Annotated in this window: 59 protein-coding genes and 2 tRNA genes (1 of these 61 running past the window's edge); 23 read left to right on the top strand and 38 right to left on the bottom strand. The window is 53.8% G+C overall.

The features are described 5' to 3' along the window. The 5 genes in view from arnT to fetB are tightly spaced (at most 58 nt apart) and all read left to right on the top strand, a layout consistent with a single transcriptional unit that may run on beyond the window. Window positions 1–1,220, top strand: partial view of a lipid IV(A) 4-amino-4-deoxy-L-arabinosyltransferase gene (gene arnT / locus OMR58_RS20300; protein ID WP_264546778.1) — the 3' portion only. Its footprint begins 442 nt before the window's first position; the window shows 1,220 of its 1,662 coding nt (coding positions 443–1,662); its start codon lies beyond the left edge, outside the window; the stop codon is at window positions 1,218–1,220. After that, on the top strand, window positions 1,217–1,552 hold the full coding sequence (arnE, locus tag OMR58_RS20295; protein WP_200559862.1) for a 4-amino-4-deoxy-L-arabinose-phosphoundecaprenol flippase subunit ArnE: 336 nt from the start codon (window positions 1,217–1,219) through the stop codon (window positions 1,550–1,552). The genes arnT and arnE overlap by 4 nt, the downstream gene beginning before the upstream one ends. Beyond that, entirely contained in the window at window positions 1,552–1,935 is a 384-nt protein-coding gene (arnF, locus tag OMR58_RS20290; protein ID WP_200559861.1) for a 4-amino-4-deoxy-L-arabinose-phosphoundecaprenol flippase subunit ArnF, read from the top strand. The genes arnE and arnF overlap by 1 nt, the downstream gene beginning before the upstream one ends. 58 nt (window positions 1,936–1,993) lie before the next feature. Further along, on the top strand, window positions 1,994–2,659 hold the full coding sequence (gene fetA, locus OMR58_RS20285) for an iron efflux ABC transporter ATP-binding subunit FetA (protein ID WP_264546777.1): 666 nt from the start codon (window positions 1,994–1,996) through the stop codon (window positions 2,657–2,659). Further along, window positions 2,646–3,407: an iron efflux ABC transporter permease subunit FetB gene (fetB, locus tag OMR58_RS20280; RefSeq protein ID WP_105591003.1), complete on the top strand. Its 762-nt coding sequence runs from the start codon at window positions 2,646–2,648 to the stop codon at window positions 3,405–3,407. The genes fetA and fetB overlap by 14 nt, the downstream gene beginning before the upstream one ends. Before the next feature lie 187 nt (window positions 3,408–3,594). Here fetB and OMR58_RS20275 read toward each other — a convergent pair whose 3' ends face one another. Further along, the gene (locus tag OMR58_RS20275) at window positions 3,595–4,908 is read right to left on the bottom strand and encodes a carbohydrate porin (protein WP_444861330.1); all 1,314 of its coding nucleotides are present in this window, start codon (window positions 4,906–4,908) and stop codon (window positions 3,595–3,597) included. A gap of 329 nt (window positions 4,909–5,237) precedes the next feature. Next, entirely contained in the window at window positions 5,238–5,624 is a 387-nt protein-coding gene (locus OMR58_RS20270; RefSeq protein ID WP_264546776.1) for a carbohydrate porin, read from the bottom strand. A 229-nt stretch (window positions 5,625–5,853) separates the two neighbouring features. On the opposite strand from OMR58_RS20270, the gene OMR58_RS20265 reads away from it, so the two are divergent. Next, window positions 5,854–6,111: a hypothetical protein gene (locus OMR58_RS20265; RefSeq protein WP_105591005.1), complete on the top strand. Its 258-nt coding sequence runs from the start codon at window positions 5,854–5,856 to the stop codon at window positions 6,109–6,111. A gap of 60 nt (window positions 6,112–6,171) precedes the next feature. On the opposite strand, the gene OMR58_RS20260 is transcribed toward OMR58_RS20265, so the two are convergent. The 3 genes from OMR58_RS20260 to OMR58_RS20250 all read right to left on the bottom strand — a co-directional run bounded on the left by OMR58_RS20260 (window position 6,172) and on the right by OMR58_RS20250 (window position 9,014). Then, a complete protein-coding gene (locus OMR58_RS20260; protein ID WP_105591006.1) occupies window positions 6,172–6,426 on the bottom strand; it encodes a CsbD family protein in 255 nt (84 codons plus the stop codon). Window positions 6,427–6,580: 154 nt separating this feature from the next. Continuing rightward, window positions 6,581–7,588: a cytochrome d ubiquinol oxidase subunit II gene (gene cydB / locus OMR58_RS20255; protein ID WP_105591007.1), complete on the bottom strand. Its 1,008-nt coding sequence runs from the start codon at window positions 7,586–7,588 to the stop codon at window positions 6,581–6,583. A gap of 1 nt (window position 7,589) precedes the next feature. Continuing rightward, the gene (locus tag OMR58_RS20250; RefSeq protein WP_105591008.1) at window positions 7,590–9,014 is read right to left on the bottom strand and encodes a cytochrome ubiquinol oxidase subunit I; all 1,425 of its coding nucleotides are present in this window, start codon (window positions 9,012–9,014) and stop codon (window positions 7,590–7,592) included. A 758-nt stretch (window positions 9,015–9,772) separates the two neighbouring features. Here OMR58_RS20250 and OMR58_RS20245 point away from each other — a divergent pair. Next, on the top strand, window positions 9,773–10,399 hold the full coding sequence (locus tag OMR58_RS20245) for a LysE family translocator (protein WP_264546775.1): 627 nt from the start codon (window positions 9,773–9,775) through the stop codon (window positions 10,397–10,399). 45 nt (window positions 10,400–10,444) lie between these two features. On the opposite strand, the gene OMR58_RS20240 is transcribed toward OMR58_RS20245, so the two are convergent. The 3 genes from OMR58_RS20240 to ygbI all read right to left on the bottom strand — a co-directional run bounded on the left by OMR58_RS20240 (window position 10,445) and on the right by ygbI (window position 13,150). Beyond that, complete coding sequence (locus OMR58_RS20240) at window positions 10,445–11,515, bottom strand: malate/lactate/ureidoglycolate dehydrogenase (protein ID WP_200559857.1); 1,071 nt, start codon at window positions 11,513–11,515, stop codon at window positions 10,445–10,447. Window positions 11,516–11,848: 333 nt separating this feature from the next. Then, on the bottom strand, window positions 11,849–12,094 hold the full coding sequence (locus OMR58_RS20235) for a hypothetical protein (protein ID WP_200547343.1): 246 nt from the start codon (window positions 12,092–12,094) through the stop codon (window positions 11,849–11,851). A 294-nt stretch (window positions 12,095–12,388) separates the two neighbouring features. Beyond that, window positions 12,389–13,150 carry a DNA-binding transcriptional repressor YgbI gene (gene ygbI, locus OMR58_RS20230; RefSeq protein ID WP_200559856.1) on the bottom strand — a complete coding sequence of 254 codons (762 nt, stop codon included), beginning with the start codon at window positions 13,148–13,150 and terminating at the stop codon, window positions 12,389–12,391. Window positions 13,151–13,469: 319 nt separating this feature from the next. On the opposite strand from ygbI, the gene ltnD reads away from it, so the two are divergent. The 9 genes from ltnD to OMR58_RS20190 all read left to right on the top strand — a co-directional run bounded on the left by ltnD (window position 13,470) and on the right by OMR58_RS20190 (window position 22,310). Beyond that, entirely contained in the window at window positions 13,470–14,384 is a 915-nt protein-coding gene (ltnD, locus tag OMR58_RS20225; protein ID WP_200559855.1) for an L-threonate dehydrogenase, read from the top strand. Further along, complete coding sequence (otnK, locus tag OMR58_RS20220) at window positions 14,384–15,646, top strand: 3-oxo-tetronate kinase (protein WP_279355981.1); 1,263 nt, start codon at window positions 14,384–14,386, stop codon at window positions 15,644–15,646. The genes ltnD and otnK overlap by 1 nt, the downstream gene beginning before the upstream one ends. After that, window positions 15,643–16,266 (top strand): 3-oxo-tetronate 4-phosphate decarboxylase, encoded by a 624-nt coding sequence (otnC, locus tag OMR58_RS20215; RefSeq protein ID WP_200547346.1) that lies wholly within the window; start codon window positions 15,643–15,645, stop codon window positions 16,264–16,266. Before otnK ends, otnC begins: the two co-directional genes overlap by 4 nt. A gap of 4 nt (window positions 16,267–16,270) precedes the next feature. Then, window positions 16,271–17,047: an HPr family phosphocarrier protein gene (locus OMR58_RS20210; protein ID WP_264546774.1), complete on the top strand. Its 777-nt coding sequence runs from the start codon at window positions 16,271–16,273 to the stop codon at window positions 17,045–17,047. Between the two features lie 142 nt (window positions 17,048–17,189). Next, a complete protein-coding gene (locus tag OMR58_RS20205; protein WP_200559853.1) occupies window positions 17,190–18,545 on the top strand; it encodes a GntP family transporter in 1,356 nt (451 codons plus the stop codon). A 95-nt stretch (window positions 18,546–18,640) separates the two neighbouring features. Beyond that, on the top strand, window positions 18,641–18,724 hold the full coding sequence (locus tag OMR58_RS26065; RefSeq protein WP_085982349.1) for a hypothetical protein: 84 nt from the start codon (window positions 18,641–18,643) through the stop codon (window positions 18,722–18,724). Window positions 18,725–18,974: 250 nt separating this feature from the next. Next, the gene (locus tag OMR58_RS20200) at window positions 18,975–20,357 is read left to right on the top strand and encodes an aspartate aminotransferase family protein (RefSeq protein WP_264546773.1); all 1,383 of its coding nucleotides are present in this window, start codon (window positions 18,975–18,977) and stop codon (window positions 20,355–20,357) included. Beyond that, window positions 20,347–21,438 carry a GNAT family N-acetyltransferase gene (locus OMR58_RS20195; protein ID WP_264546772.1) on the top strand — a complete coding sequence of 364 codons (1,092 nt, stop codon included), beginning with the start codon at window positions 20,347–20,349 and terminating at the stop codon, window positions 21,436–21,438. Before OMR58_RS20200 ends, OMR58_RS20195 begins: the two co-directional genes overlap by 11 nt. Beyond that, window positions 21,414–22,310, top strand: a complete 897-nt coding sequence (locus OMR58_RS20190; RefSeq protein ID WP_264546771.1) for an arginase family protein — start codon at window positions 21,414–21,416, stop codon at window positions 22,308–22,310. The genes OMR58_RS20195 and OMR58_RS20190 overlap by 25 nt, the downstream gene beginning before the upstream one ends. Here OMR58_RS20190 and OMR58_RS20185 read toward each other — a convergent pair. From OMR58_RS20185 to OMR58_RS20160, 6 genes are all read right to left on the bottom strand, one after another. Then, window positions 22,307–23,530, bottom strand: a complete 1,224-nt coding sequence (locus OMR58_RS20185) for a DegT/DnrJ/EryC1/StrS family aminotransferase (protein ID WP_264546770.1) — start codon at window positions 23,528–23,530, stop codon at window positions 22,307–22,309. The genes OMR58_RS20190 and OMR58_RS20185 overlap by 4 nt on opposite strands. Next, window positions 23,527–23,928, bottom strand: a complete 402-nt coding sequence (locus OMR58_RS20180; protein WP_105591020.1) for a DMT family transporter — start codon at window positions 23,926–23,928, stop codon at window positions 23,527–23,529. The genes OMR58_RS20185 and OMR58_RS20180 overlap by 4 nt, the downstream gene beginning before the upstream one ends. Then, the gene (locus OMR58_RS20175) at window positions 23,928–24,284 is read right to left on the bottom strand and encodes an EamA family transporter (RefSeq protein ID WP_105591021.1); all 357 of its coding nucleotides are present in this window, start codon (window positions 24,282–24,284) and stop codon (window positions 23,928–23,930) included. The genes OMR58_RS20180 and OMR58_RS20175 overlap by 1 nt, the downstream gene beginning before the upstream one ends. Next, complete coding sequence (locus OMR58_RS20170) at window positions 24,281–25,126, bottom strand: alpha/beta hydrolase (protein WP_264546769.1); 846 nt, start codon at window positions 25,124–25,126, stop codon at window positions 24,281–24,283. The genes OMR58_RS20175 and OMR58_RS20170 overlap by 4 nt, the downstream gene beginning before the upstream one ends. Then, window positions 25,123–25,842, bottom strand: coding sequence for an MtnX-like HAD-IB family phosphatase (locus OMR58_RS20165; protein ID WP_105591023.1), 720 nt, complete (start codon window positions 25,840–25,842; stop codon window positions 25,123–25,125). Before OMR58_RS20165 ends, OMR58_RS20170 begins: the two co-directional genes overlap by 4 nt. A gap of 303 nt (window positions 25,843–26,145) precedes the next feature. Continuing rightward, window positions 26,146–26,358 carry a hypothetical protein gene (locus tag OMR58_RS20160; protein ID WP_264546768.1) on the bottom strand — a complete coding sequence of 71 codons (213 nt, stop codon included), beginning with the start codon at window positions 26,356–26,358 and terminating at the stop codon, window positions 26,146–26,148. A 532-nt stretch (window positions 26,359–26,890) separates the two neighbouring features. On the opposite strand from OMR58_RS20160, the gene pagP reads away from it, so the two are divergent. The 5 genes from pagP (at window position 26,891) to tatE (ending at window position 29,839) form a co-directional block, all read left to right on the top strand. Next, window positions 26,891–27,460 carry a lipid IV(A) palmitoyltransferase PagP gene (pagP, locus tag OMR58_RS20155; protein WP_105591172.1) on the top strand — a complete coding sequence of 190 codons (570 nt, stop codon included), beginning with the start codon at window positions 26,891–26,893 and terminating at the stop codon, window positions 27,458–27,460. Between the two features lie 150 nt (window positions 27,461–27,610). After that, window positions 27,611–27,820 carry a transcription antiterminator/RNA stability regulator CspE gene (gene cspE, locus OMR58_RS20150; RefSeq protein WP_004156612.1) on the top strand — a complete coding sequence of 70 codons (210 nt, stop codon included), beginning with the start codon at window positions 27,611–27,613 and terminating at the stop codon, window positions 27,818–27,820. Between the two features lie 479 nt (window positions 27,821–28,299). Beyond that, window positions 28,300–28,725 carry a GNAT family N-acetyltransferase gene (locus OMR58_RS20145; protein ID WP_200559846.1) on the top strand — a complete coding sequence of 142 codons (426 nt, stop codon included), beginning with the start codon at window positions 28,300–28,302 and terminating at the stop codon, window positions 28,723–28,725. A 3-nt stretch (window positions 28,726–28,728) separates the two neighbouring features. After that, complete coding sequence (locus tag OMR58_RS20140; RefSeq protein WP_200559845.1) at window positions 28,729–29,529, top strand: deaminated glutathione amidase; 801 nt, start codon at window positions 28,729–28,731, stop codon at window positions 29,527–29,529. A 106-nt stretch (window positions 29,530–29,635) separates the two neighbouring features. Continuing rightward, window positions 29,636–29,839: a twin-arginine translocase subunit TatE gene (gene tatE / locus OMR58_RS20135; RefSeq protein ID WP_264546767.1), complete on the top strand. Its 204-nt coding sequence runs from the start codon at window positions 29,636–29,638 to the stop codon at window positions 29,837–29,839. Window positions 29,840–29,904: 65 nt separating this feature from the next. On the opposite strand, the gene lipA is transcribed toward tatE, so the two are convergent. The 13 genes from lipA to leuS all read right to left on the bottom strand — a co-directional run bounded on the left by lipA (window position 29,905) and on the right by leuS (window position 43,518). Continuing rightward, the gene (lipA, locus tag OMR58_RS20130) at window positions 29,905–30,870 is read right to left on the bottom strand and encodes a lipoyl synthase (RefSeq protein ID WP_264546766.1); all 966 of its coding nucleotides are present in this window, start codon (window positions 30,868–30,870) and stop codon (window positions 29,905–29,907) included. Window positions 30,871–31,094: 224 nt separating this feature from the next. Further along, entirely contained in the window at window positions 31,095–31,763 is a 669-nt protein-coding gene (lipB, locus tag OMR58_RS20125; protein ID WP_264546765.1) for a lipoyl(octanoyl) transferase LipB, read from the bottom strand. A gap of 84 nt (window positions 31,764–31,847) precedes the next feature. After that, window positions 31,848–32,111: a DUF493 family protein YbeD gene (ybeD, locus tag OMR58_RS20120; protein WP_105591029.1), complete on the bottom strand. Its 264-nt coding sequence runs from the start codon at window positions 32,109–32,111 to the stop codon at window positions 31,848–31,850. A gap of 157 nt (window positions 32,112–32,268) precedes the next feature. After that, window positions 32,269–33,480 carry a D-alanyl-D-alanine carboxypeptidase DacA gene (gene dacA, locus OMR58_RS20115; protein ID WP_105591030.1) on the bottom strand — a complete coding sequence of 404 codons (1,212 nt, stop codon included), beginning with the start codon at window positions 33,478–33,480 and terminating at the stop codon, window positions 32,269–32,271. Between the two features lie 98 nt (window positions 33,481–33,578). Next, on the bottom strand, window positions 33,579–34,715 hold the full coding sequence (rlpA, locus tag OMR58_RS20110; protein WP_200559843.1) for an endolytic peptidoglycan transglycosylase RlpA: 1,137 nt from the start codon (window positions 34,713–34,715) through the stop codon (window positions 33,579–33,581). Window positions 34,716–34,726: 11 nt separating this feature from the next. Beyond that, window positions 34,727–35,839, bottom strand: coding sequence for a peptidoglycan glycosyltransferase MrdB (mrdB, locus tag OMR58_RS20105; protein WP_105591032.1), 1,113 nt, complete (start codon window positions 35,837–35,839; stop codon window positions 34,727–34,729). A gap of 5 nt (window positions 35,840–35,844) precedes the next feature. After that, window positions 35,845–37,749, bottom strand: coding sequence for a peptidoglycan DD-transpeptidase MrdA (gene mrdA / locus OMR58_RS20100; RefSeq protein WP_105591033.1), 1,905 nt, complete (start codon window positions 37,747–37,749; stop codon window positions 35,845–35,847). 33 nt (window positions 37,750–37,782) lie between these two features. Then, a complete protein-coding gene (gene rlmH, locus OMR58_RS20095) occupies window positions 37,783–38,253 on the bottom strand; it encodes a 23S rRNA (pseudouridine(1915)-N(3))-methyltransferase RlmH (RefSeq protein ID WP_105591034.1) in 471 nt (156 codons plus the stop codon). Between the two features lie 3 nt (window positions 38,254–38,256). Next, on the bottom strand, window positions 38,257–38,574 hold the full coding sequence (gene rsfS / locus OMR58_RS20090) for a ribosome silencing factor (protein ID WP_105591035.1): 318 nt from the start codon (window positions 38,572–38,574) through the stop codon (window positions 38,257–38,259). A 49-nt stretch (window positions 38,575–38,623) separates the two neighbouring features. Next, window positions 38,624–39,304 carry a nicotinate-nucleotide adenylyltransferase gene (nadD, locus tag OMR58_RS20085; protein ID WP_264546764.1) on the bottom strand — a complete coding sequence of 227 codons (681 nt, stop codon included), beginning with the start codon at window positions 39,302–39,304 and terminating at the stop codon, window positions 38,624–38,626. Continuing rightward, window positions 39,297–40,328, bottom strand: a complete 1,032-nt coding sequence (holA, locus tag OMR58_RS20080; RefSeq protein ID WP_200547367.1) for a DNA polymerase III subunit delta — start codon at window positions 40,326–40,328, stop codon at window positions 39,297–39,299. The genes nadD and holA overlap by 8 nt, the downstream gene beginning before the upstream one ends. Continuing rightward, window positions 40,325–40,921: an LPS assembly lipoprotein LptE gene (lptE, locus tag OMR58_RS20075; RefSeq protein ID WP_105591038.1), complete on the bottom strand. Its 597-nt coding sequence runs from the start codon at window positions 40,919–40,921 to the stop codon at window positions 40,325–40,327. The genes holA and lptE overlap by 4 nt, the downstream gene beginning before the upstream one ends. Before the next feature lie 14 nt (window positions 40,922–40,935). After that, a complete protein-coding gene (leuS, locus tag OMR58_RS20070) occupies window positions 40,936–43,518 on the bottom strand; it encodes a leucine--tRNA ligase (RefSeq protein WP_200559841.1) in 2,583 nt (860 codons plus the stop codon). 228 nt (window positions 43,519–43,746) lie between these two features. On the opposite strand from leuS, the gene OMR58_RS20065 reads away from it, so the two are divergent. Then, on the top strand, window positions 43,747–44,229 hold the full coding sequence (locus tag OMR58_RS20065; protein ID WP_264546763.1) for a zinc ribbon-containing protein: 483 nt from the start codon (window positions 43,747–43,749) through the stop codon (window positions 44,227–44,229). 90 nt (window positions 44,230–44,319) lie between these two features. On the opposite strand, the gene OMR58_RS20060 is transcribed toward OMR58_RS20065, so the two are convergent. The 9 genes from OMR58_RS20060 to miaB form a co-directional block, all read right to left on the bottom strand. Next, window positions 44,320–45,045 carry an amino acid ABC transporter ATP-binding protein gene (locus OMR58_RS20060; protein ID WP_105591041.1) on the bottom strand — a complete coding sequence of 242 codons (726 nt, stop codon included), beginning with the start codon at window positions 45,043–45,045 and terminating at the stop codon, window positions 44,320–44,322. After that, window positions 45,046–45,723, bottom strand: coding sequence for a glutamate/aspartate ABC transporter permease GltK (gltK, locus tag OMR58_RS20055; RefSeq protein ID WP_200559839.1), 678 nt, complete (start codon window positions 45,721–45,723; stop codon window positions 45,046–45,048). Further along, window positions 45,723–46,463: an amino acid ABC transporter permease gene (locus OMR58_RS20050; protein WP_105591043.1), complete on the bottom strand. Its 741-nt coding sequence runs from the start codon at window positions 46,461–46,463 to the stop codon at window positions 45,723–45,725. Before OMR58_RS20050 ends, gltK begins: the two co-directional genes overlap by 1 nt. 193 nt (window positions 46,464–46,656) lie before the next feature. Beyond that, window positions 46,657–47,577 (bottom strand): amino acid ABC transporter substrate-binding protein, encoded by a 921-nt coding sequence (locus OMR58_RS20045; protein ID WP_105591044.1) that lies wholly within the window; start codon window positions 47,575–47,577, stop codon window positions 46,657–46,659. Between the two features lie 593 nt (window positions 47,578–48,170). Next, the gene (gene lnt / locus OMR58_RS20040; RefSeq protein ID WP_264546762.1) at window positions 48,171–49,712 is read right to left on the bottom strand and encodes an apolipoprotein N-acyltransferase; all 1,542 of its coding nucleotides are present in this window, start codon (window positions 49,710–49,712) and stop codon (window positions 48,171–48,173) included. Between the two features lie 7 nt (window positions 49,713–49,719). Beyond that, window positions 49,720–50,598 carry a CNNM family magnesium/cobalt transport protein CorC gene (gene corC / locus OMR58_RS20035; RefSeq protein WP_105591046.1) on the bottom strand — a complete coding sequence of 293 codons (879 nt, stop codon included), beginning with the start codon at window positions 50,596–50,598 and terminating at the stop codon, window positions 49,720–49,722. An 83-nt stretch (window positions 50,599–50,681) separates the two neighbouring features. Further along, complete coding sequence (ybeY, locus tag OMR58_RS20030; RefSeq protein WP_200547372.1) at window positions 50,682–51,149, bottom strand: rRNA maturation RNase YbeY; 468 nt, start codon at window positions 51,147–51,149, stop codon at window positions 50,682–50,684. Then, a complete protein-coding gene (locus tag OMR58_RS20025; RefSeq protein WP_105591048.1) occupies window positions 51,146–52,210 on the bottom strand; it encodes a PhoH family protein in 1,065 nt (354 codons plus the stop codon). Before OMR58_RS20025 ends, ybeY begins: the two co-directional genes overlap by 4 nt. A 204-nt stretch (window positions 52,211–52,414) precedes the next feature. After that, a complete protein-coding gene (miaB, locus tag OMR58_RS20020) occupies window positions 52,415–53,839 on the bottom strand; it encodes a tRNA (N6-isopentenyl adenosine(37)-C2)-methylthiotransferase MiaB (protein WP_264546761.1) in 1,425 nt (474 codons plus the stop codon). A gap of 179 nt (window positions 53,840–54,018) precedes the next feature. Between miaB and ubiF the strand changes: the two genes are divergently transcribed. Beyond that, window positions 54,019–55,197 (top strand): 3-demethoxyubiquinol 3-hydroxylase, encoded by a 1,179-nt coding sequence (ubiF, locus tag OMR58_RS20015; protein WP_264546760.1) that lies wholly within the window; start codon window positions 54,019–54,021, stop codon window positions 55,195–55,197. A 131-nt stretch (window positions 55,198–55,328) separates the two neighbouring features. On the opposite strand, the gene OMR58_RS20010 is transcribed toward ubiF, so the two are convergent. After that, window positions 55,329–55,403, bottom strand: a tRNA-Gln gene (locus OMR58_RS20010). 68 nt (window positions 55,404–55,471) lie between these two features. Then, window positions 55,472–55,546: transfer RNA gene (locus OMR58_RS20005), tRNA-Gln, on the bottom strand.

Here is a 55,546-nt window from a genome sequence, read left to right as displayed (position 1 = left end):
GTTACTGGCTGGTGGTACAGGCGGAGACTCAGCGGCAGAGGGTGCTGGCGTGGCTGCTGCTGGGGCTGGCCTGCGGCATGGGGTTTATGACGAAAGGCTTTCTGGCACTGGCGGTGCCGGTGGTGGCGATTGTCCCGTGGGCTATCTGGCAGCGTCGCTTCCGTGAAGTCCTTATCTTCGGGCCGCTGGCCGTGATTGCCGCCGTTGCCATCTCCCTTCCCTGGGGAATTGCTATTGCCCGGCAGCAGCCTGATTTCTGGTCTTACTTCTTTTGGGTTGAGCATATTCAGCGCTTTGCCGAGAAAGATGCGCAGCACAGTGCGCCGTTCTGGTACTACCTGCCCGTTTTGATTGCCGGTTCTCTGCCCTGGCTGGGGCTGCTGCCGGGGGCATTACTGCGCGCGGGCCGGGAACGGAACGCCAGTAGCGGTGGCCTCTATCTGCTGAGCTGGGTGGTGATGCCGCTGCTGTTTTTCAGCATTGCCAAAGGTAAGCTGCCAACCTATATCCTGCCGTGCTTTGCACCGCTGGCAATTTTGCTGGCTGACTATGCCGTGCAGTCGGCAAAAACCGGCGGCCGGGCGTTACGTGCCAATGCGCTGATAAACCTGGCGTTCGGCGCACTGGCCGCGCTGACGGTGTGGCTGGTGCTTTCGCCGTGGGGCCTTTCTCACCGTCCGGTGTTCCAGCCGTCCGAGGGCTTTAAGGTGGCGCTGGGCGGTATGGCGTTTTTATTCTGGGCGCTAATGGGGGCCGTCACCTTCATCGGACGCGGCAGAAACTGGCCGCTCGCCGCGCTGTGCCCGCTCGGTATTGCGCTGGCGGTGGCCTTGGTTATCCCGGATAAAGTGGTCAGCTCCAAACAGCCGCAGGAATTTATTCAGGCAACGCAAAAGCAGCTGGAGGACAGTCGTTTTATTTTGTCTAACAACAGCGGAATGGCCTCGGCGGTCGCGTGGCAGCTGAAGCGCAGCGACGTGGACATGTACGAACAGTCCGGTGAGCTGACCTGGGGATTAAGCTATCCCGACAGCCGCGATCGGCTGGTGGCGAGCGATCGGTTTGCCGACTGGCTGGCCGCTCACCGCCGGCTCGGCAATGTGTCGCTGGTGCTGAAACTGACCGACAGCGCTCGCGATGTTGACCCCGGACTGCCCGCACCGGATGAGGTGTATCGTCAGCAGCGGATGGTCCTTTACTACTATCACCAGCAACCATGAATATTCTGCTGATCGTGCTGGTCAGTCTGCTGAGCTGTGCCGGGCAGCTGTGCCAGAAGCAGGCAACGGCAGTTGACGGGAATCCCCGGCCACGGCGGCATCTGCTGCGCTGGCTTGGCCTGAGCGTACTGCTGCTGGGGCTGGCGATGCTGGTCTGGCTACGGGTTTTACAGGAGGTTCAGGTAGGGGTGGCCTATCCGATGCTCAGCCTGAATTTTGTCCTGGTCGCGCTGGCTGCCCGCTGGCTGTGGCATGAGCACCTCTCGCTGCGCCACTGCTGCGGCATTCTGCTGATCGTGGGCGGCGTGGCGGTGATGGGCGGGTATACCTGATGGGCTGGCTATGTGCTCTGGGCAGCGTGCTGCTGGTCAGCGCGGCGCAGCTGTTGATGAAATGGGCGATGATCCAACTGCCGGCTATTGCCCGGCCGCTGGACTTCGCTGCTGCTATTCTCGGTTTTTCACCGCCCGCGCTGGCGCTACTGGCCGGTTTATTCGCCTACGCGTTTTCCATGCTGTGCTGGCTGCTGGCGCTGAAGCGTCTGCCGCTCAGCCGCGCTTATCCGCTGCTCAGCCTCAGCTATCTGCTGGTCTGGGGGGGCGCGCTGCTTATCCCTTCGCTCAATGAATGGTTTCTCTGGGGCAAGCTGGCGGGGGGGATGCTGATCCTCGCGGGCCTGCTGCTGATATTCTGGCCGGACAAAAAAGACCGTTAACCGGCTAAAGGCGTTATGATTGCCGGGTTTTGGGATTCTTAATTAGCAGGTCATTTAAATGATGGATAAAAATCGCCTTCTGGAGGTTCGGGAGGTCAGCTTTGCGCTGCAGGATAAGCTCCTGCTGGCACCGCTGTCCTTTTCGCTGGGCAAAGGGGAGTTTCTCTGGCTGACCGGTCCTTCCGGGGCAGGGAAGAGCACGTTACTGAAAATTATTGCTTCGCTGCTGGATCCGACATCGGGTGAGGTGATCTTCAACGGCCAGCCGCTGGCGACGTTAAAACCGGAGCACTATCGGCAGCAGGTCTCCTACGTTTTCCAGACCCCGGTGCTGTTTGGCAGTACGGTGTATGACAATCTGGCGCTGCCGTATCAGATCCGCCAGCGCCCGCCGCAGCGGCAGGCGATGATCGACGGCCTGCAGCGGCTGAATCTGCCGGCTGCCGCGCTGGACCGCACCATCGACCAGCTTTCCGGGGGGGAAAAACAGCGCGTGGCCCTTCTGCGCAATCTACAGTTTCCGCCTGATATTCTGCTGCTGGATGAGGTAACCAGCGCGCTGGATGAGGAAAACAAGCAGGCGGTACATCAACTCATTGATGAACAGGTCGGGCAGGGCACCGCCGCGATCTGGATCAGCCACGATCGTCATGAAACCGATAACGCGCAGCGCATTCTGACGCTGTCGGCACCGCAAAACCGGGGGCAGCATGAACCAGCATAATATCACCAATGAGTCGCTGGGCCTGGCGCTGGTACTGGTGCTAATTGCTCTGCTGGTCAGCAGTAAAGAGAAACTGGGTCTGGAAAAAGACATCGTCTGGAGCGTGGCGCGGGCGATTGTGCAGCTGGTGATCGTCGGCTATGTGCTGAAGTACATTTTCGAACTGGATAACGGCTGGCTGACGGTCCTGATGGTGTTGTTTATCTGCGTGAATGCCGCGCTGAATGCCAAAAAGCGCAGCCGGGCGATCGATAACGGTTTTCTGATTTCGTTTGTGGCGATAACGCTGGGCACCACGCTGACCTTAACTATTCTGGTGCTGAGTCGGGCGATTGAGTTTATGCCCATGCAGGTCATTCCGATCTCCGGCATGATCGCGGGTAATGCGATGGTGGCGGTGGGGCTGTGCTTCAGCAATCTTAATCAGCGCTTTGCCGATAACCGGCAAAAGGTGGAGGAGATGCTGAGCCTGGGGGCCAGTGCGCGGATGGCATCTGGCAGCATTGTGCGCGACAGCATTCGCGCGGCGATGATCCCCACCGTGGACGCGGCTAAAACCGTTGGGCTGGTCAGCCTGCCGGGAATGATGTCCGGGCTTATTTTCGCCGGTATCGATCCGGTGAAGGCGATTAAGTATCAGATTATGGTGACGTTTATGCTGCTGGGGACGGCCAGTCTGTCGACTATCGTGGCCGGTTACCTCGCCTGCCGGCGCTTTTACACCGCGCGGGTGCAGTTGAAGCCGTGAAGTCATCTCGTGGTGCGGTAGCGTATTTGGAACGTTTCAGGCAGCCGTGTTGCCCGTCAGTCATTGGTCAGGCTGGCAGCTAACGGGCCGCTCTGCTTTTATCTGAAATGACGCGGTGTAGATGCCAATGCTCAGGCCCCAAAGGGGCCTGAGAACACCGCTCTCGCACAGTTTTAATACACGAACGTTAGAAATTAACGTTAGCGCTAAGACCGCCGATAAAGGCGTTTTTCACTTCGCTGACAGCGCCCGGAGAGGCGACGTACTGCAGGTTTGGCCGCAGGCTGAACCAGTTAGTCAGGCGCGCGTTATAGTAGATCTCGTAGTTATATTCCGAACCGTGCTGGATGGGCAGATAGGTCGGGCTGTGATAATTACTCTCCCCGTTTTCTTCATTAATACGATGCTGCATGCGCCCGTAGTTGCTGTTGACGTGAATGCGTGCCGCACCCATGCCAATTTCATCCTGTGAGCGTGCGGCGAACGGTCCTTTCCAGACAAAGGTCATCGCCTGATAGTTATCGGTTTTCGAGGTGCGTCGATCGTTCATCACGCCCTGTACCGTCATACTCAGCCCACGCTGATTATCACCGTCCATAGCCGTCAGCTGCTGTTGCAGCAGCAGATAGCCGCCGTAGGCGTGGGCATCGTCGTTATAGCTGCCGTTGCGATAGCTGGAGTACTTATCGCCGTTGACCGATGAGTAATACACGCCCATACGATAGTTGCCCGGCAGTTTTTCAGGCCCGAACACCGGCTTCCAGCCCAGTTCTACCGGGACCAAATTGCCGAGCGTCGGGCTGGTATCCAGGCGGAAGCCGTTCCCGGTATCGTAGTTGCTGGCGGTCTGATTGTAGAAGCCGACCTGCAGGAAAACTTCCGGCGTAAAGTTAAGCTTCACGCGGCCGCCCCACTGGGAAACCGGCCAGTTAAACCAGCGGTCGCCGCGCCAGTTTCCCGGCTGCCCGCTGCCGAACGCCAGGTTTTCAAAATTGCTCTGGAAGGAATCAAAATCTTCGCCGACGGTAACACGACCGGCTTTCACTTCGATAAGACGATCGAAGAAGCCTTTATTCATCCAGAACTGAGTCAGGCGCCAGGTCTGACCGCGACCATAAACTTCTTCTACCGATGACAGGCCGCCGGTGCGGGGATCGTTAATATGTTCGGTGAGGTCGTGGCCGTTACGGCTGGTGACGGTGAACTGGAACTGGGTATCGTCCCAGTTGAGCAGTTTCTCTAAATCGAGAGTCGTACCAAACGCCCACTGATCGGTATAGCGGGCGGTGGTTGATGTTTTATAGCCGCCGGCCAGATTGCTGGCGGATTCCATGGTGTAGTTCACCTGGAAATCCACGCCGTCGTCTTTTAACTGCGAACGCAGGCCACCCCAGTCACCGAACATATAGGATGAATCAACGCTCAACGGTGCCATGTCGGCCCGGGAAACCGTAGAAAACATCACCAAGGCACCGCTGCACACTAGCGCGAGTGTTTTCATTCTCCGACCTGTATCTGCTTTTCTTTGCATAATAATGACCTTTTTTATTATCACCCGACGGTCTTGCTTCACCGAATTCCATTAACGGTTAACCGCCGGGCGCGTAGAGATAAAATGCTGTTGTCATGCCTGCCGTAGTCAATGTTTTACGACTGCCGTATGACAGCATGTAAACAAGTGGCAGGGATTATATTTTTGTGCGGAGAATGCTTAGCGAAGTGAATTTATTGTATGGAAATAATTATCATAGTTACTATTTATTTCTGTGACAGATAATATATAGCGTGAGTCCCGCCAGTTTAGCAGTGTAATAAACCGGCGGGTAAAACTTAAAACTTAATTTCAGCGCCCAGACCGCCAACGAACAGCCGTGAGTTGTCTTCTACAGCTCCGGGTTTGGTTGTTTGTTGCAAGTTAGGATGAAGAATAACGTGGGGCGTTAAATGATAGTTATAATAAAGATCGTAGTTAAACCCTTCGCCGTGCATTAGTGGCTCCGGCCTGTGATCCTGATAATCCGGCATGGGGGATAAGCTGTTGGCGAGAGGTTTAGCAGTATTAGTATTTGGATAAACAGATGATGTCTGCTGTTCGGGTATATTATTCAGCGTTACCGGTTTTGCGCAAAGCGTGCTGCTGAAAAAAAGCAGAGCCAGTGCGGCAGTGCTGGAAAACATGGCATAGTGCCAACTTTTTGAGGATGATAGCCTTTCCATATGTGACCCCTTTTATCGATACCATCAGTGGTGAAATCCTTTTTGTTCTCGTTGTCATTCCACCATGCCCCTCGGTGACGGTTTCTCTCAAAAATGCGTTTTAAGGACATTTTTATGATATTGAGGGCAGACAGCATCAACTGATTTTCACCTGGTAGAGGGTTAAGGTAAGATGTCCTCAATGCAACTGAAGGGAGTTTTTGATAAGTATTGATCAGGGAGGGAGTCTATGAGAAGACTACTGTTTGCTATATGGTGTGTGTTTTCTTTTGTCTTATCTTATTTGATATTCTTTTTATTGATTACATTTATTCAAATCAATATTATCCCGCGTGAAATGCTGGAAAATTTTCTCGAACTTTTATCAATGACCGGTGATGTAGCCTTTACCCGCTGGCTCTATTTCTCAGGAAGTGGGTTATCGTTACTTTTAGCTATTATGACCTGTCATGAAGTGTGGGCGATGCAGCATCACGCTGAAGCCTGAAAATAAACGCCCGTTCGCGGGCGTTTTTTCGTTAATAGTTTCGCGATTTTAACGGGTTAACTATCTGCGGCCGAAAATTTTAGCCGCAAGGAAACCGACCCCGGCTGCAATCGCCAGTGAAACCAGCGGAGAGTCTTTGGTCTTGGTTTTCACACAGTCCAGCGCATCATCTATGGCGTAGGATGCCTTTGCCGCCTGCTGGCGGACTTTCCCCTTAAATTCATGCTCAGGAGAGTCGACGGCTTTGCCAAATTCTTCCTGGCCTTTGCCGAGAGCTTCTTCCGCTTTATCGTTCGCTTTATCAAACAGACTCATACTGCCTCCTTTGATGGCATGATTTCCTCATGTGGGATAATAAGCGTAGCCCACTGAGGGCAGATGACTGTCGGAATTTGTATGAAAATATGAATTTACGTTTAACCGGATGTAAAAAAGGGTGGATCGCTTGATCCACCCTGAATGTTAAATATCAGTGATAACCTTCGTCCGGCTTAATTTTCCCGCGGAAGACGTAGTAGCTCCAGAAGGTGTAAACCAGAATCACCGGAATAATCAGCAGACCGCCAACCAGCATAAAGCCCTGGCTCTGCGGTGGCGAAGCCGCATCCCAAATGGTAATCGACGGTGGGATGATGTTTGGCCAGATGCTGATGCCGAGGCCGGTAAAGCCAAGGAACACCAGTGCGAGTGTCAGCAGGAACGGCGTGTAGTGCGCATGGCGCTTCAGTGCGCTGAGCAGGCCCCACGCAGCGGCCAGCACCAGCACAGGAACCGGCAGGAACCAGAACAGGTTAGGCAGGCTGAACCAGCGGTGCATAATGTTCTCGTGCAGCAGCGGTGTCCAGACGCTGACGATGGCAATCACCACCAGCAGCGCCAGCAGCAGCGGCTTGGTCAGCGCGGTCATTTTGCGATGCAGTTCATTTTCGGTTTTCATGATCAGCCAGGTGCTGCCCAGCAGCGCATAGGCCAGAACCAGACCTACCCCGCAAAACAGGCTAAACGGCGTCAGCCATGCCAGCGCCGGGCCGCTGTAGGTACGGTTGGTGACTTCGAAACCGTTGATCACCGCGCCCAGCACGACGCCCTGGCTGAAGGTGGCAACAAACGAGCCGCCGATAAAGGCTTTGTCCCAGAACGGACGGTGCTCTTCCGTTGCCTTAAAGCGGAACTCAAAAGCTACGCCGCGGAAAATCAGGCCGATCAGCATAATCGTTAACGGTGCGGCAAGCGCAGTGGTGATCACCGCGTAGGCCAACGGGAAAGCACCAAACAGCGCGGCGCCGCCGAGGATAAGCCAGGTTTCGTTGCCGTCCCACACCGGGGCGACGGTATTCACCATCATGTCGCGCTCAACCGGGTCCTTATTGAACGGGAACAGGATGCCGATACCGAGATCGAAGCCATCCATAATGATGTACATCAGGGTGGCGAAGACAATGATGGTAAACCAGATAATGGAGAGATCGATTCCCATCTTATTTTCCCTCTTCCGATGAATTTAATTTTTCCTGCACCGCCGACAGTGGGCGAGAAGGCGTGTGCGAAGTCCCCGGCCCACCTTCTGGCGTATGGTCACCTTCACCTGCCTGTGGACCTTTTTTGATCAGGTTAGCCAGGTAGGTGTAGCCGATGCCGAACACGGAGATATAAACCAGGATAAAAGCGATCAGCGAGATCGCCATCTGCAGCGTACTGTGCAGCGAAACGGCATCGCGGGTGCGCAGCAGGCCATAAATGACCCACGGCTGGCGCCCCATTTCCGTGGTGATCCAGCCTGCGACCAGCGCAATCAGCCCGGATGGCCCCATCAGCAGCACAAACCACAGGAACGGACGTGAGGTGTAAAGACGCTGTCCGCGGCGCATCCACAGGCTGACAACCCCCATCAGAATCATCAGCATGCCCAGGCCAACCATGACGCGGAATGACCAGAATACCACCAGCGAGTTAGGGCGATCTTCTTTCGGGAAACTCTTCAGTGCCGGAACCTGTTTATCGAGGCTGTGAGTCAGAATCAGGCTGCCGAGGTAGGGAATTTCGAGCGCATAGCGCGTTCTTTCTTCTTTCATGTCCGGGATGCCGAACAGGATCAGCGGTGTGGCTTCACCCGGCGGGTTTTCCCAGTGTCCTTCAATCGCGGCAATCTTGGCTGGCTGATGCTCCAGCGTATTCAGGCCGTGTGCATCACCGATCATCGCCTGAATCGGCGACACGATCAGCGCCATCCACAGCGCCATTGACAGCATTTTGCGAATGGCGGGCGTATCGTTTTTACGCAACAGGTGCCAGGCTGCCGAAGCGCCGACGAAGAACGCGGTCACCAGGAAAGCCGCCACGGACATATGCAGCAGTCGATAAGGGAATGACGGGTTGAAGATGATCGCCATCCAGTCGGCAGGGACCACGATACCGTTTTCCACCGCGTAGCCCTGTGGCGTTTGCATCCAGCTATTTGAGGCGAGTATCCAGAAGGTGGAAATAATCGTTCCCAGCGCCACCATGCAGGTTGCAAAGAAGTGCAGGCCACGGCTGACGCGGTTCCAGCCAAACAGCATGACGCCGAGGAAGCCGGCCTCAAGGAAGAATGCGGTCAGGACTTCATAGGTCAGCAGCGGGCCGGTGATACTGCCGGCAAACTGCGAGAATCCAGCCCAGTTGGTACCGAACTGATAGGCCATCACCAGGCCAGATACCACGCCCATTCCGAAGTTGACGGCAAAAATTTTTGACCAGAAATGATAGAGGTCGCGATAAACCTCGTTTTTGCTTTTCAGCCACAGACCTTCCAGTACCGCAAGGAAACTGGCCAGCCCGATGGTGATAGCGGGGAAAAGGATGTGAAAGGCTACGGTAAAGCCAAACTGTATCCTTGCCAGGTGATACGCATCTAATCCGAACATTGCTTACCTCGATCTAACATAATACTGCCTTTTATTTTTTTACCCACAATTAACAAATAGACTACATTACGGAAAAGTGAAGGTGGATAATTGTGGGATTCTCATCGACTACGGTTTGATCCTAAGACCAAATCAGGTGAAGGAGTAGTAACAGTAATATTGATCGCGGCTATAACAGCAATCATTATTACGTGGAAGTGTTTCGTGGAGAGGTTAAATCGCTGGCGGAAAATGTTAACTCAGGCTGGTTAAATGATGATTAGATGTGAATGAAATGTATAATTATGATGAGTAAGGATTTTTTATCTCTGTCGGTCCGGGGTAAATACGAAGGAAATTTCTCCTTGAGAAGAAATGTCGACGTTCATTTTATCGTTTTTTTATAGCTGCGAGGGATATAAATATAATTTTGTGGAACAGTATGGATATAATAACCACAGAAAATATAAAGGTTTAGTGAAATATGTAAACTGTGTGTTATTTTTTTAGAGTGTAATTGAAATTGTTAATTTATCTGCATTTTTAGAACCTTATCTCATTCTGCTATTTTCAACACCTCCCCGGAAAATGTTAATAATGTAATACATAAAAACACGCATATTGAAATGTTTGGTTACATTTTTATGCGGTTTATCTGTTCGATGATTGTCGAAAATCAAGATTTCACCGTGCGGAATATGCGCATTAGCCGCAGTGCAGACCGGCGTGCTATAACAGCGATACAGGGCCACCGTTGGCCATTTTACAGGGGAGGGAAGATGGATATTCTGCTGGCGCTGTTGCCGGTTTATGCGGCCTACTTACTGGGAACGGCCAGCCCGGGCCCCAGCAATATGGCCATTATGGGGGTGGCGATGAGCCAGGGGCGACTCCATGCTCTGATGCTGGCTGCCGGTGTGATCAGTGGTTCGCTGTGCTGGGCGCTGCTGGTCGCAACCGGTCTGTCGACGCTGCTGCTGGCGTGGGCGCAGGCGGTGACGGTGATTAAGATCGTCGGCGGCATCTACCTGCTTTGGCTGGCATTTAAGGCGGCCCGCAGCGCAGCGCAAAGCAAGCCATACCAGCCGAACGCAGCCGTAACGATGCCAGTTTCTTACCGCGCGCTGTATCGGCGTGGTTTACTGCTGCATCTCAGTAATCCGAAGGCGATACTGGTGTGGACAGCTATTATGTCTCTGGGGATTCATGCTGACGCTTCACCGCTGCTGCTGCCGTTTATTGTCTGTGGCTGCGCGCTGCTGGGTATCTTAGTGTTTGGCAGCTACGCGCTGCTGTTTTCTACTCAGATGATGAGCCGGGGCTACCAGAAATGCCGTCGCGGAATTGAAGGCGTGTTTGCGCTGTTCTTCACGGCGGCGGGAATTAAGCTGCTGTTCTCCCGCTGAGCGGCCAGCGGCGGCTGCATAAGCTCCGCCGCTTTTGCCGATGGATCAGGGCTGGTAACCTGCCAGCTCGGTTTCCGGCATTCCGGCTTCACGTGCTGACTGACACAGCTGCTGCCAGCTGTTGGCATCAATCGGAATACCGTGCTGCTGACGTTCGGCGCGCTGTTCTTCTTCCCATTCACCGGGCACTTTAATCGGCTGCTCACCTGCCTGCGGGGAGGTTTTCGTCCAGTCAATAAACCGTTGCGCTTCCTGCTGCATTTCCGGTGCATCGAACGCGGCAGGGTCCAACACGATACTGGTCATACAGTTGAAAATCGCTGCCGATGAGGTTTGCAGCGAATCCTGGTGGGTGGTTTTGCCGCCGGAAAGTGCGCCACCGAGAATTTCACACATCACCGCCAGCGCATACCCTTTATGCAGGCCGAATGCCAGCAGAGAGCCGTAAGGCGTTTCATGCATCACGGCGGGATCGCAGGTCGGCTGGCCGTGGTTGTCAATCAGGTTCCCCTCGGCAACCGTTGCGCGCTTATTCCACGCCACGCGGGTTTTACCGTAGGCAATGCCGCTGGTGGCGAAGTCCAACAGCAGAGGCGGCTGGCCGGGGCGCGGAAAAACGGCGCAGAACGGGTTAGTGCCAAACCGGCGGTCGCTGCCGTTAAAAGGAGCGACGAGCGGATCGCCAACGACGTTGACAAAGTGGAACGAGATAAATCCGGCGCTGGCGCACATCTCGGCCCAGTGACCAATACGGCCGATATGGTGGGAATTACGCAGGGCGATGGCGCACATGCCCAGCTCGCGGGTACGGCCAATGGCCAATTCCATCGCTTCAGCGGCCATCACCTGGCCAAATCCCTGTTGGCCATCAACCGTTAACACGGCCCCGGTATCCTTGACGATCCGCAGTTCACGGTTTTGTTGCAGATTTCCTAACGCGCGGGAGGTCATATAGGTAGGGATCATGCCCACGCCGTGGGAATCATGGCCGGCAAGATTGGCGGCAACGAGATGATCGGCAATTTTTCTTGCTTCAGACTGGCTGCTGCCAGCATGCTGCCACAGGCTGTTAACCATCTGGTGCAGTTTAGCGGGGTGAATACGAATTTCGTCCATCGTTACGCTCCATGTTTAGCCGTCAGGTGACGGATGTTTTATTTGCCTGCTGCGATGAGTATCGCAGTATACAATTGAACATATCCTATCCGTCTTGTGACTGGGGAGCGTAGCGTTTTTATAAAAAAAAGCCCACGAAACGTGGGCAAATAAAGCTATTTCTCGACTTTACCATTGGGTGGTACAGGGGCATGGTCGCACAAATTCTGTATAAAATATAATTGGTTATATAGATCGATTAGTTGATATCGATCTTATAAATCGATTACGGAAACAGCTGAACAAATTCCGTTACGAAAGCCGTTTCACTGACGTCTGAAGTTTACACTTTAGTTAGTGAGGCTGATAAAAACCGGCCTTGATCATTTCGTCACGGAGCGCCTGCGTTATTTGCCGGTTACCTCCGGTGACGGGATAAATCACATTATTTACAACATCATCCAGGTAGTGCTCTTTAAACTCCTGGCAGGTGAGTTGCGTGCCGCCTTCATCATTGATAGCAATCGAACCTTTGATATGGTTTCCCGCATCTTTGGCTGTCAGGCTGTAACGGCCCATGCTGGTATTGATTGTGCTCATAGGGATCTCCTTGTATACCCTGCCTCTTTCAAGCACCCGGTTTGATAGTTGCCGGACAATCCGTTCCCTTTACTGAGCTTGAACAGAGTGGGTATAACGGTCAGGGTGAAGTTGGTAACAAGTGAGTCCTTAAGATGACTTCATAAGTTTAGCTATAAAGCGCCGCATCCGGAGAGGATGTTCCGAGCAAAATGACAGTTTGTGATGGCAATCGCTAATAAATGAATGGTTATGTAAAGGTAAATCGCATCGGGTGTAGTGAACATCATGGCCACTACACCGTGATGCAGGGGCTTAACCCGCAATAGTGATATCTATATTCATTGCTGCCAGCTCACGACTGGCGGACGCCGAAAGATGTGGATCGGTGATTATGCCATCAAACTGTTCGAGCGGTAGTGCCAGAAAAGTGGCAATTTTATTGTATTTTGAACTGTCGGCCAGCAGTACCCGTTTACGGCTTACTTCGCTGGCAGCACGCTTAACGGCAATTTTTTCCTCATCCGGCGTGAAGGTTCCGCGCGTGCCCCAGCAGGATGCCGAGATAAAAGCGATGTCAATGGACAGTCCGCGCAGGGCCTGAGCGGCGGCTTCTCCAACGCTGGATCGGTTATCGCGACACAGGGTGCCGCCGGTGTGGATCATCCTGCACTGGCTGCCATCAATCAGAAAATTGGCAATGGCGAAATCGTTGGTGACGATCAGCAGATCATCACGAACGCTGAGTTCGCGGGCAAGCGCCAGCGTGGTGGTGCCTGCGTCCAGATAGAGGCAGCTGTTACGGGGAATATGCTGGGCTGCCGCAGCGCCGATGGCTTGTTTTTCCTGGCTGAACATACTGGTTTTATCCAGATGCGAAGGCTCACTGGATAATCGCTCCGTAGAACGCACACCACCGGAAACCAACATTACCGCTCCCTGTTCTTCCAGCTTTTGCAGATCGCGGCGAATCGTCATATGGGAGACCGCCAGTCGTTCGGTCAGTTCGGCAATACTGACTACGCCACGTTCCTGCACCAGCGATAAAATTTGTTGATGGCGTTCAACGGGTATCATGAACTCTCCTTGCGAATAAGCGGCGTAACCTGCAAACGGTGTTGAAAAATGTCATCGGCTCAGCGATACAACACCACAATTTTTACCAATTTATCACGCCGAAGATTTTCCGTCACAGCTTTTCAGCCAGTGAATTCACCTATCCTACTGAATAATGATGATTTTATTTTCATAAATATTCTTTTTCCACTGTTAATCTATGTGAACCTTGTTGTCCTTATTGTTAATTATTGTGATGTGTATCACCAAGTTTGCGGTTTAAAACGCCTATACTTCACACAAGAAAACAAATTATCACCAAAATTAACACGGAGAGCGTATGTCAAACGCAGCATCAATGTCGGTTTGTGTCGTTGGCCTCGGTTCTATGGGCATGGGCGCGGCGCAATCCTGTATTAAGGCAGGCCTGCGGACCTGGGGCGTGGATCTCAATCCACAGGCATTACAAACCCTGCGCGATAGCGGCGCACAGGCGGCAGAGAGCCGTGCTGATGATTTCGCCGACCAGTTGGATGCGGTGCTGCTGCTGGTGGTCAATGCCGCTCAGGTTAAGGCCATTCTGTTTGGTGAAAATGGCCTGGCTTCACACCTGAAGCCGGGTACCGCCGTGATGGTTTCCTCGACGATTTCTTCCGCCGATGCGCAGAGCATTGAACAGCAGCTGGCACAGTATCAGCTGATCATGCTGGATGCGCCGGTTTCCGGTGGCGCGGTGAAAGCCGCGGCGGGCGAGATGACGGTGATGGCGTCGGGCAGCGATGCTGCCTTCGAACGCCTGCAGCCGGTGCTGGATGCGGTGGCGGGCAAGGTGTATCGCATTGGCAGTGAAATCGGTCTTGGCTCGACGGTGAAGATTATTCATCAGCTGCTGGCCGGGGTGCATATTGCGGCCGGAGCAGAAGCGATGGCGCTGGCGGCACGTGCGGGTATCCCGCTGGATACCATGTACGACGTGGTGACGAACGCGGCGGGAAATTCATGGATGTTTGAAAACCGTATGCGCCACGTTGTTGACGGTGATTACTCGCCGAAATCCGCCGTCGATATTTTCGTGAAGGATCTCGGTCTGGTCGCTGATACGGCGAAAGCGCTGCACTTTCCGCTGCCGCTGGCCTCAACGGCGTTCAACATGTTCACCTCCGCCAGTAACGCAGGCTACGGCCGCGAGGATGACAGCGCGGTGATCAAGATCTTTAGCGGCATTACGCTGCCGGAAAAAAAGGAGCAGAAATAATGCGCCTGGGTGTGATTGCTGATGATTTTACCGGTGCTACCGATATTGCCAGTTTTCTGGTGCAGAACGGTATGTCAACGGTGCAGGTTAACGGTGTGCCGCAGGACGACCGCCAGCTGGATGCCGAAGCGATTGTGGTTAGCCTGAAGTCGCGTTCCTGCGCGGCGGAAAAAGCCGTCGAGGATTCCCTTGCGGCATTGGCCTGGCTGCAGCAGCAGGGCTGCGAACGGTTCTATTTTAAATACTGCTCGACCTTTGACAGCACCGCGAAAGGGAATATCGGCCCGGTCACCGATGCGTTGCTGGCCGCGCTGGGTGAAACTCAGACGGTCATTTCGCCGTCGCTGCCGGTGAATGGTCGTACCGTCTATCAAGGGCATTTGTTCGTGATGAACCAGCTGCTGTCCGATTCAGGTATGCGCCATCATCCGGTTACGCCAATGACCGACAGCAATCTGCTGCGCCTGATGGAAGCACAGGCAGCGGGTAAAGCCGGGCTGATCGCCAGCCAGACGCTGGATCGCGGTGTTGAGGCGGTACGGGCAGAGCTGGCCGAGCTGGCGGCAGCGGGCGTGCGTTATGTGGTACTGGATGCGCTTAACGAGCAGCATCTGCTGACTCAGGGGGAAGCGCTGCGTGAGATGAAGCTGGTGACCGGCGGTTCCGGGCTGGCAATTGGCCTGGCGCGGCAGTGGGCAACCAGCGGCTGGGATCGCGAACAGGCGCAGGCAGCGGGTAAACCGCAGGGTGGACGGGCGGTGGTGATTTCAGGTTCCTGTTCGACGATGACCAACCGCCAGGTTTCCCGCTACCGTCAACAGGCTTCCTCGCAGGCGGTTGATGTGGAGCGCGCGCTGCAACAGCGCGAGGCCTATGCACATGAGCTGTGCGACTGGGTGGCGCAACATGCTGATGAGCCGCTGGCTCCGATGCTGTTTGCCACTTCTGAACCGGAAACGCTGCAGCGGATTCAGCAACAGTACGGTGCGCAGCAGAGCAGCGAGGCCGTTGAGCAGCTGTTTGCCAGCGTAGTGCGTGAACTGCAACAGCGGGGCTGGCAGCGCTTTATCGTTGCCGGAGGCGAAACCTCGGGCGTGGTGGCGCAGACGCTGAACATTGATGCTTTCCACATCGGTCCGGTGATTTCTCCCGGAGTTCCGTGGGTCAGATCGGTCACGCAGCCGGTGTCCCTTGCGCTGAAATCCGGTAATTTCGGTGATGAAAACTTTTTTGCCCGGGCGCAAACGGAGTTCGTAGTATGACTGAACAGCAGGCACGAGAAGAAATGGTCCGGCTGGGAGCCTCATTTTTCCAGCGCGGATATGCCACCGGTTCGGCAGGGAATTTATCGATGCGCCTGGAGGACGGCACGCTGCTGGCGACGCCGACAGGCTCCTGCCTTGGCGAGCTGGTGGCCGAACGACTGTCGAAGGTCACTCCGGAAGGAGAGTGGATCGGTGGCGATAAACCCTCGAAAGAGATCAGCTTCCACCGTGCGATCTATCAGAACAACCCGGAGTGCGGTGCCATCGTGCATCTGCACTGCCTGTATCTGACCGCACTTTCCTGCCTGGAAGGGCTGGACAGCAAAAACTGCATTCGTCCTTTCACGCCGTATGTTGTGATGCGCGTTGGCGATGTGCCGGTTGTTCCTTATTATCGTCCGGGCGATCCTCGTCTCGGTGAGGATCTGGCGAAGCTGGCGCCGAACTACCGGGCATTCCTGCTGGCGAATCACGGACCGGTGGTGGTGGGGAAAACGCTGCGTGAGGCGGCGGATAATACCGAAGAACTGGAAGAGACTGCCCGACTGATATTTACCCTGGGCGATCGCCCTATTCGTTATCTGACCGATGACGAAGTGGCTGAATTACGGAGCTGAAGACATGCCTAAGTTTGCTGCTAATCTGTCTACCCTGTTTAACGAACTGCCTTTCCTTGAGCGCTTTGATGCGGCGGCAAAGGCTGGCTTTAAAGGCGTTGAATTTTTATTCCCTTACGATTACGACGCGGCGGTACTGAAAGAGGCGCTGACGCGTAATAACCTGGAGTTGGTATTGTTCAATACCGCACCGGGGAATGCGGCGGCGGGAGAGTGGGGCGTTTGCGCTATCCCGGGGCGAGAAGACGATGCCCGTCGTGATATCGATCGCGCGCTGGAGTATGCGCTGGCGCTGAACTGCCGCCAGGTCCACGTGATGGCTTCGGTGGTGCCGCCGGGTGCCGACCGCGAAGACTGGTGCCAAACCTTCATCGACAACGTACGTTATGCGGCTGACCGCTTTGCGCCACACGGTATTCGCGTGCTGCTTGAGGCGCTGAACCCGAAAACCAAGTTGAACTATCTCTACTCCAGCCAGTATCAGACGCTGGACATCGTTAAGCGCGTCGACAGGCCCAATGTTTTCACCCAGCTCGATCTGTTCCACGCACAGCTGGTGGATGGCAACCTGAGCCATCTGATCGCCGATTACGTCGGTCAGTACCAACATATTCAGATTGCCTCCGCGCCCGATCGCCATGAACCGGATGAAGGCGAGCTGAACTATCCGTGGCTGTTCGATCTGATTGACCGCAGCGGTTATCAGGGCTGGATCGGCTGCGAATATTTCCCACGTACTACCACTCTGGAAGGTCTGGGCTGGTTCGACGCCTGGAAATAATCTGACGTTATGACTCACCGCGCTGCGCAAATTCTGCGCAGCGTCGGGTTTCTGTTGCCTGAATCTGGCTAAATGCCAGGGAAAATGCTGCTGCTAACAGTGCTCTAAAGTACTGAAATAAAATAATTATTGAGGCTTTTTTATGTCTACCGCCCTGTTATTAACCATTGCCGTTGCCAGCGTGCTGATTTTGCTGCTGCTGGTCATCAAAGCTAAAGTGCATCCCTTTGTCGCCTTGCTGGTGGTTAGCCTGCTGGTCGCCATCGCCACCGGTATTCCCGCCGATAATATTATGAAGGTCATTTCCGCCGGAATGGGCGGCCTGCTGGGTTCGATAACCATTATTATCGTGCTGGGTGCAATGCTGGGGGCGATTATTGAATGCTCCGGTGGCGCAGAATCCCTGGCCCAGCGCTTTACCCAGGTGCTGGGAATTAAGCGTACCGTTGCGGCGCTGACCATGGCGGCCTTTATTCTCGGCATTCCGGTGTTCTTTGAAGTTGGCTTTATTATAGTTATTCCGCTTATCTATGGCTTTACTAAGGTGGCCCGCGTTTCACCGTTGAAATATGGTCTGCCGATGGCCGGTGTCATGCTGACCGTGCACGTGGCGCTGCCAACCCATCCCGGTGCGGCGGCAGCGGCGGGGCTGTTAGGCAGCGATATGGGCTGGCTGATGCTGCTGGGTATAGCCGTTTCCATTCCCGTTGGCGTGGTGGGCTATTTCGTCGCGAAAGCGATGAACCGCCGTCAGTATCAGCTGTCGGTCAGCGTGCTGGAGCAGTTACAGCTGGCAAAACCGGAAGGCAGTCAGAGCGCGAAAGATGAGCAGGCCCCCGGTGCCTGGCTGATTTCCTCACTGATCGTCGTACCTATCGTGCTGATTGTGGTGGGCACCCTGGCACACAGCGTCCTGCCTGAAGGCAATATCATTCGTCAGGTGTTAACGCTGGTGGGAACGCCGGCTATTGCGCTGCTGATTGCGCTGGCGCTCTCCGCCTGGCTACTGGGGCTGCGCCGCGGCTGGAGCCGCGACAAACTGAGTGACCTGTTGGATCGCGCTATTCCCAGCTCGGCAGGTGTCATTCTGGTTGCCGGTGCCGGTGGCGCATTTGGTAAGGTACTGGTTGAATCCGGCGTAGGTAAAGCGCTGGCACTGTCGCTGGAGACGATTAATCTGCCGCTGATCCCGGCTGCGTTCCTGCTCTCGCTGGCGCTGCGGGCCTCGCAGGGGTCGGCCACCGTGGCGATTCTGACCACCAGCGGGTTATTAACTCAGGCGGTGACGGGGCTGAGCGATATGCAGCTGGTGTTGGTCACGCTGTCGACCTGTTTTGGCGGGCTGGGACTTTCCCACGTCAATGACGCCGGTTTCTGGGTGGTGACCCGCTATTTAGGCCTGTCGGTTGCCGACGGCTTGAAAACCTGGACGGTGTTAACGACCGCAATGGGCCTGACCGGTTTTGTGCTGGTGTGGCTGCTGTCGGCGGTGCTGTAACCCACAAATCGGCGAAGCGGTAATCTTCTTCTATACTTAAGCCACAGGGACTTACTGACGAGTCCTGTGGCTTTTTCCTTTGAAGGAGATGAAGAATGAAAATTATTCTCTGGGTCATCGCAATTATTTTTATCGTCGGCCTGTTAACGATTACCGGTGTCTTTAAGCTTATTTTCTGATTTTTTATTCCGGTCATTTGTGTTTTTCAGATGGCCGGAATATTAATAATATTCTTGAGTAATCATGCTTTTTTAAATTCTAAAATGTAATTATTTACTATTTTTGTTTTTTGGTTCGAGAAAGAATTTCAAAATAAATATGGCTATTTTAATTATCAACTAAACGTCAACATACCCTCTGCATGCGCTGAAATATTTTTTTTGCAGGATATACTCGCAGAACTTATATGGAGTAAAGTGCCAAGGAGATATGATGACGTCTAATGAAGAGCAGCTGTTGCAGGATGAAGCGAAGTATTGTTCGTATGGCGATACGGTTCATTACGTTACCCCCCCGAAAATATTTGACCGCTGTCAGGGAAGCTTTCTGTTTGACGCGGAAGATACTCCCTATCTCGATCTGCAAATGTGGTATTCAGCGGTTAATTTTGGCTACGCTAACGCCCGGCTCGATAATGCGTTAAAAAGCCAGATCGATCGGCTGCCACAGTTGGCCAGCCAGTATCTGCATCCCACCAAAATCGAGCTGTCAAAAATTATTGCTCAGGATATGGAACGTAAGTTCGGCCTGCCAGGAAGAGTACACTTTAACGTGGGCGGTTCGCAGTCCGTTGATGATTCCCTGAAGCTGGTACGAAATTTCTGCAACGGTAAAAGCCGGATGTTTGCCTTTGAAGGGGGCTATCACGGTCGCACACTGGGTGCATCATCTATCACCTCCAGTTATCGCTATCGCCGTCGCTTTGGTCACTTTGGCGAACGCGCTCAGTTTATTCCATTCCCGTATCCGTTCCGCCGTCAAAAAGGCATGACGCCTGAAGAATATGCGGAAAAACTGGTGGCCGATTTTGCCCGTCTGTTTGAAAACGAGTACCACGGCCTGTGGGATCCTAAAGCGCAGCAGGCAGAATTCGCTGCGTTCTATATCGAACCCGTGCAGGGAACCGGCGGCTACGTTATTCCACCGCGTAACTTCTATCCCGCGCTGAAAAAGGTGCTCGATCAGCACGGCATTCTGCTGGTGGTGGATGAAATCCAGATGGGCTTCTATCGTACCGGCAAGCTGTGGTCGATTGAACACTTTGGCATTACTCCGGATGTGCTGGTGTTTGGTAAAGCGCTGACTAACGGACTTAATCCACTGGCGGGCATCTGGGCGCGTGAAGAGATGATTAATCCGACCACCTTCCCGGTAGGTTCCACCCACTCGACGTTTGCTTCGAACCCGTTGGGCACCGCCGTTGGCCTGGAAGTGATGCATATGCTGGCAGAGAAAGATTATGAACGTCAGGTTATGGAGAGTGGAGCTTATTTCCTTGAAGGGCTGAAATCGCTACAGAGCCAGCATAAAGAGATTGGTGACGTTGACGGTCTTGGTCTGGCACTGCGTGCGGAACTTTGCGGACCTGATGGATTCACGCCTGATAAAGCACTGCTCGATAAAATGGTGGATATTGGCCTTTCCGGTACGCTGGAGTATCAGGGGCAGAAAACCGGACTGGTTCTGGATGTCGGGGGATACTATAAAAACGTGATCACCTTTGCGCCATCTCTGGAGATCAGTCGCGCTGAAATCGATCAGGCTATCGTGCTGCTGGATCAACTGCTGGTTCGGGCAAAACGTGAGCGGTAATCCTCTGCATATGATGAAAGACGGGTACGTCAATCAGTTGGAACCGGCGGGGCTTATTTCGGCGTTTGCACTCCATCCGCCTGAAGGATTTAACGTGCGGATTGCCGAAAACGGCCTGCCGATATTTACCACCCGGTTCGATCTGTTAACGACCGTTGAACCCGCGCTGCGCCAGCGGTTAGCCCGCTGGCCCGGTTTCCCGGGCTGGCGGAAGTGGCTCACGCTGGATACCTGTTTTATTGGGGCAACGACCAGCGAATATGCCTGCCTGCCACGGCAGCAGGAGCCGGCCGCGCTGCTGGGATGGATTGAAACCCACTGCGGTAATAAGCATTCTCTGACCATTATTAAAGATCTTCCCATTTCGTCACCGCTGCTGTCTGCAGCGGATAACGACTACAGTCGCCGCCTGATAGCGGCGGCGGAAGCGCAAGGTTACATTTGTGTGGAAGGCCAGGCGCTGGCGGTTGTTCCGATCGATTTTACCAGCACCGATGAGTTTCTGGCGCGCATGTCCCGTAGCCGGCGTCGTAATCTTCGCCGCAAGCTTCGCAGCCGTGATGAGCTTCGTATTGAGGTAATTCACTGTGGTGAAGAACGCCTGGAAGATCCCCACTGGCGTGCTCAGCTCTATCAGTTTTATCTTTCGGTGTGGCAGCAGAGTGAGGTGCATTTTGATTTGCTTAGCGCCGAGTTCTTTGACCATTTGCTGCTGGACCGGCACAGTGCCGGAAAACTGTTCTGCTACTGGTACGAAGATCGATTGGTCGGTTTCAACCTTTGCTATCAGTTTCAGGGCCGGCTGGTGGATAAGTATATTGGCTTCGACTATTCACTGGCGCTGAAATTTAACCTCTATTTTGTCAGCTGGTTTGTCAATCTGGAGTACGCCATCGAGCAGGGATTGCAGGAATACGTTGCGGGCTGGACCGACCCGGAAGTCAAGGCCAGCCTCGGTGCCAGCTTTACCTTTACCCGGCATCTGGTGCGCGTGCGAAATCCGCTCCTGCGGGGAGCGGTGCGCTATTTTCGTCATTATCTGGAGGGGGATAAAAAGTGGTCCGATCCTCCTCCTGGCTGACGGCAGAAGATCGGCCACTGGTGCTGGACTTTGATGGTTCAGTGGCCGGACTGGAGCGGGCAACAATACTGCCGTTGCCTGACTGGCAGCAGCGGGTCCGCTTTGGGGCCGGCTGGGGTGACTGGCGAAAGCTAATGGCCGCCAGTCGGGATCTGTTGCCCGAGCGCTATGGCTGCGTCTTCACCGGAAGTGGGGACTACCACCATCTCAGCTATTTGCTGTTACAGCGTCTGCCAGCGGACCGCCCGGTGCAGCTGATTATCTGCGATAACCATCCGGATAATATGCTCTATCCTTTCGGCATCCACTGTGGCTCCTGGGTATATCATGCCAGCCGTTTGCCGCAGATTAGTCAAATACACGTGTTGGGTATCTGTTCATCCGATATTGCTCTGAGTCACGCCTGGGAAAATCATCTGCGCCCTCTGTTATCTAAGAAGCTGCACTACTGGAGCATCGGTGTGGATACCCGGTGGCTTAACTGGCTGGGTGCAGGGGAGTGTAATCACCGTTTTGATGATCCGGATAGTTTACTGTCGGCATTTTTACGTCAGCTAAGCGGCGACCCGATTTATCTGTCACTGGATAAAGATGTCTTAAGCAAGCAGGTGGTACAAACCAACTGGGATCAGGGATGTTTTGAGCTAAAACATCTGGAATTACTGATTGAGGCCTGTGCCAGTCGGCTGGTGGGGATGGATATCACCGGAGAAGTCTCATCATGTGAGTATCACAGCCGCCTCAAACGCTGGTTAAGCGCCGGTGATGGCCAGCAGTTGATATCGGCCAGTGAAGCTGCTGAATGGCAGCGTTCGCAAAATCGTCTTAATCAACAGTTGCTGGCTGTTGTTCAGCGGGCTTCAGGTGGTTAGTGCGTTAGTGCAGCGCGCAGCACGGAAACAATCAGTGCAAAATCATCGTCTTCAACCCAGTGACTGTTGCTGATGCTCAGTGAACGAGCAGCAAAGTCTTCCGCATTGGGTATGGAGGAGGGCAGACATAATGGCGTAACGGCGGGATAGCCGAATAACGTATGAATAAACAGCCGGGTCACGCCCAATCCAGCCGTCCAAAGGTGCTGCATCGCACGGTCGCGAGAGCCGCGGTCAGGCATCAGCAGTAGAAAGAATGGCCACACTCCCTGCTGGTGCGGCCCATCCTGCAGGACCGTTACGCCAGCAAGCTGCCTGAGCTCGGCGAGTCTGCTCTTTGCCCGCAGGCTGTTTTGTTGTTGCCAGGCTGAAAATCGAGTCAAAGCCGAGGCGGCGACTCGCTGACGATAGTGGCCCAATGTGTGCAAAGGGATATCGTCTACGGTGAAATCATCGCCAACGGCGGTAACCGCATCGCCGCGATTCAGCGCACTGCGAAGCTGCCGGCCATAAACCCAGTCCAGCCTGTCAGGATGATACATCAGCCGATAGCCCCAGAGTTCGATGATACGGCGCAGTTCCCAGCCCGCGCGCCAGGGTAAATCGCGGGCGATCTGTCGTTCCATCTCTTTTTGCAGTTCAGCCGAGCGGCTGAACAGCACTCCCCCCTCTACCGTCGTTAACCCTTTTCCCATCGCCAGACTGAAAAAGCCAATGTCTCCCGCCAGGCCGACGCTTTCACCGGCATTTTTTGCCCCCATTGATTGTGCCGCATCTTCAATGACTGCCGTGCCGTGAGCTGCTGCGATTTTAATCACGGCAGCCGTATCGGCCACCCGGCCAGCATAGTGAGTGACTACGACAGCCAGCGTTTGCGAATCACACAGCTGTGCCAACCGCTCTCTGTCGAAATTAATGCCACCGTACTCCATATCGCAGGGGACGATTTTGAGCGGGGGGCAATAATGCGCAGCCAGCGCTACCAGCGGGCAGGTCCAGGCGGGGACAATAATACGATGTCGATTGGGCTGGCGCTGCTGCAAGGTGCGTAGGGCAATAATCAGTGCAGCAGTGCCTGAGCAGGTTAACAGCGGTGGAGGAATACCCAGTTCCTGCGCCAGTCGATCTGAAAAATCAGCACGAGGTGGGAGTAAATCGCGCCAGAGCAGCGGCAATCCGGCGGTTGGCGGCAGCTGGCGTTGAAAAAAAGAATGGCTCATTCTGCCTGCTGTTCCGCTTCAGCCTTAACATGGGCGATTTCACCTTTTGCCAGGAAGAGTATTCCGGCGAGGATTAGCAATCCACCGACTATTTTTATGAGTGTCAGGCTGTCATCGAATAGCCATACCGATAGCAAAGTGACGCTGATAATTTCAAGGTGGGATGCGGCAAAGGCTGGCCCAATGGGGGCGTATTTCAGCAGCGTCATCCAGGTGAAAAAGGCACCGGCATAGCCTACGAATGCCCCATAAATCCACGGATGGCTGAATACACGAGAGAGCCACGCGGAATCCATGGTGAGCGGAAATGCATGGATAGCCGCTGCCTTAAAACTGATCTGAGCCAGCGTGTCGAAAATCATCAGTGCGAGGAAACCAACAATGTAGAAACGTTTCATCAATTAATCCCTATTATCGCTACGCCCAGAGAAATCAACAAAATACCGATTACTCGCCAGCGGGTCAGCGATTCTTTAAACCAGATCCGCCCGGCGAGCATAATGGTGACAATGCTGGTTGAACCAAGAAGCATACCGACAGAGAGAGGAACAAGCGTGAGGAAGGCCAGCCACAGCAAAAACTCCAGGATATAGCATGCCATCCCCAGCCAAAGCCACGGCCGCCGCAGCATATATCGCCACTGTTGCATACCTTCATAGTGTACGCTGCCGCTGGCTGCTGCTTTAAATGAGAGCTGGCCGAGGCTGTCGACAAGTACATTCAGTAACCACAGTATCAGGGTGAGCTGGCTCATAGCGCCTCACTCAGCGTAAGCGCCGTGTTAACGCTGTAGCGGCGGATGAAAGCAATCGAACGTTGAAACAGCTCCTGCCGATCGTTATCGATGGTAATCATATGATAGCTATTGGGGAGCAGTACCATTTCCACCGGACCACTGACGGTATCACGCACCAGTTCGGCATTACGGCGATGCGAGATATCGTCGTTGCTGGCATGTAACAGCAGGCAGGGGGTGTGAATATGGCGTAACTTGCGGCGGACGTTTCGCGATAGCAGTAAGAATTCGTTGAGTGAAGGCCATGGATTACCCGGCAAACCGGCTTCAGCGCTGTTACCACCTTGCATTTTGTCGGCAATTTTTTTTCTCAGCACTTCGTTTTGAATACCGTAAGGCGGTTCTTCATTAAACATTTTGTGGCGACCAACATTTAGCATTCCAGCCAGCGGAAGTAGCCAGGGTGCGGCAAAGCGTGAGAGCGGCGGAATGCTCCACCCGTCGTAGCGAAACGTCACGCTATAGGCCAGTACGCCTGCGACTTCGTTGGGGTGAGACGCGGTATATTTTAATGCCAGTACCGCTCCCATCGAGAGGCCACAAACGAAAAGTGTATCAACCTGTTTGCGCAGTATGTCTGCACCGTCGATCACGCTTTGATACCAGTCCTGCCAACGGGTAGCTATGAGGTCTTCAACGCTGCCACAGTGCCCGGCAAGCTGCAGGGCATAGACGGTATATCCCGCACGATGAAATTCACGAGCCACACCGCGCATTTCTGCGGGGGTTCCCGTCAGCCCATGGATCAGTAGCACGCCGATCCGCCCGGCAGGCAGCAAATAGTCGTGCTTTTCGATCATGAGATCTCCTGAGATGGAATCAACCGTGATTCTTTTGCAACCAGTCGTTCAAGGCAGGCTTGAGCTTCTCTGAAACTGTTAAACGGTGTATGAGGAATTCCAGCCTTCTGGCAATGAGTCAGCAAACTTTTTTTGGCCAACACATGATCCGCTATGGATGCCACGCAAAAATCGGATCGCCCGTCGCCTATGGCGATAAATTCGTCGTAATTTAACATTTTCGCCACCCGGCATTTGCAGGTGCCGCTTGCGTACTGGCAGTCAGGGGAAAAATGCGGAAAGCTGATGCGCCAGCCCCGGTCGCTTACCTGTTCAAGATGGTTAGCAATCACCGGCAGACCAGCAATATTGTTGTTGCGTAAAATACGTTCGATCGCATAATCAAGACCATCGCTGACGACATAAAGCGGTATCGCCTCAGCTTTCGCCCATCGTGCAAACCGGCAAAACTCAGGATCGATTTTGATTTGATCCAGGCAGGCATCTATCTGCTGGCGAGAAGCATCAAGTAATGATATTTGCCCACTCAGGCACTCTCTGGATCCTATTTCGGCATTTATCCAGCGTTTCTCCAGTAATTGCCAGTCAGGATGACCCAGTTTTTCCATTAATGTATCAGTGACATCAGCACAACTTATTGTGCCATCAAAATCACAAACAATAATCCAGTGTGAATCCGTGCGCGTAATAATGCCGGATAATCCCTGCTTTTTCATATATAGCATCCGACGGTTGATTTGATAAATAAGGCATTCTCAGGCGTAAAGAATGCTCGGTTATTAACGAGTGCAGTCTATAATAAGCCGTGTAAATAAGACATAAACGGGATTGGCACATAAACCATTCGGCATGTAATCACCCTTTAAAAGGCACGAATTGTATTTTAATTCATAGATGAATTATCAGTTCTGAATGATATTTTCAACCTGTGACAAAATGCGAATTATCCCGTTACTTCTATTGGCATCGCGTTCTGAAGCGCGTTTAAGCCTTATGAAGTTGGGTACAGGCGAGGGGGATTACTGTTTGTTTAAAGCTTGATTAAGAACTTTTTCGGCAAGCGCTGTGGATAAGGCTCTGGAAAGGATGGATAAACCGGCGACAGTATCCTGGCTGTTAAGCTGTTTACGACAGCAGGCGCAAATCGCACCGTGATGCCCACCGCTGTTGTTGCCTACGGTAAAGAAGAATTTTGTACTGCCACATTGTCCACACCTTAACATTTTAATCACTACAGCCTCCCTGTCTTCTGATGGATAAGAATTATCTTATCAAATTTCAGATGCAGATCCATAAATAAGATTTATTAGTTTTTTACGGGCCTATTGTTTTTTAAGTTATTGATTTTATGTTTTTTATTTGATTAGTAGCGTGTTTTTTGATCATAATTTTGTTCTCCATTCGTAAATTAATCATGATTTATATGATTTAGCGTAAATTTTGTTCACTTTGGCAGTAAATATGATTGAGCGAGATTAATCAGGGGCGATAAAGCGCTACTTTCAGCCTGAACTGATTCGAAACTGTCCATTTCTCGAGATGGTAAGAGAGCGGTATTTTGGTTTTTTTTCATTTATATCAATGCATTCTGGTTTTTAGCAGAGTATGCTTTCTGCATAATATAGAGAAAAAACAGGAGTTAATGGTGTGTTTAGGTGAAAACGCTATAATTAACATTAATAGCCTAATGTTGACCGGGCCAAAATTTTGGGCCCTTACAGGAAGTTGATTCTTAATCATTCCCGGGGAGAAGTGAGAATTATTATGGCAAGCCTGAAAAAATATCTTTTTTTACTGTTGCTGAATGGCCTTCTTTCAGCAGGCGCACAGGCCTCTAAGTTGAACGATGCAGTAGCTGAAGGATGGCAATCTTTAACTGATAACCTCAGTCAGACATGGAACGATCCGCAGACTGTAGACCTTTACATTCCTGCTATCACCTGGCATAACCGCTGGACCTATGACAAAGAGAAAACCGATCGTTATAACGAGCGTCCATGGGGTGCGGGCTTTGGAGTCAGCCACTACAACGAACAGGGTAACTGGAACGGTCTCTACGTGATGGCATTCAAAGATTCCTATAACAAGTGGGAGCCTATAGGGGGTTACGGGTGGGAAAAAACATGGCGGCCGCTGGCCGATGATAACTTCCATCTGGGAGCCGGCTTCACCGCGGGGGTGACAATGCGCGACAACTGGAATTATATTCCTATCCCAGTGGTATTGCCCCTTGCATCAATAGGTTATGGTCCTGCATCATTTCAGATGACCTATATTCCCGGTACCTACAATAACGGTAATGTTTATTTTGCCTGGCTACGCTGGCAGTTTTAATGGAAGAAAAGTGCGAAAAAAATGAGTGATGTTAAAAAAAGGCGATATTTATCACTTTTTCATCATTGTCTACTGGACAAAAGCCTTCGCAATTGCTGTACTAGATACCGACACAGTTTAGTGTCCATTTTTCATGTAAAGGTAATATAGATGTCTAAGATCAAAGGTAGCGTTAAGTGGTTTAATGAGTCCAAGGGATTCGGTTTCATTACTCCTGAAGATGGTAGCAAAGACGTGTTCGTACACTTCTCTGCCATCCAGAGCAATGGTTTCAAAACTCTGGCTGAAGGTCAGCGCGTAGAGTTCGAAATCACCAACGGTGCCAAAGGCCCATCTGCTGCTAACGTTGCCGCTATTTAAGTTATCAGACAGAATTTTTAAAACCCGCCTCGTGAGGCGGGTTTTTTTTCGCCTGAAGATCGTAGTTTGAGATAAAACCGACGTTCTGAGCGTGCTAACGCTGGCCCGGCACAGGGGATAAGCCGGACCGCTGTACTCTAACGTGAGAAAAATAGCAGCAGCCAGGCCACTGCTGCTGAACAGGCCAGTAGCATAGCAAGACTTTCAATCGGGGTACGGGGAAGCCAGTTCATCTTGAGTACCTCTTACAGTGGGATGAGCTGAGTCTGCCGAAAGATTATTAAGGAAACATTAATCGGGCGTCCTGCCTGCTGACAAATTCCATCCGTTTCACTTAGGATTACACTTATCAGCATTTGTAACATTAGGCTGTGATCTGGCCCCTTGCGGGGAGGGCCGGGCTGAGGCTATAAACAATGACAGGTTTTTTTCTGTTAGCGTTTATCGTATTAACAGCTGGCTTAGTCTGGAGAGTGTGGATGAATATTCGTCTTGCCGAACCAAAAGATGCTTTTGCCCTGAGTGCGCTGCTGGCGGAGCTGGGCTATGAGGGTACTGCTCCGTTTATTGAGCGGCGGCTGGCACAACTGATCGCAGATGACACCGAGCGTTTGCTGATGGCTGAACAGGGTAATACGGTGTTGGGATTCCTGTCGCTGCATTTTATCCCTCAGCTGGCGCTGGCGGGGGATTTTGCCCGTATCAGCTATTTTTGCATCGCCGAAGGTGAACGAAGCAAAGGGGCGGGGCAGCATCTGCTGGCGTATGCAGAACAGCTGGCCCGCGATCGCGGCTGTGACCGAATGGAGGTTCACTGCCATGAGCGCCGCGAAAAAGCCAACGCCTTCTATCTGCGCGAAGGGTTCACAGAGTCACCGCGCTACCACGTTAAGGAGCTGGGCTGAACGATGAAAGTTGCCGCCGGGCAGTTTGCCGTACGCCGCGAATGGCAGGAAAACGCGGAGATTTGTATCGGGCTGATGCATGATGCCGTGGGTGAAGGGGCGAGTCTGCTGGTACTGCCAGAAGCCGTACTGGCTCGGGACAACGACAATCCTGACTGGGGTGTTCGCTCGGCACAGCCGCTGGACGGGCCGTTTGTTAACCAGCTGCTCTCAGCCAGCCAGCAAAATACGCTCACGACGATACTCACGCTGCACGTGCCTGATGGTGAAGGTCGGGTGTTCAATACGCTTATCGCTATTCGGTGCGGCGAGATTATCGCCCGCTATAACAAGCTGCATCTGTACGATGCTTTTGCCATGCAGGAGTCCCGCAACGTGAGTGCGGGTGATGAGCTGCCGCCGCTGATTGATGTCGAGGGCATCAAGGTCGGGCTGATGACCTGCTACGATTTGCGTTTCCCTGAGATGGCACGGCGGCTGGTGCTGGACGGTGCTTCGCTGCTGGTACTACCCGCAGCGTGGGTAAGAGGCCCGCATAAAGAGATGCACTGGGAAGTTCTGGTCACTGCCAGGGCGCTGGAAAATACCTGCTACGTGCTTGCAGTCGGGGAGTGCGGCCCACGCAATATTGGCAACAGTCTGCTGGTTGATCCACTCGGTATTGCCACAGTCAGGGCAGCTGAGGTTCCCGCTCTGCTAACGGCAGAAGTAGACCCGCAACGGATTGTGGCCGTGCGACAGGCGCTGCCGGTGTTGGCTAATCGACGTTTTGCCCCGCCGGAACTGGCCGTTAAAAATCGCTGACGGATCGTATCCTGTTACAGATTGCTGCTGCACCCGTGCCGTTTTCCCGCGTTAAAATCAGCTGATACGGGGACTTTCCCCACTGCTTAACGCAAAGAAGGTAGATATGGAAGGTTTAAGTATCGGCAAACTGCTAATTGTTGGTGCGCTTATCGTCCTGCTTTTTGGTACCAATAAATTGCGCACGCTGGGCGGTGATTTAGGTGCTGCCATTAAGGGGTTTAAAAAAGCGATGAACGACGATGACACCGCAGCGAAGCAATCCGTGCCTGAAGATAAACCGGCCGAACAGCAAACTCGTAAAGAGTGAGCAGGATTCAGGCGAAAAAAAACGGATGACTGGGTCATCCGTTTTTTTATGCATGCAGCGCGGAATTACTTCACTTCCAGCCCTTTGGCCTGCATATCTGCATGATAAGAAGAACGTACAAACGGACCACAGGCGGCATGGGTGAAGCCCATATCCATGGCTGCGGCCTTCATTTCATCAAACTCAGCCGGGCTGACGTAGCGCTGTACCGGCAGGTGGTGACGGCTTGGCTGCAGATACTGGCCCAGCGTTAACATGGTGACGCCATGGCGACGCAGATCGCGCATCACTTCAACGATTTCTTCGTTAGTTTCGCCCAGTCCGACCATCAGGCCTGATTTGGTAGGGATATTCGGGTGCGCTTCTTTAAAGCGCTCCAGCAGTTTCAGTGACCACTCATAGTTTGCGCCCGGGCGCACCTGACGGTAGACGCGCGGCACATTCTCAAGGTTGTGGTTGAAGACGTCAGGCGGGGACGCGTTAAGGATTTCCAGCGCGCGGTCCATACGACCACGGAAGTCCGGTACCAGCGTTTCAATTTTAATGTTCGGGCTCTTCTCACGAATGGCGGTGATGCAGTCGGCGAAGTGCTGAGCACCACCGTCGCGCAGGTCATCACGGTCAACGGAGGTAATCACCACATAACGCAATGTCATATCCGCGATGGTTTGCGCCAGTTTACCCGGCTCGTTGCTGTCTGGAGTGACAGGACGGCCGTGGGCAACGTCGCAGAACGGGCAGCGGCGGGTACAGATGGCACCAAGGATCATAAAGGTCGCGGTACCGTGGTTAAAACATTCAGCAAGGTTTGGGCAGGAAGCCTCTTCGCAGACGGAATGCAGACCATTTTTACGCATTGCGGCTTTAATGCCCTGAATGCGGCTGGAATCTGCTGGGAGTTTGATTTTCATCCACTCTGGCTTACGCAGTATTTCAGTACGCTCGGTCATCACGGTTTTTACCGGGATCAACGCCATTTTGTCTGCATCGCGGTATTTAACACCGCGTTCCATCAGAATCGGTTTACTCATAGTCTTGCTAGTTCCAGGTTGGATTGCGGCGAAATTACCCGCTAAACACTAAATGAGTTTGTGGTACACCCTTTTAACTATCGGACATCAGCCTGACTGACCGTCTGCTCCAACGTAAAATTGTATGGGTGAATTCAACTTTTTTTGAAAAAGCATAAAAATTATATCATCTCTCGTTTACAGAAACAGCCTGCCAGTGCGAGAAAGCGTTACAGAATTGTAAATCAGAGCGCACATTTTAGCGGTAAATCGCACTCTTTGCTCCACTGCACGTCGGTAATTGCCAGCTGGCGTGCAAAATTGTCGATCAGCAGCGGCTGAACGGATGCCAGCGTGACCTCAGGACGCAGCGCGTGAATGTGCGTCATCTCCAGGCCGGCATAGCCGCAGGGATTGATGCGCAGAAACGGCGCGAGGTCCATATCGATATTCAATGCCAGGCCGTGAAACGAACAGCCGTTGCGAATACGCAGACCCAGTGAGCAAATTTTTTTGTTGTCGACGTAAACACCGGGAGCATCGGGGCGCGCGCTGGCGGTAATGCCGAGTTGGGCGAGAGTGGTGATAATCGTCTCTTCCAGCGCGGTGACCAACTGGCGAACGCCCACTTTGCGGCGCTTAAGATTAATCATCACATACATCACCTGCTGACCCGGACCGTGATAGGTTACCTGGCCGCCACGATCGCTTTGCATCACCGGAATATCCCCCGGCATCAGCAGATGTTCAGTTTTCCCGGCCTGGCCCTGAGTAAAAACCGCCGGGTGTTCCACCAGCCAGACTTCATCAGGCGTGGTTTCGCTGCGCTGGTCGGTAAACTGATGCATGGCTTGAGAGACAGGTGCCCAGGGCTGAAGACCCAGCTGGCGAATAATCAGAGTATCTGGAGACAAAACGCACGATCCGGTTAGAAAAGCAGAAGTGCAGTATAGCGCTGGTGCAGGGCAAGAACCAGTATGCCCGCACCAGATATGGGGTTACAGCACCATCCGAACAATTTCTATTTTGCCCAGCTCTTCGTACAGCGTTTCAACCTGCTCGATGTGCGTGGCGGTAATGGTAATAGAAACGGAATGGAAGTTTCCTTTGCTGCTCGGTTTAACGTCCGGAGAGTAGTCGCCCGGCGCGTGACGTTGCACGACTTCAACCACTTGATCGACCAGCTCTGGCTGTGCCAGCCCCATTACTTTGTAGGTAAAAGAGGTAGGGAATTCGAGCAGATCTTTAAGATTGGTTTTCATATGGACTCCGGTAACACATACAAGGAACCCCGTCGCTGCGGGAGTTCACAGATACTAACAATATGGGGATTATACGGGATAATTTCAAGAGACAGACGTGTGGCCAACCTGCTCTCTTGCAGGGACCGACCGGCGATCGGTCCCTTCGTGTGCGGAATTAACCGAACCAGTGATGGAACATCAGTTTGATGTAGTCCACGATGCGACCGAAGAAACCGCCTTCCGGCACTTCGTTCAGAACTACCAGCGGGTGCTGTTCAATGGTTTTACCATCCAGCTGGAAGTTGATGCTGCCCACGACCTGATTTTTCTGCAATGGCGCATGCAGTTCGGTATTGCTCAGCGTGTAGCTGGCTTTCAGATCTTTCATCCGTCCGCGTGGGATCGTCAGATAGACATCGTTTTCCACGCCCAGCTGTACGCGATCGCTGTTACCAAACCAGACCGGCTCTGAAGCAAACTCTTTGCCAGCTTTCAACGGTGCCACGGTTTCAAAGAAGCGGAAGCCCCAGGTCAGCAGCTTTTTACTTTCGGTTTCACGACCTTTATAGGTACGTCCACCCATCACTGCAGAGATCAGACGCATCTGGCCTTCGGTCGCGGAGGCCACCAGGTTATAGCCCGCCGCGTCGGTATGACCGGTTTTGATTCCGTCAACGTTCAGGCTGGTATCCCACAGCAGACCGTTACGGTTCATCTGGCGGATGTTGTTAAAGGTGAACTCTTTCTCGTGGTAAACCGCATACTCATCCGGCACATCGCGGATCAGCGCGCGACCGATCAGCGCCATATCACGTGGAGAGCTGTACTGACCTTCCGCATCCAGACCGTGTACCGTCTGGAAGTGGGTATTTTGCAGGCCGAGTGCCTTGACGTAGTTATTCATCAGACCAACGAACGCATCCTGGCTACCGGCAACATAGTCGGCCATTGCCACGCAGGCGTCGTTACCTGATTGCAGCACGATACCACGGGTCAACTGGGAAACCGGCACGCGATCACCGGGCTTGAGGAACATCAAAGAAGAGCCTTTGAACACCGGATTGCCGGTTGCCCAAGCATCTTTACCGACGGTAACGATATCGTCCTGATGGATTTTACCTGCTTTGACTGCCTGGCCAATAACGTAGCTGGTCATCATCTTAGTCAGGCTGGCCGGATCGCGCCGGGTATCGGCATTTTTCTCTGCCAGAACTTTACCGGAGTTATAGTCGATCAGGACATAAGCTTCAGCATCAATTTCCGGCACGCCCGGGATCATGGTTTTAATGTTTACGTCATCGGCATAGGCGACAACGTTGAGGCTGAGGGCGATCAGCGATCCTACCGTCAGGCGTTTGATCAGTCGAGAAGAGGTGAAATTGCTCATGTTAAGAACGACAACATCCTGGATAAGTTAAAAAAAGTGACTCACTATAGCAAAATCCTCTGACAGCGACCCGCGCTAAATCAACGGGTCGGGCAGAATCACATTGCATTTGGTGCGACGGTAATAAACGACTGCTGGTTGGCTTCATTTGCCAGCCGCTGCTGCAATGCAGCAGCCTGCTGGCGGGAACTGAAACGGCCCAGCTGAACGCGATAAACATTGCCACGGCTGTCGACCGAGCCGCGGACGCCAAACTGTTTGCCCAGGCTGTTAGCCAACTGCTGGGCGCGGGTGCCGTCGCTCAGCGCGCCCACCTGCACCACATAATTTCCGCTGCCGGATGCTGGCTGCGACTGGGGCTGCGAGACTGCCGCTGCGGCAACAATGGCCGGTGGTGCTGAAGACGTTGATGAGGCGACAGGCGTGCTGACCGGCTCGCTACCTTCAAGTACGCCGCTACGTAACGGCTGAGCGGCACCGAGGAAGCCACCGCTGCGTACCGGCGCACCAATGTTGTCATCGCTGCTCAATGTACTGTTATCGACCGCGCGGACATTTTGCTGCTCAGCCTGCTCCGCCGGAGCAGCATAGGTCTGAGGCTGTGACATTGCGGCACCACCGCCCATAGTCAGTCCTGCACCAATGTCAGGGCGAGCGGGCAGGGCGTAACTTTGTTTTGCTACTGTAGTACCGATTGTACCAGGGCCAGAGAGCGTACCGTCAGGAGCAACGGCAATATAGTCGAGGCGTACCCGAGTATTGTTGGAGGTATTCAGCCGATCGGCGGCTGCCCGCGACAGGTCGATAATCCGGTCTGGCGTATAGGGGCCACGATCGTTAACGCGCACCACAATCATTCGGCCATTTGCCAGGTTAGTTACGCGAACGTAGCTCGGCAGCGGCAGCGTGGGATGCGCAGCGGTCAAAGCGTTAGGGTCAAAAATCTCACCGATAGCCGTGCGATTGCCACCGACTTCTTCACCGTATGAGGTGGCCAGGCCGACCTGGCTAAAGTTGGAAGGGTCCTTGATGACTTTGTAGGTCTTGCCATTCACCGAGTAATCCTGGCTGGTGCCTGGATTGATCGGCTCATAGCGTGGTTCTGCTCCGCCAATTTCCACCACCGGGCCGTTGTAAGTCTGCTGCTGCGGGGCCGGGGCCTGCTGCTCTGTATCAGTGGTGCAGGCTGCCAGCATGGCTGATGCCAGGGCAATCCAAAGCCAATCCTTACGCATGTCTATGCCTCTTAAACGCTCTTCGACAACAGTTTTCGATGGGTGTGAATCGACATAATGATCCCAAACCCGGCCATCAATACTATCAGGGCTGAACCACCGTAGCTTACCAGCGGTAACGGCACCCCTACCACCGGTAAAATACCGCTGACCATGCCAATATTAACAAAAACATAGACAAAGAAGATCAGCATTAATCCGCCGGCCATTACGCGACCAAACGTAGTCTGTGCACGAGCCGCCATCATTAGCCCACGCATGATCAGCAGCACGTAGAGTATAAGCAGGATCAGCACGCCGACCAGTCCCAGTTCTTCCGCCAGTACGGCAAAAATAAAGTCGGTGTGGCGTTCGGGCAGAAATTCCAGCTGTGACTGTGTGCCGTGCAGCCAGCCTTTACCGCGCAGGCCACCGGAGCCGATGGCAATTTTGGACTGAATAATATGGTAGCCGGCGCCAAGCGGATCGCTTTCCGGGTCAAGCAGCATCATTACGCGATCGCGCTGATAATCATGCATCAGGAAGAACCAGAGTACCGGAATAAAGGCCGCCACCAGAATTACGGCAACGGCAATCAGGCGCCAGCTCATCCCGGACAGGAACAGCACAAACAGTCCGGAAGCGGCAATCAGAATGGATGTACCGAGGTCTGGCTGAGCGGCAACCAGCAGCGTGGGCATAAAGATCAGCACCAGCGCGATGGCGGTATTCTTCAGCGTAGGTGGGCAGACGTCACGGTTAATAAACCTTGCCACCATCAGCGGCACGGCAATTTTCGCAATTTCAGAAGGCTGAAAACGCACAATTCCCAAATCCAGCCAGCGCTGTGCACCCTTACTGATATGGCCGAAAGCATCCACGGCAATCAGCAATACGACACAGACAATGTAAAGATAGGGGGCCCAGCCTTCGTAGACGCGCGGCGGGATCTGCGCCATCACCAGCATCACCAGGATGCCCATGGCGATTTGGCCAATTTTACGCTCCATCATGCCCGGGTCCTGGCCGCTGGCGCTCCACATCACCAGCGCACTGTAAATCAGCAGCGCGGCAATGATCAGGCAAAATGTCGGATCAATATGGATTCGGGTCCAGATTGACTGTTTCTGACGGCTATCGTTCATACCGGTTATTCACCTTCATAGCCCGGCGGCGTAGGCGCAGCGTCAGGCAGGTTGGTATTGTTATCGCCCAAAATAATATGATCGAGGATCTGGCGCATGATGGTACCGACGGCCGGGCCTGCGCCACCGTTCTCCAGGATCATCGCAACCGCAACTCGGGGATGATCGTACGGCGCAAAGGCGGTCATCAGCTTGTGGTCGCGCAGACGTTCGGTCAGCTTATGGGCGTTATAGGTTTCATTGGCTTTCAGGCCGAATACCTGGGCAGTACCTGATTTAGCGGCGATTTTATACGGCGCATCTTCAAAGCTTTTACGCGCGGTTCCGTTTGGCCGGTTTGCCACGCCGTACATGCCGTCTTTGGCAATTTCCCAGTAGCCGGTATGAATATCGGCGATCGGCGCCGCCGCAGGTTGACGCCACGGGATTTTGGTTTCGCCCTGCATGGTGTCCATCATCAGATGCGGCGTTTTAATCACGCCGTCATTAATCAGGATCATCAGTGCTTTATTCATCTGTACCGGCGTTGCCGTCCAGTATCCCTGGCCGATCCCCACCGGAATAGTGTCACCCTGATACCACGGCTTTTTAAAGCGCTTCATTTTCCAGTCGCGCGTTGGCATGTTGCCCGGAGTCTCTTCCACCAGATCAATGCCGCTGAGGTGACCGTAACCGAATTTGCTCATCCATTCGCTCAGCCGGTCGATGCCCATATCGTAGGCCACCTGGTAGAAGAAGGTATCCGCCGACTCTTCCAGAGACTTGGTGACGTTCAGGCGGCCATGGCCCCAGCGCTTCCAGTCACGGAAGCGTTTTTCAGAACCCGGCAGCTGCCACCAGCCGGGATCAAACAGGCTGGTGTTGCGAGTAATGACGCCTGCCGTCAGCGCAGAAACGGCAATATACGGCTTCACTGTGGAAGCCGGGGGATAGGCCCCCTGGGTAGCACGGTTGATCAGTGGACGGTTTTCATCATGCAGCAGGCTGTTGTAATCCTTGCTGGAGATACCGTCAACAAACAGGTTCGGGTCATAGCTTGGCATGGAAACCATCGCCAGCAGCTCACCGTTACGTGGATCGGACACCACCACCGCTGCACGGCTTCCCGCCAGCAGCGTTTCTATGTACTGCTGCAGCTTGAGGTCGATAGTCAGATGGATATCACGACCAGCCTGCGGAGACTGCTCATGAAGCTGGCGGATAACCCGGCCACGGTTGTTAACTTCCACCTCTTCGTAGCCGGTTTTCCCATGCAGGACGTCTTCGTAGTAGCGTTCGATCCCCAGCTTGCCGATATCGTGGGTGGCGGCGTAGTTTGGCCATTTGCCTTCTTTATCCAGTCGCTCAACGTCGCGGTCGTTGATCTTGGAGACGTAGCCGAGCACGTGGGTCAGTGCCGATCCGTACGGGTAGTAGCGGCGCTGATAGCCTTTGACTTCTACGCCTGGGAAGCGGTACTGGTTAACGGCAAATCGCGCAACCTGAACATCGTTCAGACCGGTTTTCAGTGCGATAGAGGTGAAGCGGCGCGAGCGTTTACGTTCTTTCTGGAAGGCTTCGATATCTTCGTCGGTCAGATCGACGATCGGTTTCAACTCCTGCAGCGTTTGCGGCAGGTTGTCGACTTTTTCCGGCACCAGTTCAATTTGATAGATGGTGCGGTTTAGCGCCAGCGGAATACCGTTTCGGTCGTAAATAATGCCGCGGCTCGGTGCGACCGGTACCAGCTTGATACGGTTTTCGTTAGAGCGGGTGCTGTAATCTTCGAAGCGGACGATTTGCAGGTGGTAAAGGTTGACCACCAGCACACCGGAGAGCACAAGAATGCCCAAAAATGCGATAAGCGCCCGACGAACAAACAGCGTCTGTTCGGCGGTATAGTCACGAAAGGAGTTACGTTGTAATTTCATCCGCTGCTTTGTCTGTCCGGTTAACCCAGTTCGTTATTCACGATGATAGGGGTGATTCGCAGTAATGCTCCATGCACGATACAAACTCTCTGCAACCAAAACGCGTACCAGCGGATGGGGCAGGGTCAGCGCCGAGAGTGACCAGCTTTGTTCCGCCGCAGCCTTGCAGGCGGGTGACAGGCCTTCCGGACCACCGATCAGCAGGCTGACATCACGCCCGTCCTGCTTCCAGCGTTCCAGCTGACTGGCGAGCTGTGGGGTTTCCCACGGCTGGCCGGGTATATCCAGAGTCACGATGCGGTTGCCTTTTCCGGTAGCGGCCAACATCATCTCGCCTTCTTTTTCCAGAATACGTTTGATATCGGCATTCTTACCGCGTTTCCCGGCAGGGACTTCGACCAGTTCGAACGGCATATCTTTCGGAAAGCGCCGCAGATATTCCATAAATCCCGTCTGTACCCAGTCGGGCATTTTTGTGCCGACGGCAACCAGCTGCAGCTTCACGGCTTAACTCCAGAGCTTTTCCAGTTCGTAGAGCTTGCGGCTCTCTTCCTGCATAACATGAACAATAATTTCACCCAGATCGACAACAACCCAATCGGCGGCGGCGCGGCCATCTACGCTAAACGGACGCAGACCTGCCAGACGAGCTTCCTGCACAACGTGTTCCGCAATTGAAACCACGTGACGGGTCGAAGTACCGGTGCAGATAACCATGCAGTCGGTGATGCTGGATTTGCCCTGGACGTCGATAGCGACAATGTCCTGGCCTTTCAGATCGTCGATTTTATCAATGACGAAGTCTTGGAGTGCTTTACCTTGCAAAAGGTTCCCCCTTGGGATTGAGTTCGTGTTGGGCTGATGCCCCAAAAAATTAGCGGCGCAGTATAGCATGCGGATTTGGGTTCCGATATAAACCCTCGCGCGCGATAAATTCACTGACCGACGGCGGTAGCAGGTCGGCATCAGGATGGCCCTGATGAAGGCGATCGCGGATCTCGGTTGCAGAGATTGAAACCAGTGGCGTTTCAGCCAGAAAAACTTTACCGGCAGGCTGCTGGTGCAGTTCTTCAGGCCGTTTGGCCAGATGCTTTTCAAGCCACTGCTGCTGTTCCGGCGTGGTCATTTCCCTGCTGTATCCCGGGCGCTGGCATACCAGCAGGTGACACAGCGACAGGAGATCCTGCCAGCGATGCCACTTGTGCAGGGTGAGCAGCGAATCCTGGCCGATAATAAACGCCAGTGGCTGCTTCACTCCGCGTTCCTGGCGAAGCTCGTCCAGCGTATCAACCGTGAACGAGGGCGTATTGCGCTGCATTTCCCGCAGATCGAGATCGAACAGCGGATTGTCCGCAATTGCCAGCCTGACCATTTCGATTCGCTGTGCCGGAGAGGCTTCCGGCTGTGGGCGATGGGGTGGCACGTTGTTCGGCAGTAGCGTCACGGTATGCAAACCGGCCAGCGCCGCCAGGGCTTCAACGGGTTTCAGATGTCCGTAGTGAATCGGGTCAAACGTGCCGCCATAAAGGGCATGAAGCTCTGTTTTATCAGACATCGCAGAAGCTCGCCGGGAAGGCCGGATGGCAAAGGAGCAGCGCCAGCATTTCCAGTTCTGACCATACGGACTGGCCGTAATCCTGCTTGAGCGTCAGTTCAATGCGCGCCAGCAGATGAATGCCCTGGGTCAGGGTCGCTGATGACAGCCGCTGTAGCGCCTCGCTGAACAGCGTTCTGCGGTTCTGCCACACGCGATGCTGATCGAACAGCGTGCGCATCGGTGTGTGGGCCATCTGGCGCTTAAGCGTCGCCAGCAGCAACAGATCGCGCTGCAGGGTGCGCAGCAGGATCACCGGTTCGCTATCTTCATTGCGCATCTGGCGCAAAATATGAAGTGCGCGCTTACTTTTTCCGGCCAGCAGAGCGTCAACCCAGTGGTAAGGGGTGAAATGTGCCGAGTCGCTGACCGCCTGCTCAACCCGAGGCAGCGTCAGTTTCCCGTCCGGCCAGAGCAACGACAGTCGTTCAAGCGCCTGTGAAAGCGCCAGCAGATTTCCTTCATAGCAGTAACACAGCAGCTGGCTGGCGGCATCGTCTAACGTCAGCTGCATTTTTTTCGCCCGTGCACTGACCCAGCGAGGCAGCTGTGCCTGCTCCGGTGTCTGGCAGGGGATAGTGGCACCCTGGCTGCTCAACGCCTTATACCAGGCACTGTTTTCCTGCGCTTTGGTCAGTTTAGCCGCGCGAAGGATCAGCAGGATATCGCTGTGCAGCAAGCCAGATAGGGTGAGTAGCTGCTCGTTCATCGCTGCGTTAGGGCCATTTTCCGGCAGGATCAGTAACAGCGTCTGGCGGGAAGAAAACAGGCTGAGTTCCTGGCAGAGTGCGAAAATTGACTGCCAGTCGGTGCTGGCATCCAGCGTGGCACTATGATGTTCGGTAAAGCCCTGCAGCTGGGCGGCATCACGGATAGCATCCTGTGATTCCTGCAGCAGCAGCGGCTCATTACCGCTTAATAAGTAGCAGGCGCGCAGCCCCTCACGGAGCTGCGCGCCTAGCTGTTCAGGGTAAATCCTGATCATCGGGTGTAGGAATCGTCCGACACTGCATTGTCAGAATGCAGGTGATCGACTGAAGATGGCGTACGATCCAGCGTATTGATCGATGAATCGTTCTCTGCCGCATGCACCGTCAGCAGTTTACGCACCAGCTGCTGTGATGCCTGAGTACGCATTTCACTAATGATAATCTGCTGTTCAGAATCTTTTGCCAGTGCGGCCAGCGGGTTATCAAAGAATGAACGATAAACGGTGGTGCTGATCGGGTAGATGCCTTTATTCGGCACCAGTACCTGAGCGCTCACGACCATCATCATTGAGTATTCAGCCGTTTTACCATCCTGGAAGATCGACGCGGTATCGCGATTGATACGCTCGCCCTGAAGACGTAACGATGGCACATCGGTATTTTTATCCGTGCTATCCAGAATCTTCACATCATTCAGGCGCAGCTGTTCACGCACTGAACGAGCCAGCGGACCATAAGGATCGGACGAATCCAACACCAGCGTTTTCATCTCAGCAGGTACAGAGGTCGTACCGCGAAGATGGTAGCCACAACCGGCGGTGATCAACACCGCCAGGCCAACAAGCAGAGAGACTATCGGATGTCGCACAATTCCTCCTGACATCAACCCACAACCAGGTTAAGCAGTTTACCCGGCACGTAAATAACTTTACGAATGGTAACGCCGTCGAGATATTTCGCCACCAGATGCTCCTGTGCTGCGCGAGCCTGCACCTGCTCCTGAGTCGCGTCTGCTGCAACGGTAACTTTACCGCGAACTTTACCATTAACCTGAACAACCACCAGCAGCGAGTCTTCAACCATCGCTGATTCATCAGCCTGCGGCCATGGTGCATTATCCACTTCGCCTTCACCGCCCAGTGCCTGCCACAGCACGAAGCTGGCGTGCGGGGTAAACGGATACAGCATACGGACAACGGCCAGCAACGCTTCCTGCATCAGCGCGCGATCCTGAGCGGTTTCCTGCGGCGCACGGAGCAGTTTGTTCATCAGCTCCATAATCGCAGCGATAGCGGTGTTGAAGGTCTGACGACGGCCAATATCATCGCTGACTTTGCTGATGGTTTTGTGCAGGTCGCGGCGCAGCGATTTCTGCTCGTCGTTCAGTGAAGCGATATCCAGCGCTTCGGTTGCGCCTTTTTCACTGTGCTCAAAGGCCAGTTTCCACACGCGCTTGAGGAAGCGGTTCGCCCCTTCAACGCCGGATTCCTGCCATTCCAGAGTCATATCTGCCGGAGAAGCAAACATCATGAACAGACGAACGGTATCTGCACCGTAGCGCTCAACCATCACCTGCGGGTCGATGCCGTTGTTTTTCGACTTCGACATTTTGCTCATGCCCGCGTAAATCAGCTCATGGCCAGCGGCATCGGATGCTTTGGTGATACGGCCTTTCTCGTCGCGCTCAACGGTCACATCAACCGGAGAGACCCAGTTACGTTCGCCGTTGTTACCGGTGTAGTAGAACGCATCGGCCAGTACCATCCCCTGGCACAGCAGACGTTTAGCCGGTTCGTCGGACGTCACCAGACCTGCATCGCGCAGCAGTTTGTGGAAGAAGCGGAAATAGAGCAGGTGCATGATTGCGTGCTCAATCCCACCGACGTACTGATCGACCGGCAGCCAGTAGTTGGCCGCAGCCGGGTCCAGCATGCCTTTATCATAGTCCGGGCAGGTGTAGCGCGCGTAGTACCAGGATGACTCCATAAAGGTGTCAAACGTATCGGTTTCACGCAACGCAGGCTGGCCGTTAACCGTGGTTTTAGCCCACTCAGGATCGGCTTTAATCGGGCTGGTAATGCCATCCATCACCACGTCTTCCGGCAGGATAACCGGCAGCTGATCTTCCGGGGTAGGCATCACGGTGCCGTCTTCCAGCGTGACCATTGGAATTGGCGCACCCCAGTAACGCTGACGTGAAACGCCCCAGTCGCGCAGACGATAGTTCACTTTACGCTCGCCGACGCCTTTCTCAGCCAGCTTGTTGGCAATCGCGTTAAAGCCGTCTTCAAACGACAGGCCGTCAAACTCACCGGAGTTGAACAGCGTACCTTTTTCGGTCATTGCCGAAGCGCTCAGGTCCGGCGCTGTGCCGTCTGCGGCCAGAATAACCGGCTTAACGGTCAGACCGTATTTGGTCGCAAATTCCCAGTCGCGCTGGTCGTGGCCAGGCACGGCCATCACTGCACCTGTACCGTACTCCATCAGCACAAAGTTAGCGACCCATACAGGAACCTGCTCGCCGGTCAGCGGGTGTACCGCAAAGCGGCCGGTGGCCATGCCTTTTTTCTCCATGGTGGCCATATCGGCTTCGGCAACCTTGGTATTCCGGCATTCAGCAATGAAGTCAGCCAGCGCCGGGTTCGATGCGGCGGCGGCAGCAGCCAGCGGATGACCTGCGGCCACGGCCAGATAGGTCACACCCATGAAGGTATCCGGGCGGGTGGTATAAACGCTGAGTTTCTCTTCACTGTCCGCAACGTTGAACTCGATTTCCACGCCTTCAGAGCGGCCAATCCAGTTACGCTGCATGGTTTTAACCTGTTCAGGCCAGCTTTCCAGCGTGTCGAGGTCGTTCAGCAGTTCGTCAGCGTAGGCGGTGATTTTCACAAACCACTGCGGGATCTCTTTACGCTCAACTTTGGTGTCACAGCGCCAGCAGCAGCCGTCGATCACCTGCTCGTTGGCCAGCACGGTCAGATCGTTCGGGCACCAGTTAACCGCAGAAGTCTTTTTATAGACCAGGCCTTTTTCGTACAGCTTGGTGAAGAACCACTGTTCCCAGCGATAGTACTCAGGCTGACAGGTCGCCAGTTCGCGGCTCCAGTCGTAGCCAAAGCCGAGCAGCTTCAGCTGGTTCTTCATGTAATCGATATTGGAGTAGGTCCACGGAGCCGGAGCGGTATTGTTTTTTACCGCCGCGCCTTCCGCAGGCAGACCGAATGCATCCCAGCCGATAGGCTGCAGCACGTTTTTACCCAGCATGCGCTGGTAGCGAGAAATCACATCACCGATGGTGTAGTTTCGCACATGGCCCATATGTAGGCGGCCAGAAGGATAGGGTAGCATTGAGAGGCAGTAATACTTCTCTTTACCTTCCTCTTCGGTCACTTTGAACGTTTGCTTCTCATCCCAGTGCTTCTGGACGTGGGATTCTATCTCTTCCGGGCGGTATTGCTCTTGCATGGCTGCCAGTGGTCCTTTTTGAATAGCGCTAAGCTTATTTCTGATTTCATTTAAGATCCGCATAGCATAGCTGATCCCCCCCCAACGCAACAACAGTAAGCGAGCGGCGAGGCGGCATTTCTCTTTAAGCTGGAAGCGCTGCGGCAAATTTGTGCAATGAAAAGCCGTATTTTTTGTACAGGAACTAGAATGATAGGGAAATGCTTTCGTTATCAATAAGGAGAGTCCATGAACAAGGTTGCTCAGTACTATCGCGAGTTTATTTCATCCTTAACGAAGCGCCTGGAGCAGGGTGAGCGTGACATTGATGCGCTGGTAGACAGCGCGCGGCAGCGGATGAATAACCGTGGCGAACTGACCCGCAGCGAAATTGATGACGTTACGCGAGCGGTTCGCCGCGATCTGGAAGAGTTCGCGCGCAGCTATGCTGAAAACGAACAGGAACTCGGCGACAGCGTGTTTATGCGCGTCATTCGCCAGAGCCTGTGGAAAGAACTGGCTGATATTAGCGATAAAAGCCAGCTTGAGTGGCGTGAGGTGTTTCAGGATCTGAATCATCACGGTGTGTATCAAAGCGGTGAAGTGGTTGGGTTGGGAAATCTGGTATGTGAGAAATGCCAGTACACTCGTGCCATCTATACGCCGGAGGTATTAACCCGCTGCTCAGAGTGTGGGCACGATCAGTTTCAGCGTCAGCCGTTTGAACCGTAGGCTGGGAGTCGGAGAAGGGTGAAATCGGTATCCGGATAAAGTGAAAATATCATTCTCCGGATACCGTTTTTTAGCTATGAGAAGTCCGCCTTAATGCAGGATTTTCGCCAGGAACTCTTTTGCGCGCTCCGACTGCGGGTTGTTGAAGAAGTCATCCTTCGGTGAATCTTCCACAATTTTACCTTCGTCCATAAAGATCACCCGGTTAGCCACTTTACGGGCAAAGCCCATCTCGTGTGTCACCACCATCATGGTCATTCCTTCATTCGCCAGCTCAACCATTACATCCAGCACTTCGTTGATCATTTCCGGGTCCAGCGCTGAGGTGGGTTCATCAAACAGCATGGCGATCGGGTCCATGCACAGCGCGCGCGCGATGGCCACGCGCTGCTGCTGGCCGCCGGAAAGCTGCCCCGGGAACTTGTTTGCGTGTGCTCCCAGCCCGACGCGCTCCAGCAGCTTCAGTCCTTTCTGACGCGCCTCATCTTTATTACGTTTAAGAACCTTGACCTGCGCCAGAGTCAGGTTTTCAACGATGGAAAGGTGGGGAAACAGCTCAAAGTGCTGGAACACCATGCCAACGCGTGAACGCAATTGCGCAAGATTGGTACGTTTATCATTCACCGCCGTGCCGTTCACTTCAATCACGCCCTGCTGGATGGGTTCCAGGCCGTTGACGGTTTTTATCAGCGTGGATTTACCGGAGCCGGAAGGGCCGCAGACCACCACCACTTCACCTTTCGTCACTTCCGTTGAGCAGTCGGTCAGCACCTGAAATTGACCATACCACTTAGAAACATTTTTCAGGGTAATCATTTAAGCAGTCCTTTTTTTCTTTAAATAGCTGACCAACAGCGAAGCACTGAGGCTGATAACAAAATAAACCGCGCCGGCAAACAGCACCATCTCAATTTCCGTACCGTTGTTGATTCCGATGGTATCGGCTGTGCGGAAGAAATCGGCAAGGCTCAGAACGTAAACCAGTGAGGTGTCCTGGAACAAAACGATACCCTGGGTGAGCAGCAGCGGTACCATCGCGCGAAACGCCTGCGGCAGAATGATTAGCTGCATTGACTGCCACTTGGTCATCCCCAGCGCCAGCGCGGCGTTGCCCTGACCACGGGCAATACTCAGTATCCCGGCGCGGATAATTTCGGAGTAGTATGCGGCTTCAAACAGCGAGAAGGCCACCATGGCTGAAATCAGGCGGATATCCGTTTTGGGCGACAGCCCCAGTACCTGCTGCAGGAAACTCGGAACCACCAGATAGAACCACAGCAGTACCATCACCAGCGGCACTGAGCGGAACAGGTTGACGTACAGGCGGGCAAACCAGCTGACGACGGTAATCGACGACAGCCGCATTACCGCCAGCAGGGTGCCCCAGATGATGCCGAAGATTACCGCCGTAATTGTGATTTTCAGGGTAACAACCATACCGTTCCACAGGAACGGCAGGTTGGGCACGATGGTGCTCCAGTCAAATTCGTACATTATTTTCCTCCCGTATTGCCGGGCAGGCGCACTTTACGTTCAACCAGGCTCATCAGCAGCATAATCACCGCATTGATGGCGATATAGGCCAGCGTAATAGCCGTAAATGATTCATAGGCGTGCGCGGAGTAATCCAGCAGTTTGCCCGCCTGCGCCGCCATATCCACCAGACCAATGGTTGAAGCGATCGCCGAGTTTTTTACCAGGTTCAGCATTTCAGAGGTCATTGGCGGCACGATAACGCGATAGGCATTAGGCAGCAGGACGTAACGGTAGGTTTGTGGCAGCGTCAGCCCCATTGCCAGACCGGCGTTTTTCTGCCCGGAAGGCAGGGACTGAATGGCTGCACGGACCTGCTCGCACACGCGCGCGGCGGTAAACAGCCCCAGGCAGAGTACCGAACAGGTGAAGAACTGAATATTCGGGTCCAGCTCTGATTTAAACCACATGCCGATGCTTTCGGGCAGCAGTTCCGGGACAACCAGATACCAGATAAAGAACTGGACGATCAGCGGCACGTTGCGGAAAAGCTCAACGTAGCAGGTGCCCAGCGTAGACAGCCATCGGTTAGGAACGGTGCGCAAAATGCCAAACAGCGATCCAACCAGCAGAGCGATAATCCAGGCGCAGACTGAGACGGCAACGGTGACCTGGAAACCAGACCATAGCCAGCCAAGGTAGGTGGTATTACCGAACGGGGCCTGTTGCAGGAAGATACCCCAGTTCCAATCAATTGACATAAACGACTCCGGTAAAAAAAGGGTAGCGGCTGCTACCCTGAAGATTGATGAGAGGCCCTGATGTACGCTACGGGGAACGACCGCTTAATACCTTAGCCAGGCTGCGTGACTGAGTGCCACATCAGCCTGGCCGTGTCTGTCCGGGCCTGTGTTCAACAATCGTAGGGCAGCAGACTGCCCTTTATTTTCGTTATTAATTCATTGCCTTGTCGTTAGGAGACTTGAACAGCGCTTTCATATCGTCAGACAGATCGAAGTCCATGGTCATGTTTTTCGGTGGGATTGGCTGTTTAAACCATTTATCAAACCATTTTGCCGCTTCGCCGGACGTCTGTGCCTGCGCAATGGTGTCGTCCATCAGCTTCTTAAATTCGCCATCGCCCTTACGCAGCATACAGCCGTAGGCCTCGTGTGACTGCGGCGTGCCGAGGATTTCCCAGTTAGATGGTTTCTTCGCTTTTGCGCGTTCACCGGCCAGCAGTGCATCATCCATCATAAAGGCCACCGCGCGGCCGCTTTCCAGGGTACGGAAGGAGTCACCGTGATCTTTGGCGCTGATAATGCGCATGTCCATTTTCTGCTCATCATTCAGCTTGTTCAGCAGAATTTCAGACGTCGTACCGGAAGTCACTACGACGCTTTTCCCTTTCAGGTCAGCGAAGTCTTTAATCGGGCCACCTTTTTTCACCAACAGGCGGGTACCCACAACGAAGATGCTGTCAGAGAACGCGGCCTGTTTCTGGCGTTCCAGGTTGTTGGTGGTGGAACCGCACTCGAAATCGTAGGTGCCGTTTTGCAGCAGCGGGATGCGGTTCTGTGACGTGATTGGCAGCAGTTTAACCTGCAGGTCAGGCTTGTTGAGTTTCTTTTTGATTGCTTCAACGATGGCGTCGGAGTATGCCTGAGAATAACCCACCACTTTTTGCTGATTATCGTAGTAGGAGAACGGGACGGATGATTCACGGTGGCCCACGACGATGACGCCGTTTTTAGCAATTTTTTCCAGGGTCTGAGTTTGTGCATCAGCGGCCTGTGGTGCAGCGTCTTCCGCATGTGCAATACCGGAGGCAAAACCAGCCAGTGCAAGGCAAAGCCCCAGTTTCCGTAATTTCATGTTCCAACTCCTTTGCAGTTGTGGCGTTAATTAAACTACGCCGACGTGATGTTGTGTGTATTTCCAGCTGTTTATCTGTTTTATGTACAGCGGTTAACGTGGTCTTTCTCAAATAACATAGCCGAATGTTAACGGCAGGATACGAAAAAGTTTCCTTTTTGCGAGTCATGCCGCACCAATCTGGCGCCTGATGGCTCGCTCCGCTCCATGGTGGTGCGAAGAATGCCCTTTTATGGTGCGCATGGCGTTTCATCGTGACTTTGTTGAGGGCGACACACGTTTTCACGGAAATATTTTGCAATCATCGTGCCAACGGCGGCTTTTTAACAAAAGTGCAGCATAAACGGCGAGCGCGATGATGGATGCTATCGAGATGGCGAAGCCCAGCCCAGCCCGGAAGTGGAAGGCAGATGGTTGGCGAAGAGCATATATGCGTTAGAAGAACAGAATGTGAAACTTGCAGAGGTCGGAAGCCGAAGTGGAAAAGGCAGAAAAGGTCTGGCGAGGGAAAATGCCGCGAAGGTAACAGGGGGAGGACATCTTGAATGAAGCACAAAATACGGAGCCAGCGAAAAGGCTGGCTCCGGGAGGATTTAACGTTGAGCCCCGCGTGAGCGCCAGCAGCACAGTGCGCCCACCGCGGCGAAGAGCAGCGTGATAAACCACACGCCCCAGTTACCGATACGCGCGTAAGGCGTCAGGCCCGTCGTCGGCGTGACTTTTGCGGAGAGCACCTCGGCGGTGAACTGAGGAATCATCTGGCTGATATCCCCTTTAGCGTCCACGATAGCCGTTACGCCATTATTGGTGCTGCGCAGCAGAGGACGACCCAGCTCCAGCGCGCGCATCTGCGCCATTTGCAGATGCTGCCATGGGCCTATGGAATGGCCAAACCAGGCATCGTTTGAGATAGTCAGCAGGAAGTTAGTATCCGGCTGGAAGTTATCCCGCACCTGCTGACCCAGTACGATTTCGTAGCAAATCGCGGCAGTCAGATTAAAGCCCGCCACTTTGAGCTGTGGCTGAATGTAACTGCCACGGCTGAAAGAGGACATCGGCAGATCGAAGAACGGCGCCAGCGGGCGCAGCAGCGATTCCAGCGGAACGAATTCACCAAAAGGCACCAGGTGATTTTTCTGGTAGCGGTTACCGCTGAAGTAGTTATAAGGCTGTGGACCACCCAGCACGATGATCGAGTTGTAATCGTGGTAGCGATTATTTTCGAGGCGTGAGTCAACAATACCGGTAATCAGGCTGCTGCCGCCGTTACGAAGCTGCTCATCAACTTCTTTCAGGAACGGCTGTTGGCGCGTTTCAAGATCGGGAATGGCTGACTCCGGCCAGATAATAATCGGCGCTTTACCAACGTATGGACGGCTGAGCGCGGTATAGGTTTTTAGCGTATTAACCAGCTGGTTAGGGTCCCATTTCATCGATTGTGCGATGTTGCCCTGCACCAGCGCCACGTCAACGGTGCGTTCCGGCAGCGGCTGGAACCAGTTGATCAGGCGCAGCGGACACGGCAGTAAAAGCAGGGCCAGGGCGATGATACCCGCACTCAAGCGCCGCTGATTGGCGGCAAAGACCAACAAACCCGCTATTATCATCAGCAGGAAGGTGATGCCCTCCACGCCGAGCAGCGGTGCCAGTCCTTTTAAAGGGCCGTTAATTTGGCTGTAGCCGAACTGAAGCCACGGGAAGCCGGTTAATATCCAGCCGCGTAAAAACTCTGTCACCTGCCAGAGTACCGGTGCTGCCAGCACCAGCCGCAGCAGCGTGGTTTTTGGGAACAGACGGTTTAGCAGGGTGGTAAACAGCATCGGATACAGCGACAAATAGGCTGCCAGCAGAACCACGAGGAAGATATTCACCGGTCCTGGCATACCGCCAAAGGTGGCGATACTGACATAGACCCAGTTGATACCGCTGCCGAAAAGGCCGAAGCCCCATGCGAAGCCAATTGCGCAGGCCTGCCGCGTTGTGCGGTTCAGCGTCAGCGCCTGGAGCCCGATTAAAGAAACAAGGGCGGCAGGCCAGAAATCATAGGGTGAGAAAGAAAGGGTGCCAGCGGCACCCGTTAACAGCGCGAGCAGCAGGCGAACCCGCTGGCGCTGGCAAATTGAGGCAATTGCCATAAGGTAATTACTCTTCCAGAGTGGGCTGTGGCGAGTTTTCCGGAACCCTGACGTGGACCTGGATGATACGGCGGCTGTCGGCCATGGCGACTTTAAACTGGTAGCCGTCGATTTCGATGCTCTCTCCGCGAGCCGGGAGATGGCCGAAACCCTGCATCACCAGTCCACCAATTGTATCCACCTCTTCATCGCTGAAGTGGGTGCCGAATACCTCATTAAAGTCTTCAATCGGGGCTAACGCACGCACGGTATAGGTATGACGGCTCAGCTGACGGATATCACGATCTTCCTCATCGTCATATTCATCTTCAATTTCACCAACGATCAATTCGAGAATATCTTCGATGGTCACCAGACCGGAAACGCCACCAAACTCATCGATGACGATCGCCATGTGGTAGCGCTGCGAGCGGAACTCTTTTAGCATGCGGTCAACACGCTTACTCTCCGGTACTACAACGGCCTGGCGCAGAACTTTTTCTATACTGAACGGCTCGGAACTGCTGCTCATAAACGGCAGCAGATCTTTCGCCATCAGGATGCCTTCAACATGGTCCTTGTCTTCACTGATCACCGGGAAGCGCGAGTGGGCAGAGTCAATGATCACCGCCAGGCACTCTTCCAGCGTTTGATTGCGCTTGAGCGTGATCATCTGCGAGCGGGGGATCATAATATCGCGTACACGCTGTTCGGCGATATCCATCACCCCCTCCAGCATATCCCGTGTATCCGGATCGATCAGTTCGTTCTGCTCGGAATCACGGATTAGCTCAAGCAGGTCATCACGGTTTTTAGGCTCACCGTGGAAAAGCTGGTTGAGGATCAGGCTAAAAAATCCCTTTTTACTACTGGGACTGTCGTTATTCTGTGAATGGTCATCGCTCATGGCGTTTTTGAGTTAGTCTCTCTGTTAAGGGATCGGCTGCCCCCGCAGGGGCAAGGCGTACAGCAAGCTGGATACGCCAGTACTTATTCTTTCTCCGAAATGTACGGATCGGGATAGCCAAGAGCAAGCATTATCTCGGTCTCCAGCGATTCCATCTCTTCGGCTTCGTCATCTTCGATGTGATCATAACCTAATAAATGCAGGCTACCGTGGATCACCATGTGCGCCCAGTGCGCCTCCAGCGCTTTTTCCTGCTCCAGCGCTTCCTGTTCTACAACCTGACGGCAGATAATCAGATCGCCCAGCAGGGGAAGTTCTATCCCCGGCGGTGCTTCAAACGGGAAAGAGAGAACGTTGGTAGGCTTGTCCTTGCCGCGATACGTATGGTTTAACTCATGGCTTTCGGCTTCATCCACCACGCGAATAGTAACTTCACTTTCCGGCTGAAACTGCGGCAGCACGGCTTCCAGCCAGCGGCGGAAATCGGCTTCCGGTGGCAGCCCCTGTTCACTTTCACAGGCTAACTGCAGGTCAAGAATGACTGTACTCATTTGGGCTCCTGTGAAGCGGCCTGCTGCAGGGCGAGCGCTTCACGTTTACGTTCTTCTGCCAGGGCATCGCGCCGTTTTTGATCGGCACTTTCCCAGGCCTCATAGGCAATAACAATTCGGGCAACGACCGGGTGGCGCACTACGTCTTCACTGTGGAAGAAGTTGAAGCTCAGTTCCGGTACGTCGGATAACACTTCAATCGCGTGGCGCAGACCGGATTTCAGGTTGCGCGGCAGATCGATCTGGGTCACGTCACCGGTAATCACCGCTCTTGAGTTGAAGCCAATACGCGTCAGGAACATCTTCATCTGTTCGATGGTGGTGTTCTGGCTTTCGTCCAGAATGATAAACGCGTCATTCAGGGTACGGCCGCGCATATAGGCCAGCGGAGCCACTTCGATTACGTTGCGCTCAATCAGTTTCTCTACGCGTTCAAAGCCCAGCATCTCAAACAGGGCGTCATACAGCGGGCGCAGATAAGGATCGACCTTCTGGCTGAGATCGCCGGGCAGGAAACCCAGCTTCTCGCCAGCTTCCACTGCCGGGCGGGTCAGCAGGATACGGCGTATTTCCTGCCGCTCAAGGGCATCTACTGCTGCGGCCACCGCCAGGTAGGTTTTACCGGTACCCGCAGGCCCGATGCCAAAAGTGACGTCGTGGTCGAGAATATTGGCAATATACTGCGCCTGATTAGGCGTACGTGGCTTGATGACGCCGCGCTTGGTCTTAATGTGAATCGCTTTACCAAAGTCAGGCACGCTTTCAGCGGTCTGCTCCAATACCCGGCTCTCTTTAATTGCCAGGTGAATTTGTTCCGGATCGATATCCGGGATATGGCCACGCACGGGGGCAGTATCCACGTAAAGATCGCGCAGGATGTCCACGGCGGCATTAACACAGAGCGCACGGCCTACCAGCTTAAACGCATTATCGCGGCGATTTATTTCAATCCCAAGACGGCGCTCCAACTGCTTAATGTTGTCGTCGAACGGACCACAGAGGCTCAACAGCCGGGTGTTATCGGCCGGTTCTAAAGTAATTTCACGTGTTTCAATATTCAAACTAATCCTTTGGGTCACTCAGGGCCAGGTTGAGAAAATGGGCTTCACCGACTTAAGCGCCAGTGCCATAAGGGAATTATTTATGGCGAGGCGCAAAGGTGCAAGCGTCTCAAGCGATATTTGGGCTGAGATTTCAGAAACCAACCGTCGTTGCATGAAATAATGCGGCGAACTGGAAGGCTCGCCGCATTTATGAAGACGGGATCAGGGTTGGAATGACCCTACGCCCAGCTCGTTTTCTTTACGAGTGCGGGCAATCACCGAGGCAGGGGATTCAATACTGCGCAGGCCCATCTGTTCTTCGCTGCGCACCAGCACGCCGCGCAGTGAGTTGGTGTAAACATCCACGATTTCGACATCAACGAATTTGCCGATATGTCCTGGCGTACCTTCAAAGTTGACCACGCGATTATTTTCCGTGCGGCCTGAAAGTTCCATCACATTCTTACGCGAGGTGCCTTCGACCAAAATTCGCTGGACTGTACCGAGCATGCGGCGGCTCCACGCCATCGCCTGCTGGTTAATGCGGTCCTGCAAAATATACAGGCGCTGCTTCTTCTCTTCTTCAGACACATCGTCAGGGAGGTCGGCGGCAGGCGTACCGGGGCGCGCGGAGTAGATAAAGCTAAAGCTGACGTCGAAGTTGATTTCGCCAACCAGCTTCATGGTCTGTTCAAAGTCGGCCTGAGTTTCGCCCGGGAAGCCGATGATAAAGTCGGAGCTCATCTGAATATCGGGCCGTGCGGCCAACAGCTTACGAATAATCGCTTTATATTCCAGCGCGGTATGTGAACGCTTCATCAGCGTGAGTATGCGGTCGGCACCGCTTTGTACCGGCAGATGCAGGAAGCTGACCAGTTCAGGCGTATCGCGATAGACGTCAATAATGTCGTCAGTAAATTCAATCGGATGACTGGTGGTGAAACGAATGCGGTCAATACCGTCAATGGCGGCGACCAGGCGCAGCAATTCGGCAAACGTGCAGATACCGCCGTCGTAAGTTTCGCCCCGATAGGCGTTAACGTTTTGCCCCAACAGGTTGACTTCACGCACGCCCTGAGCGGCGAGCTGAGCAATTTCAAACAGAATGTCATCCGAAGGTCGGCTGACCTCTTCACCACGCGTATAGGGCACCACGCAGAACGTACAGTACTTATTGCAGCCTTCCATGATAGAAACAAAAGCAGTAGGACCGTCCGCGCGCGGTTCTGGCATGCGGTCGAATTTTTCAATTTCCGGGAAGCTGATATCCACCACCGGGCTTTTGGTGCCGCGAACGGTGTTGATCATTTCCGGCAGGCGATGCAGGGTTTGCGGGCCAAAAACAATATCCACGCAGCTGGCACGCTGACGAATATGTTCACCCTCCTGCGATGCCACACAGCCACCCACGCCGATAATGACGTCCGGTCGCGCTTCTTTCAGTTTTCGCCAACGGCCAAGCAGATTGAAAACCTTTTCCTGAGCCTTTTCACGAATTGAGCAGGTGTTGAGCAGCAGTACGTCAGCGTCTTCCGCTTCTTCGGTCAGCGTATAGCCGTGGGTGCTGTTTAACAGGTCAGCCATTTTGGATGAATCATACTCATTCATCTGGCAGCCCCAGGTTTTAATATGCAGTTTTTTTGTCATCGACTTGCCATTTGTCATGCAGAAAAGAGTGCAGGGCGCGTATCCTATTGTTTCGCGACCAGTGAAACTGAGGTAACGGGGTTAAAATCCGGTACACTTACTAACTATCAGGATAACAGAATTCGCCCGGCGAGGTGTAGCTGTAGAGCATATTTGGCAACGCCGGTGAAGGAAAAACAATGACAGAAAATGAGCAGAAGGTAGATGTGGCCATTGTGGGCGGTGGCATGGTGGGTGCCGCGCTGGCCAGTGGTCTGGCACAGCATGGGTTTGAGGTAGCGGTGCTGGAGCAGGAAGCCCCGGTGGATTTTGATCCGGTCAGTCCTCCCGATGTGCGTATCTCAGCTATTGGTGCTGCATCCGTCGCTTTACTCAAACAGCTTGATGTCTGGCCAGCGGTTACCGCGATGCGCTGTTCGCCCTATCGTCGGCTGGAAACCTGGGAGTGGCAGACGGCTCAGGTCTCCTTTGATGCCGCCTCGCTTGGACTGCCGGAACTCGGCTATATGGTGGAGAACAGCGTGTTGCAGCGGGCACTGTGGCAGCGCTTGCAACAGCAGCCCGTGCGGATAATCTGCCCCACGCGGTTGCAGAGTTTACAACCGGTCAACGGTGGCTGGCAGCTAACGCTGGACGGCGGTCAGCGGCTGAGTACTCGTCTGGTGATTGGTGCTGACGGGGCCAATTCTCAGGTGCGCCAGATGGCTGGTATTGGTATTCGCGGCTGGAATTATGCTCAGTCCTGTATGTTAATCAGCGTGCGCTGTGAGCATGATGCGGGAGATACCACCTGGCAGCAGTTTACTCCGCAGGGGCCACGTGCATTTCTGCCGTTGTTTGATAACTGGGCATCACTGGTCTGGTATGACAGCCCGGCGCGCATTCGCCAGCTACAGGCGATGCCGATCCCTCAGCTGCAAAAAGAAGTTGCTGCACATTTCCCGGCGCGGTTAGGCAAAGTGACTGCCGTGGCGGCCGGATCGTTCCCGCTGGTACGCCGGCATGCCATTGACTACGTCAAACCAGGCCTTGCGCTGGTGGGGGATGCGGCACACACCATTAATCCGCTGGCAGGGCAGGGTGTAAACCTCGGCTATCGCGATGTGGATGCGTTGATCAACGTGCTGAGTGAATCACGTCTGCGTGCTGAAGACTGGGCCTCTGAAGCGGTGTTGCTGCGTTATCAGCGTCATCGCCAGAAAGATAATCAGCTGATGCAGAGCGGCATGGATCTGTTCTATTTCGCCTTCAGCAACCAGCTGGGCCCGTTGAAGCTTGTACGTAATCTGGGATTGATGGCGGCACAGCATTCCGGCGGGCTGAAGCGACAGGCGTTGCGGTACGCGCTGGGACTGTAGTTTTACTCCGGGTAGGTTAACCGCCTGCCCGTTAATCCATAGCGCGGTCTGTTTTGAGAGTGCTGTATGCGACTGGAATTTCACGATCGGCAGACGTAAAAAAGCCCGCTTGCGCGGGCTTCTTTACTTTATGGCTGGGGTGCAGGGATTCGAACCCCGGAATGCTGGTATCAGAAACCAGAGCCTTACCACTTGGCGACACCCCAATTTTTACTGCGACTGGCGAACCAGGCGACTTTTACTTTGCGACTTAATACAACCAGCCGTCTTTATATGGCTGGGGTGCAGGGATTCGAACCCCGGAATGCTGGTATCAGAAACCAGAGCCTTACCACTTGGCGACACCCCA

Source organism: Erwinia sp. INIA01, from assembly GCF_025947915.1.
GTDB lineage: Bacteria > Pseudomonadota > Gammaproteobacteria > Enterobacterales > Enterobacteriaceae > Erwinia > Erwinia coffeiphila.
The sequence above is the reverse complement of the archived record's forward strand: the minus strand, read 5'-3'. Positions and strand labels throughout refer to the sequence as shown.

Excerpts from the sequence above, each read along its gene's own strand:
- arnE (WP_200559862.1), top strand. The coding sequence starts at position 1,217 with ATGAATATTCTGCTGATCGTGCTGGTCAGTCTGCTGAGCTGTGCCGGG.
- arnF (WP_200559861.1), top strand. The coding sequence starts at position 1,552 with ATGGGCTGGCTATGTGCTCTGGGCAGCGTGCTGCTGGTCAGCGCGGCG.
- fetA (WP_264546777.1), top strand. The coding sequence starts at position 1,994 with ATGATGGATAAAAATCGCCTTCTGGAGGTTCGGGAGGTCAGCTTTGCG.
- fetB (WP_105591003.1), top strand. The coding sequence starts at position 2,646 with ATGAACCAGCATAATATCACCAATGAGTCGCTGGGCCTGGCGCTGGTA.
- OMR58_RS20275 (WP_444861330.1), bottom strand. The coding sequence starts at position 4,908 with ATGAAAACACTCGCGCTAGTGTGCAGCGGTGCCTTGGTGATGTTTTCT.
- OMR58_RS20270 (WP_264546776.1), bottom strand. The coding sequence starts at position 5,624 with ATGGAAAGGCTATCATCCTCAAAAAGTTGGCACTATGCCATGTTTTCC.
- OMR58_RS20265 (WP_105591005.1), top strand. The coding sequence starts at position 5,854 with ATGAGAAGACTACTGTTTGCTATATGGTGTGTGTTTTCTTTTGTCTTA.
- OMR58_RS20260 (WP_105591006.1), bottom strand. The coding sequence starts at position 6,426 with ATGAGTCTGTTTGATAAAGCGAACGATAAAGCGGAAGAAGCTCTCGGC.
- cydB (WP_105591007.1), bottom strand. The coding sequence starts at position 7,588 with ATGGGAATCGATCTCTCCATTATCTGGTTTACCATCATTGTCTTCGCC.
- OMR58_RS20250 (WP_105591008.1), bottom strand. The coding sequence starts at position 9,014 with ATGTTCGGATTAGATGCGTATCACCTGGCAAGGATACAGTTTGGCTTT.
- OMR58_RS20245 (WP_264546775.1), top strand. The coding sequence starts at position 9,773 with ATGGATATTCTGCTGGCGCTGTTGCCGGTTTATGCGGCCTACTTACTG.
- OMR58_RS20240 (WP_200559857.1), bottom strand. The coding sequence starts at position 11,515 with ATGGACGAAATTCGTATTCACCCCGCTAAACTGCACCAGATGGTTAAC.
- OMR58_RS20235 (WP_200547343.1), bottom strand. The coding sequence starts at position 12,094 with ATGAGCACAATCAATACCAGCATGGGCCGTTACAGCCTGACAGCCAAA.
- ygbI (WP_200559856.1), bottom strand. The coding sequence starts at position 13,150 with ATGATACCCGTTGAACGCCATCAACAAATTTTATCGCTGGTGCAGGAA.
- ltnD (WP_200559855.1), top strand. The coding sequence starts at position 13,470 with ATGTCAAACGCAGCATCAATGTCGGTTTGTGTCGTTGGCCTCGGTTCT.
- otnK (WP_279355981.1), top strand. The coding sequence starts at position 14,384 with ATGCGCCTGGGTGTGATTGCTGATGATTTTACCGGTGCTACCGATATT.
- otnC (WP_200547346.1), top strand. The coding sequence starts at position 15,643 with ATGACTGAACAGCAGGCACGAGAAGAAATGGTCCGGCTGGGAGCCTCA.
- OMR58_RS20210 (WP_264546774.1), top strand. The coding sequence starts at position 16,271 with ATGCCTAAGTTTGCTGCTAATCTGTCTACCCTGTTTAACGAACTGCCT.
- OMR58_RS20205 (WP_200559853.1), top strand. The coding sequence starts at position 17,190 with ATGTCTACCGCCCTGTTATTAACCATTGCCGTTGCCAGCGTGCTGATT.
- OMR58_RS26065 (WP_085982349.1), top strand. The coding sequence starts at position 18,641 with ATGAAAATTATTCTCTGGGTCATCGCAATTATTTTTATCGTCGGCCTG.
- OMR58_RS20200 (WP_264546773.1), top strand. The coding sequence starts at position 18,975 with ATGATGACGTCTAATGAAGAGCAGCTGTTGCAGGATGAAGCGAAGTAT.
- OMR58_RS20185 (WP_264546770.1), bottom strand. The coding sequence starts at position 23,530 with ATGAGCCATTCTTTTTTTCAACGCCAGCTGCCGCCAACCGCCGGATTG.
- OMR58_RS20180 (WP_105591020.1), bottom strand. The coding sequence starts at position 23,928 with ATGAAACGTTTCTACATTGTTGGTTTCCTCGCACTGATGATTTTCGAC.
- OMR58_RS20175 (WP_105591021.1), bottom strand. The coding sequence starts at position 24,284 with ATGAGCCAGCTCACCCTGATACTGTGGTTACTGAATGTACTTGTCGAC.
- OMR58_RS20170 (WP_264546769.1), bottom strand. The coding sequence starts at position 25,126 with ATGATCGAAAAGCACGACTATTTGCTGCCTGCCGGGCGGATCGGCGTG.
- OMR58_RS20165 (WP_105591023.1), bottom strand. The coding sequence starts at position 25,842 with ATGAAAAAGCAGGGATTATCCGGCATTATTACGCGCACGGATTCACAC.
- pagP (WP_105591172.1), top strand. The coding sequence starts at position 26,891 with ATGGCAAGCCTGAAAAAATATCTTTTTTTACTGTTGCTGAATGGCCTT.
- cspE (WP_004156612.1), top strand. The coding sequence starts at position 27,611 with ATGTCTAAGATCAAAGGTAGCGTTAAGTGGTTTAATGAGTCCAAGGGA.
- OMR58_RS20145 (WP_200559846.1), top strand. The coding sequence starts at position 28,300 with ATGAATATTCGTCTTGCCGAACCAAAAGATGCTTTTGCCCTGAGTGCG.
- OMR58_RS20140 (WP_200559845.1), top strand. The coding sequence starts at position 28,729 with ATGAAAGTTGCCGCCGGGCAGTTTGCCGTACGCCGCGAATGGCAGGAA.
- tatE (WP_264546767.1), top strand. The coding sequence starts at position 29,636 with ATGGAAGGTTTAAGTATCGGCAAACTGCTAATTGTTGGTGCGCTTATC.
- lipA (WP_264546766.1), bottom strand. The coding sequence starts at position 30,870 with ATGAGTAAACCGATTCTGATGGAACGCGGTGTTAAATACCGCGATGCA.
- ybeD (WP_105591029.1), bottom strand. The coding sequence starts at position 32,111 with ATGAAAACCAATCTTAAAGATCTGCTCGAATTCCCTACCTCTTTTACC.
- dacA (WP_105591030.1), bottom strand. The coding sequence starts at position 33,480 with ATGAGCAATTTCACCTCTTCTCGACTGATCAAACGCCTGACGGTAGGA.
- rlpA (WP_200559843.1), bottom strand. The coding sequence starts at position 34,715 with ATGCGTAAGGATTGGCTTTGGATTGCCCTGGCATCAGCCATGCTGGCA.
- mrdB (WP_105591032.1), bottom strand. The coding sequence starts at position 35,839 with ATGAACGATAGCCGTCAGAAACAGTCAATCTGGACCCGAATCCATATT.
- mrdA (WP_105591033.1), bottom strand. The coding sequence starts at position 37,749 with ATGAAATTACAACGTAACTCCTTTCGTGACTATACCGCCGAACAGACG.
- nadD (WP_264546764.1), bottom strand. The coding sequence starts at position 39,304 with ATGTCTGATAAAACAGAGCTTCATGCCCTTTATGGCGGCACGTTTGAC.
- holA (WP_200547367.1), bottom strand. The coding sequence starts at position 40,328 with ATGATCAGGATTTACCCTGAACAGCTAGGCGCGCAGCTCCGTGAGGGG.
- leuS (WP_200559841.1), bottom strand. The coding sequence starts at position 43,518 with ATGCAAGAGCAATACCGCCCGGAAGAGATAGAATCCCACGTCCAGAAG.
- OMR58_RS20065 (WP_264546763.1), top strand. The coding sequence starts at position 43,747 with ATGAACAAGGTTGCTCAGTACTATCGCGAGTTTATTTCATCCTTAACG.
- OMR58_RS20060 (WP_105591041.1), bottom strand. The coding sequence starts at position 45,045 with ATGATTACCCTGAAAAATGTTTCTAAGTGGTATGGTCAATTTCAGGTG.
- gltK (WP_200559839.1), bottom strand. The coding sequence starts at position 45,723 with ATGTACGAATTTGACTGGAGCACCATCGTGCCCAACCTGCCGTTCCTG.
- OMR58_RS20050 (WP_105591043.1), bottom strand. The coding sequence starts at position 46,463 with ATGTCAATTGATTGGAACTGGGGTATCTTCCTGCAACAGGCCCCGTTC.
- OMR58_RS20045 (WP_105591044.1), bottom strand. The coding sequence starts at position 47,577 with ATGAAATTACGGAAACTGGGGCTTTGCCTTGCACTGGCTGGTTTTGCC.
- lnt (WP_264546762.1), bottom strand. The coding sequence starts at position 49,712 with ATGGCAATTGCCTCAATTTGCCAGCGCCAGCGGGTTCGCCTGCTGCTC.
- corC (WP_105591046.1), bottom strand. The coding sequence starts at position 50,598 with ATGAGCGATGACCATTCACAGAATAACGACAGTCCCAGTAGTAAAAAG.
- ybeY (WP_200547372.1), bottom strand. The coding sequence starts at position 51,149 with ATGAGTACAGTCATTCTTGACCTGCAGTTAGCCTGTGAAAGTGAACAG.
- miaB (WP_264546761.1), bottom strand. The coding sequence starts at position 53,839 with ATGACAAAAAAACTGCATATTAAAACCTGGGGCTGCCAGATGAATGAG.
- ubiF (WP_264546760.1), top strand. The coding sequence starts at position 54,019 with ATGACAGAAAATGAGCAGAAGGTAGATGTGGCCATTGTGGGCGGTGGC.